The sequence below is a fragment of the Alkalicoccobacillus plakortidis genome (genome assembly GCF_023703085.1).
In the GTDB taxonomy this organism is placed as follows: domain Bacteria; phylum Bacillota; class Bacilli; order Bacillales; family Bacillaceae_D; genus Alkalicoccobacillus; species Alkalicoccobacillus plakortidis.
In genome coordinates this window covers 114,797-172,467 of sequence record NZ_JAMQJY010000003.1, presented here as the reverse complement: position 1 = coordinate 172,467, position 57,671 = coordinate 114,797, and the positions used below count along the sequence as shown (strand labels likewise).

General features: G+C 39.9%; 52 protein-coding genes and 6 pseudogenes (2 of these 58 running past the window's edge). 26 read left to right on the top strand and 32 right to left on the bottom strand.

Annotated features, from left to right (window positions below):
• The 3 genes in view from NDM98_RS18280 to NDM98_RS24280 are tightly spaced (at most 19 nt apart) and all read left to right on the top strand, a layout consistent with a single transcriptional unit that may run on beyond the window.
• Positions 1 to 638, top strand: the 3' portion of a protein-coding gene (locus NDM98_RS18280) for a helix-turn-helix domain-containing protein (protein WP_251610708.1). Its footprint begins 625 nt before the window's first position; 638 of the gene's 1,263 nt are visible here — the last part of the coding sequence; its start codon lies beyond the left edge, outside the window; its stop codon occupies positions 636 to 638.
• A gap of 19 nt (positions 639 to 657) precedes the next feature.
• Positions 658 to 1,653: an NAD(P)/FAD-dependent oxidoreductase gene (locus NDM98_RS18275; RefSeq protein ID WP_307728891.1), complete on the top strand. Its 996-nt coding sequence runs from the start codon at positions 658 to 660 to the stop codon at positions 1,651 to 1,653.
• Positions 1,602 to 1,775: a hypothetical protein gene (locus NDM98_RS24280; protein WP_307728890.1), complete on the top strand. Its 174-nt coding sequence runs from the start codon at positions 1,602 to 1,604 to the stop codon at positions 1,773 to 1,775. The genes NDM98_RS18275 and NDM98_RS24280 overlap by 52 nt, the downstream gene beginning before the upstream one ends.
• Before the next feature lie 18 nt (positions 1,776 to 1,793).
• Here NDM98_RS24280 and NDM98_RS18270 read toward each other — a convergent pair whose 3' ends face one another.
• Positions 1,794 to 2,414, bottom strand: a complete 621-nt coding sequence (locus NDM98_RS18270; RefSeq protein WP_251610706.1) for a TetR/AcrR family transcriptional regulator — start codon at positions 2,412 to 2,414, stop codon at positions 1,794 to 1,796.
• Between the two features lie 136 nt (positions 2,415 to 2,550).
• Here NDM98_RS18270 and NDM98_RS18265 point away from each other — a divergent pair, with 136 nt between their 5' ends.
• Positions 2,551 to 2,967 carry a DUF4188 domain-containing protein gene (locus NDM98_RS18265; protein WP_251610705.1) on the top strand — a complete coding sequence of 139 codons (417 nt, stop codon included), beginning with the start codon at positions 2,551 to 2,553 and terminating at the stop codon, positions 2,965 to 2,967.
• Positions 2,968 to 3,205: 238 nt separating this feature from the next.
• Here NDM98_RS18265 and NDM98_RS18260 read toward each other — a convergent pair.
• A protein-coding gene (locus tag NDM98_RS18260) for an IS3 family transposase (RefSeq protein WP_373370418.1) occupies positions 3,206 to 4,332 on the bottom strand; the annotation gives its coding sequence in 2 pieces (ribosomal slippage) (positions 3,206 to 4,050 and positions 4,050 to 4,332; 1,128 coding nt in all).
• Positions 4,333 to 4,892: 560 nt separating this feature from the next.
• A complete protein-coding gene (locus tag NDM98_RS18255) occupies positions 4,893 to 6,005 on the bottom strand; it encodes an NADH-dependent flavin oxidoreductase (protein ID WP_251610704.1) in 1,113 nt (370 codons plus the stop codon).
• Between the two features lie 236 nt (positions 6,006 to 6,241).
• Here NDM98_RS18255 and NDM98_RS18250 point away from each other — a divergent pair, with 236 nt between their 5' ends.
• The 6 genes and pseudogenes from NDM98_RS18250 (at position 6,242) to uxaC (ending at position 11,755) form a co-directional block, all read left to right on the top strand.
• Positions 6,242 to 7,048, top strand: a complete 807-nt coding sequence (locus tag NDM98_RS18250; RefSeq protein ID WP_251610703.1) for an ABC transporter ATP-binding protein — start codon at positions 6,242 to 6,244, stop codon at positions 7,046 to 7,048.
• A pseudogene (locus tag NDM98_RS18245) lies at positions 7,020 to 7,831 on the top strand (ABC transporter permease). The gene NDM98_RS18250 and the pseudogene NDM98_RS18245 overlap by 29 nt, the downstream one beginning before the upstream one ends.
• Positions 7,832 to 7,848: 17 nt before the next feature.
• Positions 7,849 to 8,127: an ABC transporter substrate-binding protein gene (locus NDM98_RS18240; RefSeq protein WP_251610702.1), complete on the top strand. Its 279-nt coding sequence runs from the start codon at positions 7,849 to 7,851 to the stop codon at positions 8,125 to 8,127.
• Positions 8,096 to 8,854 (top strand): ABC transporter substrate-binding protein, encoded by a 759-nt coding sequence (locus NDM98_RS18235; RefSeq protein ID WP_251610701.1) that lies wholly within the window; start codon positions 8,096 to 8,098, stop codon positions 8,852 to 8,854. Before NDM98_RS18240 ends, NDM98_RS18235 begins: the two co-directional genes overlap by 32 nt.
• Before the next feature lie 602 nt (positions 8,855 to 9,456).
• Positions 9,457 to 10,197, top strand: coding sequence for a DeoR/GlpR family DNA-binding transcription regulator (locus NDM98_RS18230; protein WP_251610700.1), 741 nt, complete (start codon positions 9,457 to 9,459; stop codon positions 10,195 to 10,197).
• Positions 10,198 to 10,336: 139 nt separating this feature from the next.
• Positions 10,337 to 11,755 carry a glucuronate isomerase gene (gene uxaC / locus NDM98_RS18225; RefSeq protein ID WP_251610699.1) on the top strand — a complete coding sequence of 473 codons (1,419 nt, stop codon included), beginning with the start codon at positions 10,337 to 10,339 and terminating at the stop codon, positions 11,753 to 11,755.
• A 47-nt stretch (positions 11,756 to 11,802) separates the two neighbouring features.
• Here the strand turns inward: uxaC and pelA are convergent, their stop codons facing one another.
• Complete coding sequence (gene pelA, locus NDM98_RS18220; protein ID WP_251610697.1) at positions 11,803 to 12,813, bottom strand: pectate lyase; 1,011 nt, start codon at positions 12,811 to 12,813, stop codon at positions 11,803 to 11,805.
• A gap of 207 nt (positions 12,814 to 13,020) precedes the next feature.
• On the opposite strand from pelA, the pseudogene NDM98_RS18215 reads away from it, so the two are divergent.
• Together NDM98_RS18215 and NDM98_RS18210 are read left to right on the top strand one after the other, a co-directional pair.
• Positions 13,021 to 14,510, top strand: a pseudogene (locus NDM98_RS18215) (UxaA family hydrolase).
• A gap of 17 nt (positions 14,511 to 14,527) precedes the next feature.
• On the top strand, positions 14,528 to 15,994 hold the full coding sequence (locus tag NDM98_RS18210) for a tagaturonate reductase (protein ID WP_251610688.1): 1,467 nt from the start codon (positions 14,528 to 14,530) through the stop codon (positions 15,992 to 15,994).
• 46 nt (positions 15,995 to 16,040) lie between these two features.
• Here NDM98_RS18210 and aguB read toward each other — a convergent pair.
• The 3 genes and pseudogenes from aguB to NDM98_RS18195 all read right to left on the bottom strand — a co-directional run bounded on the left by aguB (position 16,041) and on the right by NDM98_RS18195 (position 19,131).
• Positions 16,041 to 16,917: pseudogene (gene aguB / locus NDM98_RS18205) on the bottom strand (N-carbamoylputrescine amidase).
• Positions 16,914 to 17,951, bottom strand: coding sequence for an agmatine deiminase family protein (locus NDM98_RS18200; RefSeq protein ID WP_373370429.1), 1,038 nt, complete (start codon positions 17,949 to 17,951; stop codon positions 16,914 to 16,916). Before NDM98_RS18200 ends, aguB begins: the two are co-directional and overlap by 4 nt.
• Positions 17,952 to 18,387: 436 nt before the next feature.
• On the bottom strand, positions 18,388 to 19,131 hold the full coding sequence (locus tag NDM98_RS18195) for an SDR family oxidoreductase (protein ID WP_251610685.1): 744 nt from the start codon (positions 19,129 to 19,131) through the stop codon (positions 18,388 to 18,390).
• A 153-nt stretch (positions 19,132 to 19,284) separates the two neighbouring features.
• Between NDM98_RS18195 and ltaE the strand changes: the two genes are divergently transcribed.
• The gene (ltaE, locus tag NDM98_RS18190; RefSeq protein ID WP_251610684.1) at positions 19,285 to 20,322 is read left to right on the top strand and encodes a low-specificity L-threonine aldolase; all 1,038 of its coding nucleotides are present in this window, start codon (positions 19,285 to 19,287) and stop codon (positions 20,320 to 20,322) included.
• A gap of 744 nt (positions 20,323 to 21,066) precedes the next feature.
• On the opposite strand, the gene NDM98_RS18185 is transcribed toward ltaE, so the two are convergent.
• The 5 genes from NDM98_RS18185 to NDM98_RS18165 form a co-directional block, all read right to left on the bottom strand.
• A complete protein-coding gene (locus tag NDM98_RS18185; RefSeq protein ID WP_251610683.1) occupies positions 21,067 to 21,780 on the bottom strand; it encodes a hypothetical protein in 714 nt (237 codons plus the stop codon).
• Positions 21,777 to 22,310 (bottom strand): signal peptidase I, encoded by a 534-nt coding sequence (locus NDM98_RS18180; RefSeq protein ID WP_251610682.1) that lies wholly within the window; start codon positions 22,308 to 22,310, stop codon positions 21,777 to 21,779. Before NDM98_RS18180 ends, NDM98_RS18185 begins: the two co-directional genes overlap by 4 nt.
• 112 nt (positions 22,311 to 22,422) lie before the next feature.
• Positions 22,423 to 23,304 (bottom strand): S8 family serine peptidase, encoded by an 882-nt coding sequence (locus tag NDM98_RS23620; RefSeq protein ID WP_308807769.1) that lies wholly within the window; start codon positions 23,302 to 23,304, stop codon positions 22,423 to 22,425.
• 16 nt (positions 23,305 to 23,320) lie between these two features.
• Positions 23,321 to 23,962 (bottom strand): S8 family serine peptidase, encoded by a 642-nt coding sequence (locus tag NDM98_RS18170; RefSeq protein ID WP_251610681.1) that lies wholly within the window; start codon positions 23,960 to 23,962, stop codon positions 23,321 to 23,323.
• The gene (locus NDM98_RS18165) at positions 23,946 to 24,740 is read right to left on the bottom strand and encodes a S8 family serine peptidase (protein ID WP_251610680.1); all 795 of its coding nucleotides are present in this window, start codon (positions 24,738 to 24,740) and stop codon (positions 23,946 to 23,948) included. Before NDM98_RS18165 ends, NDM98_RS18170 begins: the two co-directional genes overlap by 17 nt.
• Before the next feature lie 389 nt (positions 24,741 to 25,129).
• Between NDM98_RS18165 and NDM98_RS18160 the strand changes: the two genes are divergently transcribed.
• Positions 25,130 to 26,368, top strand: a complete 1,239-nt coding sequence (locus NDM98_RS18160) for a helix-turn-helix domain-containing protein (RefSeq protein ID WP_251610679.1) — start codon at positions 25,130 to 25,132, stop codon at positions 26,366 to 26,368.
• Positions 26,369 to 26,931: 563 nt separating this feature from the next.
• The gene (locus NDM98_RS18155) at positions 26,932 to 27,921 is read left to right on the top strand and encodes a PTS sugar transporter subunit IIC (RefSeq protein ID WP_251611131.1); all 990 of its coding nucleotides are present in this window, start codon (positions 26,932 to 26,934) and stop codon (positions 27,919 to 27,921) included.
• Between the two features lie 46 nt (positions 27,922 to 27,967).
• On the opposite strand, the gene NDM98_RS18150 is transcribed toward NDM98_RS18155, so the two are convergent.
• The 6 genes and pseudogenes from NDM98_RS18150 to NDM98_RS18125 form a co-directional block, all read right to left on the bottom strand.
• Positions 27,968 to 28,345 (bottom strand): Ger(x)C family spore germination C-terminal domain-containing protein, encoded by a 378-nt coding sequence (locus tag NDM98_RS18150; RefSeq protein WP_373370428.1) that lies wholly within the window; start codon positions 28,343 to 28,345, stop codon positions 27,968 to 27,970.
• A 32-nt stretch (positions 28,346 to 28,377) separates the two neighbouring features.
• The gene (locus tag NDM98_RS18145; RefSeq protein WP_251610677.1) at positions 28,378 to 29,091 is read right to left on the bottom strand and encodes a Ger(x)C family spore germination protein; all 714 of its coding nucleotides are present in this window, start codon (positions 29,089 to 29,091) and stop codon (positions 28,378 to 28,380) included.
• On the bottom strand, positions 29,088 to 30,173 hold the full coding sequence (locus NDM98_RS18140; protein WP_251610675.1) for a GerAB/ArcD/ProY family transporter: 1,086 nt from the start codon (positions 30,171 to 30,173) through the stop codon (positions 29,088 to 29,090). The genes NDM98_RS18145 and NDM98_RS18140 overlap by 4 nt, the downstream gene beginning before the upstream one ends.
• A complete protein-coding gene (locus NDM98_RS18135; protein WP_251611129.1) occupies positions 30,157 to 31,482 on the bottom strand; it encodes a spore germination protein in 1,326 nt (441 codons plus the stop codon). The genes NDM98_RS18140 and NDM98_RS18135 overlap by 17 nt, the downstream gene beginning before the upstream one ends.
• A gap of 11 nt (positions 31,483 to 31,493) precedes the next feature.
• On the bottom strand, positions 31,494 to 31,682 hold the full coding sequence (locus NDM98_RS18130; RefSeq protein WP_251610673.1) for a hypothetical protein: 189 nt from the start codon (positions 31,680 to 31,682) through the stop codon (positions 31,494 to 31,496).
• Positions 31,683 to 32,004: 322 nt separating this feature from the next.
• A pseudogene (locus NDM98_RS18125) lies at positions 32,005 to 32,807 on the bottom strand (MeeY/MeeF family manganese export membrane protein).
• 357 nt (positions 32,808 to 33,164) lie between these two features.
• On the opposite strand from NDM98_RS18125, the gene NDM98_RS18120 reads away from it, so the two are divergent.
• The 3 genes from NDM98_RS18120 (at position 33,165) to NDM98_RS18110 (ending at position 35,623) form a co-directional block, all read left to right on the top strand.
• On the top strand, positions 33,165 to 33,836 hold the full coding sequence (locus NDM98_RS18120) for a futalosine hydrolase (RefSeq protein ID WP_251610669.1): 672 nt from the start codon (positions 33,165 to 33,167) through the stop codon (positions 33,834 to 33,836).
• Positions 33,833 to 34,675 carry a 1,4-dihydroxy-6-naphtoate synthase gene (locus NDM98_RS18115; RefSeq protein ID WP_251610667.1) on the top strand — a complete coding sequence of 281 codons (843 nt, stop codon included), beginning with the start codon at positions 33,833 to 33,835 and terminating at the stop codon, positions 34,673 to 34,675. Before NDM98_RS18120 ends, NDM98_RS18115 begins: the two co-directional genes overlap by 4 nt.
• Before the next feature lie 66 nt (positions 34,676 to 34,741).
• The gene (locus tag NDM98_RS18110) at positions 34,742 to 35,623 is read left to right on the top strand and encodes an alpha/beta fold hydrolase (protein ID WP_251610665.1); all 882 of its coding nucleotides are present in this window, start codon (positions 34,742 to 34,744) and stop codon (positions 35,621 to 35,623) included.
• A 294-nt stretch (positions 35,624 to 35,917) separates the two neighbouring features.
• Here NDM98_RS18110 and NDM98_RS18105 read toward each other — a convergent pair whose 3' ends face one another.
• The 7 genes from NDM98_RS18105 to NDM98_RS18075 form a co-directional block, all read right to left on the bottom strand.
• A complete protein-coding gene (locus NDM98_RS18105) occupies positions 35,918 to 36,661 on the bottom strand; it encodes a DUF3891 family protein (protein WP_251610663.1) in 744 nt (247 codons plus the stop codon).
• A 25-nt stretch (positions 36,662 to 36,686) separates the two neighbouring features.
• A complete protein-coding gene (locus NDM98_RS18100) occupies positions 36,687 to 36,866 on the bottom strand; it encodes a transglutaminase family protein (RefSeq protein WP_251610661.1) in 180 nt (59 codons plus the stop codon).
• Positions 36,836 to 37,537, bottom strand: a complete 702-nt coding sequence (locus NDM98_RS18095) for a transglutaminase family protein (RefSeq protein ID WP_251610660.1) — start codon at positions 37,535 to 37,537, stop codon at positions 36,836 to 36,838. The genes NDM98_RS18100 and NDM98_RS18095 overlap by 31 nt, the downstream gene beginning before the upstream one ends.
• 65 nt (positions 37,538 to 37,602) lie before the next feature.
• A complete protein-coding gene (locus tag NDM98_RS18090; protein WP_251610659.1) occupies positions 37,603 to 38,514 on the bottom strand; it encodes an alpha-E domain-containing protein in 912 nt (303 codons plus the stop codon).
• A gap of 15 nt (positions 38,515 to 38,529) precedes the next feature.
• On the bottom strand, positions 38,530 to 39,927 hold the full coding sequence (locus NDM98_RS18085) for a circularly permuted type 2 ATP-grasp protein (RefSeq protein WP_251611127.1): 1,398 nt from the start codon (positions 39,925 to 39,927) through the stop codon (positions 38,530 to 38,532).
• 265 nt (positions 39,928 to 40,192) lie between these two features.
• Positions 40,193 to 41,527: a 3-phosphoshikimate 1-carboxyvinyltransferase gene (gene aroA, locus NDM98_RS18080; protein ID WP_251610658.1), complete on the bottom strand. Its 1,335-nt coding sequence runs from the start codon at positions 41,525 to 41,527 to the stop codon at positions 40,193 to 40,195.
• 54 nt (positions 41,528 to 41,581) lie between these two features.
• Positions 41,582 to 41,770: a hypothetical protein gene (locus NDM98_RS18075; RefSeq protein WP_251610657.1), complete on the bottom strand. Its 189-nt coding sequence runs from the start codon at positions 41,768 to 41,770 to the stop codon at positions 41,582 to 41,584.
• 144 nt (positions 41,771 to 41,914) lie between these two features.
• Here NDM98_RS18075 and NDM98_RS18070 point away from each other — a divergent pair, with 144 nt between their 5' ends.
• The gene (locus tag NDM98_RS18070) at positions 41,915 to 42,070 is read left to right on the top strand and encodes a hypothetical protein (RefSeq protein WP_251610656.1); all 156 of its coding nucleotides are present in this window, start codon (positions 41,915 to 41,917) and stop codon (positions 42,068 to 42,070) included.
• 1 nt (position 42,071) lies between these two features.
• Here NDM98_RS18070 and NDM98_RS18065 read toward each other — a convergent pair whose 3' ends face one another.
• Positions 42,072 to 43,583 (bottom strand): MDR family MFS transporter, encoded by a 1,512-nt coding sequence (locus NDM98_RS18065; RefSeq protein ID WP_251610648.1) that lies wholly within the window; start codon positions 43,581 to 43,583, stop codon positions 42,072 to 42,074.
• 299 nt (positions 43,584 to 43,882) lie between these two features.
• On the opposite strand from NDM98_RS18065, the gene NDM98_RS18060 reads away from it, so the two are divergent.
• Positions 43,883 to 44,239 carry a protease inhibitor I9 family protein gene (locus NDM98_RS18060; RefSeq protein ID WP_251610646.1) on the top strand — a complete coding sequence of 119 codons (357 nt, stop codon included), beginning with the start codon at positions 43,883 to 43,885 and terminating at the stop codon, positions 44,237 to 44,239.
• Positions 44,220 to 44,999, top strand: coding sequence for a S8 family peptidase (locus NDM98_RS18055; RefSeq protein WP_251610644.1), 780 nt, complete (start codon positions 44,220 to 44,222; stop codon positions 44,997 to 44,999). The genes NDM98_RS18060 and NDM98_RS18055 overlap by 20 nt, the downstream gene beginning before the upstream one ends.
• Positions 45,000 to 45,193: 194 nt before the next feature.
• Here NDM98_RS18055 and NDM98_RS18050 read toward each other — a convergent pair whose 3' ends face one another.
• A complete protein-coding gene (locus NDM98_RS18050; protein WP_251610642.1) occupies positions 45,194 to 46,438 on the bottom strand; it encodes a helix-turn-helix domain-containing protein in 1,245 nt (414 codons plus the stop codon).
• A 426-nt stretch (positions 46,439 to 46,864) separates the two neighbouring features.
• Here NDM98_RS18050 and NDM98_RS18045 point away from each other — a divergent pair, with 426 nt between their 5' ends.
• Positions 46,865 to 47,605: an NAD-dependent protein deacylase gene (locus NDM98_RS18045; protein ID WP_251610640.1), complete on the top strand. Its 741-nt coding sequence runs from the start codon at positions 46,865 to 46,867 to the stop codon at positions 47,603 to 47,605.
• Between the two features lie 9 nt (positions 47,606 to 47,614).
• Here NDM98_RS18045 and NDM98_RS18040 read toward each other — a convergent pair whose 3' ends face one another.
• Positions 47,615 to 48,187, bottom strand: a complete 573-nt coding sequence (locus tag NDM98_RS18040; RefSeq protein WP_251610638.1) for a M15 family metallopeptidase — start codon at positions 48,185 to 48,187, stop codon at positions 47,615 to 47,617.
• Positions 48,188 to 48,474: 287 nt separating this feature from the next.
• A pseudogene (locus NDM98_RS24275) lies at positions 48,475 to 49,807 on the bottom strand (APC family permease).
• A gap of 224 nt (positions 49,808 to 50,031) precedes the next feature.
• Between NDM98_RS24275 and NDM98_RS24740 the strand changes: the two are divergent.
• Both NDM98_RS24740 and NDM98_RS18015 read left to right on the top strand, forming a co-directional pair.
• A pseudogene (locus NDM98_RS24740) lies at positions 50,032 to 52,258 on the top strand (glycosyltransferase).
• A 75-nt stretch (positions 52,259 to 52,333) separates the two neighbouring features.
• Positions 52,334 to 53,179 carry a sulfurtransferase gene (locus NDM98_RS18015; protein ID WP_251610622.1) on the top strand — a complete coding sequence of 282 codons (846 nt, stop codon included), beginning with the start codon at positions 52,334 to 52,336 and terminating at the stop codon, positions 53,177 to 53,179.
• A gap of 26 nt (positions 53,180 to 53,205) precedes the next feature.
• Here the strand turns inward: NDM98_RS18015 and NDM98_RS18010 are convergent, their stop codons facing one another.
• Entirely contained in the window at positions 53,206 to 54,651 is a 1,446-nt protein-coding gene (locus NDM98_RS18010; protein WP_251610620.1) for a TcaA 3rd/4th domain-containing protein, read from the bottom strand.
• A gap of 189 nt (positions 54,652 to 54,840) precedes the next feature.
• Between NDM98_RS18010 and NDM98_RS18005 the strand changes: the two genes are divergently transcribed.
• Positions 54,841 to 55,041, top strand: coding sequence for a hypothetical protein (locus NDM98_RS18005; RefSeq protein ID WP_251610619.1), 201 nt, complete (start codon positions 54,841 to 54,843; stop codon positions 55,039 to 55,041).
• A 78-nt stretch (positions 55,042 to 55,119) separates the two neighbouring features.
• On the opposite strand, the gene NDM98_RS18000 is transcribed toward NDM98_RS18005, so the two are convergent.
• Together NDM98_RS18000 and NDM98_RS23615 are read right to left on the bottom strand one after the other, a co-directional pair.
• Positions 55,120 to 55,755 (bottom strand): protein kinase family protein, encoded by a 636-nt coding sequence (locus tag NDM98_RS18000; protein WP_251610617.1) that lies wholly within the window; start codon positions 55,753 to 55,755, stop codon positions 55,120 to 55,122.
• A gap of 3 nt (positions 55,756 to 55,758) precedes the next feature.
• Entirely contained in the window at positions 55,759 to 55,884 is a 126-nt protein-coding gene (locus NDM98_RS23615) for a hypothetical protein (RefSeq protein WP_285804066.1), read from the bottom strand.
• Positions 55,885 to 56,674: 790 nt separating this feature from the next.
• On the opposite strand from NDM98_RS23615, the gene NDM98_RS17995 reads away from it, so the two are divergent.
• Positions 56,675 to 57,671, top strand: partial view of an AAA family ATPase gene (locus tag NDM98_RS17995; protein ID WP_251610615.1) — the 5' portion only. The gene runs 122 nt beyond the window's last position; the window shows 997 of its 1,119 coding nt (coding positions 1–997); its start codon is at positions 56,675 to 56,677; the stop codon falls past the right edge of the window.

Sequence of the window (57,671 nt, the reverse complement as noted above, 5' to 3'; positions counted from 1 at the left end):
ATCAAACAGTTGTAGGACATCTATCTGGTAAACAAGATCAAACGAATCAAATTCGGATTGAATATATTAAGCAATTTGAACAAAAATATGGATACTCCTTTTTAATACATAACAAATATCCTGAACTTGAGATTATTACAACTTATGGAGAGTTGAAGCAAATGACGAGTGATTTCACGAGTTGCTCACTTTCTATATTTCTCTCAGAACAGCTTCAAGAACAAATGCATGTTGGCTGGGGCACAGGGAAGTCATTGTTACAAGCAAGATTACATGCAGAGACGGCGAGTAGGCAGGAGCAAGGATCATATGTATTGACTGAATCGGATTTAATAGGTCCAATGCAAGGAATGCCAACTACGGTTAATCGGGATTTTCCTGCGGGTGATCAACTAATGAATATGAGCGAACAATCAGGTTTAACGATCCTACAATTGCAGAAGATCCAAGCTGCTCTAAAAAGAGTAGGATCGGATGTCATCTCTTCAGAAGAACTCGCTTTCTACTTGGGCGTAACGATCCGTAGTGCAAACCGTATCTTAAAAAAATTAGAAGAAGCGAATTTAGCAGAAGTTTCCCTAAAAAGACAGGAACGCTTAAGAGGTAGACCAAAGAAAATATATAAGATAAAAGTCTAATTTAAAAAGGGTGAGGGGCATGACAACCATTGTAGTAGGGGCTGGGATTTTTGGTGCTAGTGTAGCTTACTCACTAGCTTTATCAGGAGAAGATGTATGTGTTGTTGATCAGCAGCATGAAGGTCAAGCTACAGCAGCCGGTGCTGGGATTGTGTGCCCGTGGTTCACAGAGCGGGGGGAGAGTTGGTATACTCTTGCTTCTGCCGGCGCGAAATATTATCAAGATTTACTAGAACAGTTACGGCAAGATGGTGAAGAAGAGACTGGTTACAAAATAGTAGGGGCGATGGCAATTAGTGAAGACCCTGAAAAGCTTGACCGGATCGAACAAATGGCAAGGCTACGACAAGAGGAAGCACCAGAAGCAGGAGACATAACTAGACTTACACAAAAGCAGGCAAACATGCTATATCCACCACTAGATTCAAGGTACGAAGCTGTTCATATTAGTGGTGCGGCGAGGCTAGATGGAAGATTACTGCGAAATTCTCTGCAAAAAGCAGCAGAAAAGCATGGCGTACAATTTTTAAACGCAAGAGCAGAACTAGTTGTGGAACAAGAAGTGGTTAAAGGGGTTTTAGTTGATAATCAATTGCTTCCCGCTGATCACGTTGTTCTAACTAGTGGCGCATGGATAAATGAAATACTAGAAACGATCGGCGTGCGCATCCCAGTGGAACCACAAAAAGGACAAATTGCACACCTTGAACTTCCGGGAGTAGACACATCAAAGTGGCCAGTTATCCTTCCAAAAACGGGTCACTACCAATTATCTTTTGATGATTCACGTGTTGTAGTTGGGGCAACCCGCGAAACAGGATCTGGCTTTGATTACAGAGTAACTGCAGAAGGCTTAAAAGAAGTCTTAGACGAGGCATTATACGTAGCTCCTGGATTAGCAAATAGTACTCTAAAGGAGACTCGAATTGGCTTTAGACCAAGCTTGGCCCTGATGTCACTCCGTTGTTTGGTCGAATTCCCACAGTTAAAGGATTGGTCGTTGCAACTGGATTAGGTGCCTCTGGCTTAACCATGGGACCCTATGTCGGGAAACTGACCGCCGACATTGTATTAAAGAAAGATATGGATGTTGATGTAGAAGCATATTCACCGCTGAGATACCAGAAGGATGAGTAGAAAAAAGAGTCTCGCAAATTAATATTGCGAGGTTCTTTTTTGTGATGACTTTGGGGAGAGAACGTGCAGCATGTAGGAATAAAATTGCTCCTTTACATTCAAGGCGCGCTCCTTCGATAACATTAGAGTTACTCTTAATCCGTAAGAATAGGCAAGAAATGATGAGGCAGTTGCTTTCGGATCAATAGAGGTTTCAATGACTCCACCTTCTTGGCCAGCTTGTATCCAGCTACTCGCTTGCTTTTCGCTAAATTGATAGAATTCGTCTAACACCTTTTCTACTGCTGGGTTGTCATTTTTACCAAGTAGATAAATGAAAATAGGATTAGATACATCCTCTTTGTTAAGGAAAAAAGTTAAACCTTCAGTAATTGCTTTGAGTGGCTCTGAAAGATCTGTACACTTACTATTTAAGATCTCCCAAAATGAATCATTGGTCTCAGCGATATTCTTCTGCAACATCAGGCCAAATAATTCATCTTTACTTTTAACATAATGATAGATGGCGCCTTTTGAAACCTCAGCTTTTTCCATGATCATTTTTAGTGTAGTGTGAGCACATCCGTGTTCTTTAATCAACATCTCAGTTTGGCTTAAGATATGCTTCAGATTAGCAGTGTAGGGATAGGTTAGTGGCATAGAATAAAATCCTTTCAGAATGATTGACAAACCGACAGTCGGTATCGTAACCTAAAACAGACCAATGGTTTGTTTTAGGTTAAACTCCAACGATATAAAAGTCAAATACCACCATCTTACTTGAAGGGAGAACTACATGAATATTAATAAAGGACGTATCACGCCTAAAACCGATCAGCCACTAGCTGTCTTTATTATTGGTGTGAAAATTAATAAGCTATGGGCTGTACATAAATGGTTTAAAAGCTTTATGTCGATGAGGCCGATGGTTGCTGAATTGTATCAAAATAAAGCGGAGTTAGGCTTTTACCACACTGATTATTTTCTAACATGGCGGGGCATCACACTAGTTCAATATTGGGATTCGCATGAATCAATCATGTCCTATTCAAGAGGCGCCAAACACTTGAAGGCATGGAAGCATTTTAATAAAAGTGTTGCAGCCGATCATAGTCTAGGTATTTATCATGAAGCCTATACAGTTGCAGCTCATCAATATCATTCTGTTTTTGTAAATATGCCTGAAGTAGGACTATTAAAAGCTCAAAAATAAGATGATGAGGGTTTATCAAGAGGAACTAGCTCCATATCAAGGTCAAGCATATTGGATTAAAAGGCAAAGGCTTGATAACCCGAAAGGTAATGAATTTAGCAAGAACATGCCCTCCTTAGCAAGAGAGAAAGGTGTGTTAGCAAGAGCGAGCTCACTTCATCAAGAGAGAAGGGTGTGTTAGCAAGAGCGAGCTCTCCTTCATCAAGAGAGAAGGATGTGTTGGTATGTCAACACTAAACTAGACAAATTCCTTAAGGTGCGTGACTTTGTATTCTTCCGGTGTTAAATAGTTAAGAGATCCATGAATACGAACATGGTTAAACCAATGGACGAAATCAAATAAAGCGAGATCAAGTTCTTGTTGGCTAGAGAAGATCTGACCTGAGACAAACTCCGTCTTAACTGCTTTAAATGTTGCTTCTGCGACAGCGTTATCGTAGGGCGTTCCTTTATGGCTTAATGATCTCTCAATACTAAACGTCGAAAGAGCTTCCTCGATGAGGTGGTTCTTAAATTCTCCACCTCGGTCTGTATGAAACATTCCAAGTTTATGAAGGTTGTAAGGAATCGAGGCGAAGGCGCGTTGAACCAGAGCTGCGTCCTTATTCGGTCCAGCACTATAGCCAATAATTTCTCGATTATATAAATCAATGATGATGCAAATATAATGCCACTTGTCCTTCACGCGTACATAAGTCAGGTCACTCACGACGACTTTGAGCACTTGTTCTTGTTTAAACTGTCGATCTAACACATTCTCAATACTGGCTTCGTTAGACGGACTCCGAGTCGGTTTATATTGGGCAACGGTATATTTCGAAACGAGCCCTTTTTCTTTCATGATTCGTCCAATACGTCGTCGAGAGACTTGCCAGCCTCTTCTCTCAAGCATTTTTTTAATTTTGCGCTGACCAAAAGACTGTCTACTCTGATGAAAAATCTCGGTAATCAAGGCCCTAAGGGCCTCTTCTTCCTTTTTGCACGGTTGTTTGGCCTCATAATAAAACGTGCTTCTTGGAAGCTTAAGAACAGCGCACATATCAGTGACAGAGTATTTATGCCGGTTCTGTTGAATTACTCGGATTTTCGCCCCATAATCAGCGCTGCTTGCTTTAAAATATCATTTTCCATAGCCAGTTTCTGATTTTCTTTGCGTAACTTTAGTAGTTCTTCTTGTTCAGGACTCCGATTGTCCTTTTCTTCAAAAGAACCACTATTGCGAAACTGACTCACCCACCGATCAAAGGTAGATGGATTTAACTCATATTCTCTAATAATCTCAGTACGAGGCTTCCCTGCCTCATATAGTTGAACAAGTTGCTTTTTAAATGGTGATGAAAAGATTCGACGATTTCTTTTAGTCATAAGACATTCTCCTCTTATGGGTTTGACCCCAGTTTAGTAGACCTTAGAGAATCTGTCTAATTAAGTGTAACCGGTCCATGTTAGCAAGAGCGAGCCTCCTTCATCAAGAGAGAAGGATGTGTTAGCAAGAGCAGAGCCTCTGCATCAAGAGAGAAGCGTGTGTTAGCAAGAGCGAGCTCTCCGCATCAAGAGAGAAGGATGTGTTAGCAAGAGCGAGCTCACTTCATCAAGAGAGAAGGATGTGTTAGCAAGAGCGAGCTCTCCTTAGCAAGAGAGAAGGATATGTTAGCAAGAGCAGAGCCCCCGCACCAAGAGAGAAGCGTTAACTAGCAAGAGCGAGCTCTCCGCACCAAGAGAGAAACGTTAACTAGCAAGAGCGAACCCTCCGCACCAAGAGAGGAGCGTTAACTAGCAAGAGCGAACCCTCCGCACCAAGAGAGAAGCACAAATTAGCAAGAGTACCCCTGCCTCACCAAGAGCTAATCCAGTTTAACAAGACATCCACGAAAAAAAGGAGAGACAGACAGTTAAATTTGTCTGTTTCTCCTCTGCACTTCGTTCTATTCTTCAAATGGTACCCAACCACCGGCATTCATGATGACATTCCATAAGGGATCAGGTAAAACGTATTTCTCTTTCTCGCTGACTTTGATAACTGTTTGTATATGAGCTTCCTCGCCATTTTTAACTAAATTAACCCAGTTTGGTTCGATTAGTAATCCTCTTCCTAACGCGACAAAGTCCATTCCTTCTTCGAGTACTGACACTGCTTCTTCTGGTGTGTGAACGGAGCCTACGCCAACCAATGGAATTAATTTGCCAACACGCTCATGAAGTAGACTTAATCGACTTCTTGTTTCATCGGCACCTCTACGTGCTTTAGAATGAGCTTCCATCAGAGAGACGTGAAGGTAATCGAGCTGACTCTCCGCTAATGCGTCTACTAAAACAAATGTATCCTCCATCGTTAGTCCTGGAGTTTCTGGTTCTTCAGGTGAAAAGCGATAGCCAACCAGGAAGTTTTTTGGAGCTTTTTCAGCAACTACTTTTTTTACAGCGTCAACGATTGCCAAAGGAAATGCTAATCGATCAGTTGCTGTTTCTCCACCCCACGCGTCTGTTCTCTTGTTGGTATGTGGAGAGAAGAATTGTTGAATGAGATAGCCGTTTGCTCCGTGGATTTCCACGCCATCAAATCCAGCTTCGATCGCTCTTGCAGTCGCTTCCCCAAATCCAGTAATAACCTCTTTAACTTCTTCGTCTGTTAGAGCACGTGCACCTCTCTCAGGTAGATCACTTGCACTAAGAACATCTCCATTTGGAACTAATTCAGGTGGACATTCCACACCACCATGATGAATCTGAATAACGGCTTTTGAACCTTTTTCATGAATGGCTTCTGCTAACTGTTTTAAGCCAGGTATATGAGCATCATCGTTAATTCCTGGTTGACCAGGGAAAGCTTTTCCGTTAGCTGTTACGTTTGCACAAGCGGTAATAACGACACCTGGGCCTTCAGATCGAGCTGATATATATGGTAATTCTTGCTCAGAGATTGTTCCATCCCCATTAGAGCTATAATGCGTCATTGGTGCAACCATAATCCGGTTATCTACTTCTAATCCACTTCTAAAAGTAAATGGTTTAAAAAGCGATGTATAAGCAGAGTTCATTTTCAGTGTCCTTCTTTCAATTTATAAATTAAGTAACTTTGATCAGTTTAGTTATATATTCACTCATCCGCAATTATTCTGCTCACATAGTTAGTAAATATGACAAAGTACATGCTTATTTTTAAATAAAGTCTTCATTTATCGAGGGTATTTGCATAGGATAAAACACCTGAAAAAGAGACTACGCTTATGATTAAACGATACAAGCATTCGTTTCTCAGGAGGAGGTGAGCTACATGAAACTTGAGATTAAAGAGGTAGGGAAATCGTTTCAAAAGGATGGGAAAATAACTGAGGTACTTAAACCAACAAGTATTGAAATAGATAAAGGAACGTTTGTCAGCGTGGTAGGGCCAAGTGGATGTGGAAAGTCAACGCTTTTTAATATCATCGTTGGACTAACAAGACCATCATCAGGAGATGTGTTAGTTGATGGCGTTAGTATATTGAATCGAAATGGGCAGGTCGGATATATGTTGCAAAAAGACCTACTTTTACCTTGGAGAACGATCATTCAAAACATCATCCTTGGACTTGAGATCAAAGGAATAACAAAAAAAGTAGCGATTGCACAAGCGATGCCCTTATTAGAACGATACGGGTTAAAGGGATTTGAGAACCATTTCCCAAATGAGCTCTCGGGAGGCATGAGGCAGCGTGCTGCTCTATTGCGTACATTTTTATTTGATGCTGACATCATGCTCTTAGATGAACCTTTTGCAGCACTAGATGCTCAGACTAAAGGGCAAATGCAATCCTGGTTATTAAGGATGTGGGCGGACGTTGAGAAAACTATTATGTTTGTAACCCATGATATTGATGAAGCCTTATTCTTGTCTGATACGGTTTATGTTCTTTCCGCAAGACCAGGGTCAATAAAGGCTGTTCTATCAGTCGATCTTGAGCGTCCTCGTTCACGAGACGTATTACTAACAAATGAATTTCTTGATATGAAACGCACTCTCTATAATTTACTCGCTCAAGAGGAAAAGGAGGAGGTTGGAGGTGAAGGCGATGAACCTGAAGAAAACGGAGGAAGGTGATGATCAAGAAGGAACAAGCAAACGATTTTCTATCTATACCATTTTAGGACGTTGTTTGGTTGGAATCCTTTTAATCCTGGTTGGGAAGTGGGTGTGCGTTTTGGTTTTGTAGACCAATACTATTGGAGCTCTCCAACAACCATTGTTGAAAAGGGATGGTTCCAGCTCACACAAAGTACACTCATTCAAGATCTACTCTTCACGTCTGGTGCAACCATTTACGGCTTTGTACTCGGAACTGTGATTGGTGCAATGATCGGGCTCTCCTTTTGGTGGTCAAAGCTCTATGCAGCAATTAGTGAGCCTTATTTAGTTGCATTTAATGCCATTCCCAAATTGGCTCTTGCGCCAGTATTAGTTATTTTAATTGGAATCGGCTTCTCCTCAAAGGTAGTTCTAGCTTTTAGTATGACGGTCATTGTGACCGCGCTAGCTGCATACAGCGGAGTGAAACAGATTGATCCCGACATGGAAAAGCTACTCTACACGCTTGGTGCTAAAAGGTACCATGTCTTTCTTAAAGTGGTGATTCCGTCGTCGTTACCGTGGATTATTAGTAGCCTGCGCATCAATATTGCATTGGCATTAGCAGGTACAATTGTTGGTGAATTTATTGCCTCACGTGAAGGAATTGGCCGTATGATTTTATACGCAGGACAAATTTTAGATATAGACCTTGTTTGGGTAGGTGTAACTGTTTTATCTTTTCTGGCGCTGTTTATGTATTGGTTTGTGGGATTGATTGAACGTTGGTTACTAAAAAAAATCGGGCAACAAACATAAGGAGGCAGAGAAACTCAATGCGAACACAAACGTGGAAGGTGAAAGTAGGCATGGTGATAGCCATTATTTGTGGCTTGATTGTAGCTGGGTGTAGTGGTGGTAATGAGGAAGAAATGAAGAAAGTATCGATTGCCGAACCGGCTCATCTAACGGGGTATCTGCCTCTATATATTGCGATACATGAAGGCTATTTTGAAGAAGAGGGACTAGAAGTAGAAATGGTGACTGCTGCAGGTGGCGCACATGTTACAACACTAGTCAGTGGTGAGGTATGGGGAAATATCGCTTGGTCCTGACTCAAATGAACTTGCAAATGATGGAAGCAGTGATCCGATTGTAGCGGTAGCAAATGTCGTGAACCGAGCGAATGTGTATCTAATGGCCGAAAAAGGAGAGCAGCCAGTAGATGATAGCGATGAGGCTCTTGCTGAATTTATAAAAGAAAAAAACATTGCGGCGAGCCGTTATGGAGGAAGCCCAAACCTACTGACAAGATCATTGTTTATCGACCTTGGAATTGACTTAGAAGAAGATGTCATCCTAGAAGAACCAACCGATGTTACGGCCGTTCTTGCATTAGTAGAACAAGGCAAATCACAAATAGCAAACGGAGCAGAACCTACAATTACAGAAGGAATCAATAAGGGTGTGTGGGAAGAACCATTTTTCGGATTCCCGTCACTTGGAGATTACCCATACTCAGTCATCAGTGTAAAACAATCTACTATTGAAGAAGAGCCAGAATTAGTTGAAGGATTTGTGCAAGCCGTCCTTCGTGGACTTGAAACCGTTTATGAGGATCCCGAATTAGCAGAAGAAGTACTACGCACGGAATTCCCAACATTGAGCGACGAGCAAATAGAAGCAACTCAGAATAGAGCATACGCAGATGAACACTGGAGCAAGGATGGAATCATTACAGAAGAAGCATTAGCAAAAACTATGGATGTCTTAAAGAAAACAGGCATCCATGACAAACCATACTCTTATGAAAAAATGGTTGATATGCAATTTGTTGAATGAGAGTAACTAAGAAGTTTAAAAAAATTACGCGAAATGGACGTTCCGAGGAGCGAACTGTTTCGTTTTTTTATTTTGGGAGTACTTTTGGGGGAGGGGCTTCTTGGTAAAGGAGCCTCGCGCTTGGTGAGCGAGCCGAAGCGATTGGTAAAGGAGCCTCGCGCTTGGTGAGAGCGCCAAAGCTCTTAGTAAAGGAGCCGCGCGCTTAGTGAGTGCGCCGAAGCTCTTGCTAAAGGAGTCCCGCGCTTGGTGACCACCCCAAAGTTCTTATTAAAGGAGCCCCGAGCTTGGTGAGCGCGCCAAAGCTCTTAGTAAAGGAGTCCTGCGCTTGGTGACTACGCCGAAGCGCTTGTTAAAGGAGCCTCGAGCTTGGTGAGCGCGCCAAAGCTCTTAGTAAAGGAGCCCCCCGAGCTTGGTGAGCGAGCTGAAGCTCTTACTAAAGAAGCCCCGCGCTTGATACCAGCGCCGAAGCTCCTACTGAAGATTCTTCGCACTTGCCTCCTACTTTAGCTAAGTACACAATTTCGCAGCTTCATCATAAATCACTGTTTACTAATGTTCGTTTTTGTTTGATAATGAAGGGAGAACGTAAGTAAAGGGGATACATGATGTTACCATTAGAACGCCATGAAAAGTTATTGGCCTATTTAAACAAACATAAAGCGCTAAAGGTATCTGTTGTAAGTGAGTTGCTAAAGGTAACTGAGAAAACGATTCGCCTTGATTTAGAAGAGCTCGAAAAGCGGAACTTATTACAACGTGTCCATGGCGGGGCGGTGTTACGTAAGGATACAAGACGACTGTTTCCTGAGAAGGAACGACAATCTAGTCATCAGAATAAAAAATCAGATATTGCTTTAGAAGCATTAAAGATGATTACTCCAAACGAAGTGATTTTATTGGATGGGGGTAGTACAACGTATGCGTTAGCTGAATTATTAGGTGAGTTTCCGGTCACGGTCATCACGAATGATATTGAGATTGCGCACAATTTGTATGCGAAAGAGAATGTTCAATTAACGATGCTTGGAGGCTCTCAGCTTGGGGCAACGACCTCGTTGTTTGGTAAACAAACAATAGAGGCATTATCTCACCTATATGTGAATCGGTTATTTCTTGGAACAGCAGGAGTCTCAATTACTCAAGGTTTGTCTGTCTTAAATAGTTTTCACTATGACTGGAAAAGCACAGTTATTAAGCGGGCGAAATACGTGACGCTGCTTGCTGACTCTACAAAATTTGAACAAGTTGGTTTAATGAAATTTGCAGAGCTTAATGAGCTTGATGAGGTGATTACTGATTCTGAGCTTGGATCAAAGTATATACAAACAATTCTCCAGTCTTAATTGTCGCATTATTTTAGCTTAAATAAGAGCATTGTGATGTAAGCGCAAACATGGTATGATCAAACTAATTCGAACGCATTCGAACATTTATAGTCTTTAATACTTTGAAAGCGTTCATATATCAAAGGAGAGATAGCACATGATCACTACTGGTAAAGCGTTTATTCATGATGATTTCCTTTTAACAAACGAACCTGCAAAAAGACTGTATCACGAATATGCAAAGGATCAACCTATTCTAGATTATCATTGTCATGTTTCACCTCATGAAATTGCTGGAGATCGTAGATATAACAATATTGCTGAAGTGTGGTTGCATGGAGACCATTATAAGTGGAGAGGTATGCGTGCATTAGGCATTGATGAGTCTTATATTACTGGGGAAAAAAGTGATAAGGATAAATTTCTTAAGTGGGCATCAGCCGTGCCTCATACGATTGGTAATCCTCTATACCACTGGACTCATCTCGAACTAAAGCGATACTTTGGTGTAGATGAATTATTAAATGAACAATCTGCAGAACGAATTTGGACTCAAGCAAATGAACGCCTGCAGGATGCTGATATGAGTACGAGAGGTATTATTAATCAATCAAATGTAAATGTCATTTGTACGACGGATGATCCAATTGATTCATTGGAATCTCATAAGAAACTAGCTGCTGAAAATGGAGATTTTAAAACAAACGTATACCCTGCGTTTCGTCCTGACAAGGTGCTTGCGGTGAAAACAGATACGTTTATTGGCTATGTAGAAAAGCTTGCAGCGGCAAGTGATTTAGATATCCGCACGTATAGCGATTTATTAAAAGCTCTAGAAAAACGAGCTGATGTTTTTCATGAGGCTGGTTGTCGTTTATCTGATCATGGAATTGAGACGATTCCATTTAAAGAAGTAACTCAAGCTGAAGCGGAGGCTGTATTTGAAAAGGCCCTTAATGGCAGCTCTATTACACCAGAAGAAGAGCTTTCCTATCAAGCGTATACGATGCAATTTCTAGGACGTCTCTACCATAAGTTAGATTGGACAATGCAGCTTCATTTAGGAGCGGCAAGAAACAACAATACAAGAATGTTTAATCAACTTGGGGCAGATACAGGTTTTGATTCAATGGGAGACGCTCCTATGGCTCAATCGTTAAATGGATTTTTGAATGAGCTTGAACGGACAGACGAACTGCCTAAATCAATTATTTACACAGTAAACCCTATTTATAATGAAGTGATCGCTTCGGCCATTGGAAACTTTCAATCTAGTGGAGCCCGAGGTAAGATCCAGTTTGGATCAGGTTGGTGGTTTAATGATCAAAAAGACGGCATGATCAAACAGTTGAAGGATCTTTCAAACATTGGACTTTTAAGTACGTTTGTTGGAATGCTGACTGACTCGCGAAGCTTCCTATCTTATACAAGACATGAATATTTCCGTCGGGTTTTATGTGATCTTGTAGGTAGCTGGATAGCAGCAGGTGAAGCGCCTGATGATTACGAGTGGATTGGTGCGATGATTGAAAATATATGCTACAACAACGCAGAGCGTTACTTCGAGTTTGCCTAAATGAAAAATGGGTCTGCCACTCTAGCAGCGACAGACCTTTTTTCACTTCATTCATTTAAGACGCGTGCTGGCCATTGACCAGCCCAAGCATATCCATATCTTCGCTCCTGCTCAACTTCCATGATGTCATAGCGAACAATACCGTCACGGCCAGAGAAGATAGGACGATTTGTGCCTATCTCATAGAATCTAGCCCACGTGTCTGTGCCTGTTTCATCAAAGAAATGGGGCTCTGTTCGTCTTTCGTATTTAGTATCAGTGAGCTTGGCTTCTTCAAACCAATTGAGTGCGTGATTAATTGAAGCTGTGACTTCTGGTGTAGGATTCGGGCGTGCTTGCAGCCATTCGACAATACTGACTGATTCATCACCTGAGATAGATATATGTTCATACGCCCGACCTGGCATAGGCTCGTACGTATTCGGATCATGTTGCTGGCACCAAGCAGTTGGTGTTCCGTTCGCCACAATTTGTGATTGAAGGATGTAGTCGAGTCCACCATCAATGGCACCTTCCAGTTCAGATTGAAGGGTACTGTTTAGGAAATCGTCATTAAAGGGAGCTTCTTGATTTAAAACCTGTTCAAATAGTTCGAGCACGTTGATCATAGCACGGTCATTAAAGGTCACATAATTTGAATACCAAACAGAGCTAGAAGGATCAGATCCACGCTCAGGATAGACTTGGCTAATTCCTCCGCTTTCATATTGGAGTTTAAAGAGAAAGTCAATTCCATCATAAGCACTATCTAAAAAACGTTGATCGTCTGTTAGTTGATATGCTTCTGCAACTACCAATATTTCAGATACGGTTGCGTCATTATCAACGGTCCCAAGTTCTTGACCATTTGATTCCCAAACTGATCGTGATTCACTGCCATTCCAATCACGAGTGTAGATCTCGGGCTTATCTTTTGTCCAACCGCCATGTTCCATTTGCCATGTAATCAAATGTTCGGCTTGAGTAACGACGTCGTTAGCCTTCACCTGTGATGGGTAAAACAGACCGGCAATAATAAAGAAAACGAGTAGTGGGGAAAAGGGTAGTACCTTCTTCATACAATCACTCCTTTTAATTAATTGTTTGCTTGGAAGTCTTGTCTACTTTACAGCCCTCCTTCTGATCATGCTATAATATAGACATTTAGAAAGCGCTTTCATAAATTGATTTTACCTTTATGATTGTTCATAAAACAATAGAAAACCATGTATTAAGAGTCCAGATGTACTTGGGAAAAATTTGAGATTAATGAGAGGGGTAGCATAATGGATCATATCATTGTTCATAATCAGGATCATGTTGTAGTTGTGCTTCGCGATTATCAAGCTGGTGAAATTTTGCAGCTTGAGGGACAAACATTGAAACTTCTAGAGGATGTAAAGCGCGGTCACAAGGTTGCACTTCAAGATCTTACGGCTTGGGACCCAGTTCACAAGTATGGTTTCCCTATTGGCTATGCCACTACAACGATTAAAAAAGGTGCTTGGATTCATACTCATAATATTAAGACGACACTTGAAGGAACGTTGGATTACACATTCCAGCCAAATGAAGTGGCAGTAAGCAGCAGCGAGCAGGCAAGTCCAAAAACGTTCCAAGGATATGTTCGAAAAAATGGAGATGTTGGAATTCGGAATGAGATCTGGATTGTGAATACGGTGGGCTGTATTAACAAAACAGCAGAGGTATTGGCTCGTCAAGCTGATAGCATGGGTTTTGAGGGCGTTGATGCCGTATCTCACTTTCCACATCCATTTGGCTGTTCTCAGCTTGGAGACGACCTTCAAGCCACACAGAAAATATTAAGTAATCTAGTTGCTCACCCAAATGCTGCAGGAGTATTGGTATTAGGCCTTGGCTGTGAGAATAATTATATTGACGCCTTTAAAGGTGTAATTGGGGAATATGATCCTGATCGGGTGAAGTTTTTAAGTGTCCAACAAGTTGAGGATGAACTAGAGGTGGACTAGAGCTCCTTGAAGAACTTGCTACTTATGCAGGGAGTTTTAAAAGAGAGCCTGTTCCAGTATCAAAACTAAAAGTAGGCTTAAAATGTGGGGGGTCTGATGGACTATCCGGAATTACGGCTAACCCACTTGTAGGTGTATTCTCAGACAAACTCATCGCACATGGAGGTTCTACTGTACTAACAGAGGTTCCAGAAATGTTTGGTGCAGAAACCATTCTTATGGAACGAGCAGCAGACGAACATGTATTTACTGGAATTGTGGATATGGTAAATGGATTCAAAGATTATTTTATTCGACATGATCAAGTAGTGTATGAGAATCCATCGCCAGGAAACAAAGAAGGTGGTATTACAACACTTGAAGAGAAGTCATTAGGCTGTGTACAAAAAGGCGGATTTGCTCCAGTTGTTGATGTGCTTCCGTACGGGGGAAGGTTAAAGAAAAACGGGTTAAGCCTACTACAAGGACCTGGAAATGATTTGGTGTCAGTAACGGCCTTGGCTGCATCTGGAGCCCATATTGTCCTATTCACAACAGGTCGCGGCACTCCATTTGGTGGACCGGTTCCTACTGTGAAAATGTCTACCAATACACCACTTTTTGAAAGAAAGAAAAATTGGATCGATTTTAATGCTGGTGAATTGGTCCAAGATAAAAAAATGGAAGACCTGTCGGAAGAACTATTGGAGTATGTGCTGAACTTAGCTTCCGGTGATGTTCGCACACACAATGAGCGACATGGTTTTAAGGAAATTGCCTTATTTAAAGATGGCGTTATTTTATAAAAGAGAGGTTGATCGTTATGGAGTGGAAGAGTCTTTCAAAAGAGCATGCAAACCAATCGAATCATGATGTGAAAGAAACTATAGTTCAAGTAGGAGAAGGGAACTTCCTTCGTGGATTTGTTGATTGGATGATCCATCAATTAAATGTTAAAGGACTTTATGATGGAAAAGTAGTGGCAATCCAGCCTACTCCTCATGGGAAGGTTGTACCAAAGCTTAACGCTCAAGATGGATTATACACATCCGTACTAAGAGGCGTCGAAAATGGTGAAACAGTTAATCGTGCTGAATTAATTGAATCCATCTCAAGAGGCATTGATCCCTACAATCTTTGGTCAGACGTTCTTGAGCTTGCTAGATCCCCTCATATTGAATTTATGTTTTCAAATACAACAGAAGCTGGACTAACCTATCATCAAGAGACTTTTGACGAGAATACCTCTCCATTATCTTTCCCTGGAAAGGTTGTTGCTTTTCTATATGAACGATACAAAACGTTTGATGGCGATTCGTCAAAAGGAATAACACTGATTCCATGTGAACTTGTAGAAGGAAATGGTGATCTTCTAAAAGAGATTGTACTCAAATTAATTCATGATTGGCAGCTACCACAAGCATTTAAAGAGTGGGTTGAGACCGATAATCTCTTCTGCAATACATTGGTAGATCGAATTGTGACTGGATTCCCTAGAGGGGAAGAAGATTCCTTTAGAGAACGACTTGGTTACGAGGATATCCTTTTGACAATAGGTGAGCCGTATCACTTATTTGTTATTGATGCTCCAGAAGAAGTAGCGGAACGACTTCCTTTTCATAAAGCTGGTTTAAATGTGAAGTGGGGAGATGCTACACCGTATCGTGAGCTGAAGGTGCGATTATTAAATGGTGCACACACGATGATGTTTGCAGCGTGTTACTTAGCAGGCGTAGATACAGTGTATCAAGCCATGACAAATGAGAGATTGTCTGCGTTTGTGAAGGACGGACTATTTAATGAAATCCTACCAACCGTACAAGCAGATGATGAAGAAAAAGAACAGTTTGCCGTATCTGTATTAGAGCGGTTTAGCAATCCGTTCTTAGAGCATCAGCTAACGGATATCGGCATGAATCCATTATATAAGTTTAAGACAAGAGTAGTTCCTAGTTTATTAGCCTATGTAGAAAAGAATGCGACATTGCCTAATAAGCTAGCCTTAAGTCTAGCTGCACTCCTTGCCTACACTAAACCAGTGGACAAAGAAGGTGCTTTCCTTGCTGGAGATCGCAATGGTACTCGTTACATCATTCGTGATAACGAGCAAACATTAGCTTTTCTTGAGACTGTGTGGGAAGAGTATGAAGCAGGAGATGCGACACTCGAGCAAACGGTGCATAAGCTTTTAGTAAATACAGAGATTTGGGGAACGGATCTGACTCAAATGAAAGGTCTTACGGAGAAGGTAACAGCTGACTTAGAGCAAGGTATACATGAGCTTGTTTAATCTTTTAAAAGAAACATCCAGCCGAATGATTCGACTGGATGTTTTTTTAACGGTTTATCTGTCCGTCATGAGTGGTTAATACATGGTATAAATCAGGACGGCGATCTCTAAATAGTCCCCATTCCACTCGTTGTGCTTCAAGCTGTTTCAGGTCAAACTCAGCATATATGATCTCTTCTGTATCGCGACTGGCTTCCTCAAGTAGGGCACCAGTTGGTCCCGCAATAAAAGATGATCCATAAAAAGTGATCGATGAATCTTCGTCGCTTTCCACACCGATCCGGTTTGAAGCAATAACGGGCATAAGATTCGTGGCAGCATGACCGAGCATACACGTCTGCCAATGTTGTTTGCTATCTACACTCGCATCCTCCGGCTCAGACCCAATAGCAGTTGGATACAATAAGATTTCTGCTCCTTGCAAAGCCATTGCGCGAGCAGCTTCAGGGAACCACTGATCCCAACAAATACCTACACCAATTTTGCCGATACTTGTATTCCATACTTTAAACCCAGTGTCTCCTGGAGTGAAATAATATTTCTCTTCATAGCCAGGCCCATCTGGAATATGACTTTTACGATAAATCCCTAGAATTTCACCATTCGCATCAATCATTGCTACAGAATTATAACGAGCTGTATTCTTTTTTTCATAAAAACTAATGGGTAGAACAACGCCTAATTCTTTTGCTAGTTTTTTAAAGTGAACGATGGCTTGGGTTCTCATCAACAGTTGTTGCATAGGCGTAATACTCAGGCTTCTCTTTTTGACAGAAGTATGGAGTCTCAAATAACTCTTGAAGCAAGATAAGCTTTGCGCCATTTGCCGCGGCATCGCGTACGATTTGATCTGCTCTTTGAATATTGGTTTGAATATCTGAATTACAGCTCATCTGAGTGGCTGCTACTTTTAGTACGCTCATTTTGTGCTCCTTTCTGAGGGGACTTGTTGGGTTGTACAATGTACATTGCCACCTTCTAAGATGATAGCCATCCCGTCAATTGTACGGATTTTACGATTAGGAAAGACTTGTTGTAGTACATCCTGAGCTCTCTGATCATACTCTACGGCATCTCCACCGAATACTGGAAGGATTAAGCCATCATTTACAAAATAGAAGTTAAGATAGCTTAAAGTCAGACGCTGTCCTTCCGCTTCCCGATAAGGAGGCTGTTCGATCTGAATGACTTCAAATGGTCGGCCTAAAGCATCTGTCTCTTGCGACAAAATATGAAGATGCTCTTGGCTTCTTGTATAATTAGGATCTTTAGGGTCATTGCATACCTGCAAAATCACTTTTCCAGGAGCGGCGAAACAGGCAACATTATCAATGTGACCATCTGTTTCATCACCTTCTAAACCAAGAGGCAGCCAGACGGTTTTGCTAACACCAAGTAGTGTACTAAGGTGTTTTTCTACATCCTCTTTGCTTAAATGGGGATTGCGATTTGGATTAAGCAGGCATTCTTCAGTTGTAAGCAACGTTCCCTCGCCATCTACATGAATACTACCCCCTTCTAAGATCAAGGGGGCATCAACGGTTGGAACCTTCATAAAAGAAAGGAGAGCAGGGGCTACCTCATCATCAAGGTCCCAAGGCTCGTATTTTTCTCCCCACGCATTAAAACCCCAATTGATTCCGACTAATTGATTTTCTTCATCTCGTACAAAGGTTGGTCCGTTGTCTCTCAGCCACGCATCGTTATGAGGGAGTGAGATTAATTCAACAGGTGCATGTGTAAAGCGAGGAGAAACTATAGCTTCATCCTCTGGATTTACAACGACCAGAACAGGTTCGAATTCACTTATTGCTAAAATTAACTGTTCGTACCCATCACATACTTGCGCGAAATTTTCTGGATAGACCATTGAATCTTTTACAGGCCATGCAATCATTGTACGTGCATGTGATGACCATTCAGCGGGCATTTTATATTGTTTTTCAGACATGGATATTCACTCGTTTTCTCTTATATTTTTTTCTCGTTTTATCATACTCTAATTGCCTGGATAAATAAATAAGTGTAAAAAAAACATTCTTTTTGGATTTGCTCATAAAATTGGCTAAATTATGTTGACTTTGATCTGGAAGAAGAATGAGAACTAGAACCAACTAGTATTGAAAACGATGAGATGTTATCCTGTTTTTCTGATCTTTTATCCATTAACCAAGATATCGTAGGTTGGATCAAGATAGACGATACTGATTAATTACCCTGTTCTTCAATCAGAGGATAATTAATTTTATCTTAATCGGAATTACATAATGGAAGAAACAAGAGCAGGTAAAATGTAGATTTGTTGTTCATGGAAAACTGGTGAAACGATAAATAAAAAGGAACTGGACACGAGTAAGTACGTCCAGTTCCTTTTTAGTCTTGAGATAAAATGTTTACAATTCTTGTGCAGTTGGGCGGATGATTATTTCGTTTGTTGCTACATCATCCGGTTCACTTATTGTATGACGGATTGCTCGTGCGATACTGTTTGGTGAAATGGCTACTTCATATAATGCATCTGCACCCTGCTTAGCGTCTGAATCAGAAATATGATCCGTTAATTCAGTTTGTACGGCTCCTGGCGAGATAATAGTTGTACGAATATTGTTACCTTCAGCAGCTTCTTCTTTTCGTAAGCCCTCGGTAATTGCACGAACGGCAAATTTTGTTCCACAATAAACAGCGCCACCTGGCATCACTTCATGACCTGCTACAGATGAGATATTAATAATATGCCCGGACTTACGTTCTCTCATATGAGGCAGAACAGCACCAATCCCGTAAAGTACACCTTTAATATTTACATCAATCATCGTATTCCACTCGTCTACTTTTTTCTTATTTAAATTAGCGAGTGGCATTAAACCGGCATTGTTGATAATCACATCAATTTGTCCGTATTTATCTAAAGTGAACTGTGCAAGCTGTTCCATTTCCTCATTAGAAGTTACATCCGCTGTTGTATAGGCCACTTCTACGCCTTCTTTTTTTAGGTTGTTTTGTAGTGATTGAAGCCTGTCCTCTCTTCTTGCAGCAAGAACTAATTTTGCCCCATTTGCACCTAGTTCTTTGGCAGTTGCTTCACCAATTCCACTTGACGCACCTGTAATAATGACAACTTTTCCTTCAATACTCATACTTAACACCTCATTTTTAATATCGTAGTATATGGTTTTCCCGGTGGATGAGATCTAAAACATATCCATGTCATTGAAGTTAACGAATGTACAGACTCTTGGTTTGAGATGATGGTATACTACAGATAAATAAGAGGTCAGGGGTGTTGTGTAATGATTGATCTTCGCAGTGATACAGTAACAAAGCTGACAGACCGGATGAGACAGAAGATGTATGAGGCAGAGGTTGGAGATGATGTATATCGAGATGATCCAACCATGCGTAAATTGGAAGAACTAGCAGCTGACATGCTTGGGAAAGAAGAAGCCCTTTTTGTCACAAGTGGGACTCAGGGAAATCAGATTGCCGTTTTGGTGCATTGTTCGTTAGGTCAGGAAATTATTCTAGAAGAAGGCTCGCATATTTTTCGCTATGAAGGTGGAGCAACCTCGGCTTTTGCGGGTATTCAGCCTTTCCCGATAAAAGGGGAACGTGGATCAATGAATGCATTAGATATTGAAGCAGCTATTCGAGGATCTGATATCCATGAAGCTGAAACGGGATTAATCTGTTTGGAGAACACTCATAATCGAGCCGGAGGTACTGTCACAACTCCTGAGAGTATGAAAGAAATTTATGAAGTAGCAAAGCGGCATCATCTTCCTGTGCATCTAGATGGAGCCAGACTAATGAACGCTGCTGTAGCCTTAAAGCGCCCAATGACTGATTTTACGCAATATGTGACAACGGTTCAAATCTGTTTGTCAAAAGGACTTGGAGCACCTGTAGGGTCGATCATTGCAGGTAGTAGCGAGTTTATTGCAAAAGCACGAAAATGGAGAAAGCGTTTAGGTGGAGGGCTTCGTCAATCCGGTGTACTTGCTGCACCTGGCATCATCGCTCTTACAGAAATGGTTGACCGATTGGACGAAGATCATCAGCATGCAAAGTGGCTAGCAGAGCAAATACATGCACTTCCGCAATTACGAGTTGCTTTCGAAGTTGAGACGAACATCGTCATGATGGATGTCTCTGAGACGGGTTTAACCTCAAAGCAGTTTGTTGAGCTCCTAAAAGAAAACGGAGTCCTTGCTAATCCATTTGCTCCAACAATTGTGCGTTTGGTTACACATTATGATGTAAGCAGAGTTGATATTGAACAAACGGCAGATGTGTTGAGACTCCTAGTCTCAGAGAAGATAGGTAAATAGCTGTAAAAACCTAACAGAGCTTAGGAAAGAAATATAAGGATAAAATATAACGGCGAACGATCCTGATGTGATGTGCATTAGGACCGTTCGTCGTTTAGTTTTGGGGAATTGGTGGAGACTCTACTACTGTAATGGGAGAGGGAATCTTGCGAGGATGCGTAAATGCGCAGCTTCACTATCTAGTACTTTGATAATATGCCTCTAACAACTCTATCTACTTACAAATTAAATAATGGCGGAGATACCTGTGGGAGAAGAGCAAATACCCGCGAGAACAGGGGCATACCCGCGGGAGTAGAGGAAATACCCGCGAGAGAAGGGCCATACCCGTGGGAGTAGAGGAAATACCCGCGAGAGCAGAGTTATACCAACGAGAGAAGAGCGAATACCCGCGGGAGTGGAGCCATACCCGTGAGAGTAGGGCAAATACCCGCGAGAGCAGGGCCATACCCGTGGGAGAAGAGGAAATACCCGCGAGAGCAGAGTTATACCAGCGAGAGAAGAGCGAATACCCGCGGGAGTGGAGCCATACCCGTGAGAGTAGGGCAAATACCCGCGAGAGCAGGGCCATACCCGCCGGAGAAGAGCGAATACCCGCGCCACCAGAGACATACCATCAAATCATTCCAATTCTAGACCCCTAGTAACGCTGACTGGTACCAATCCGTTCTCATATTAATAAAAAAAAGAACCGTTATGTGAGTTTAACCACATAATGGCTCGTTTTTTTGTGTCCTTAGTCTCTTACTTTTCAGCACCATCATCCGTTTGTTTGGCAGTTACGTCTAGAGTAGCTGAGTAAGCTAAGCCTTGATATTCGTTTCCTGCGTTTTCATCAAGCTTTACACCGAAATTTAGGTCAATGTATTGAGCTTCATCAAGCTGCCAGAATTCATTAGTTGATCCAGACAGAGCGCCATCTCCAAGCAAGAAACCGCCTGTGTTGACAGCTCCATCACTAAATGCTCTAAAAGCAGGTGCTTCAACAAAGCCACTGACAATTTCTGCGTCATTTGTAATCTCTGCAATAGCCGCTTGTGTCTCTACTTCATTTGTCACGCCATCAAATAGATCCTGAAGTTTTAATTGGGTTGCTTCTAATACGTCTCTACTTGGTTGGATGGTATACTTAATCGCTATGTATCCAACTTTGAAAGATGAGATATCTACATTTTGATCGAGTTCATGCGAGAATTGGACTTCAAGGTTTGTATCCATACTACCTGTATTTTCAATGGTTAGCCAATCTCCAAATACTAGGTTTGATGGAGCAAAGCCATTGTAGTTTACAATGTTCTCTTCAATATCGTTCCCATTATTAATTTCAAGTGTGCCTGTTGTTAATTGTCCAGTTGCTTGAATCTCAGATGTGAACCAAGAGTAAGATCCAAACCCTGCTCCGAGTACCAATGCACCTGCTAATGCTGTTCCGAGTAATGCTTTTTTTACGTTTTTCATTTAAATGCCTCCTCTTTTTTAGTTGGCTTTGAGAGCCGTTCATATACTGTGATGCCGACATATGCTACTAGTGGTAAAACAATTAACAGCATAAAACCAATCGGTTCAGATAAAAATCTAGCAACGAATCCGAGCTTTGGAATGGAAAAGAGTACCTTGCCGATCACTTGTCCTTCAAAAACAGGCTCCGCATCAGCTACATTGTTGTTATCACCTTTAGTAGTGAAAAAACGATTTTGATCTTGATCCATCGTATCTGTAATTCTGTGTGTGACACGATTACCGTCTTTTGTTCCAAAGGTAATGATGTCATTTGTAGCGAGATCACTTGATGATGTCTGCTGAATGACGATGACATCTCCTTCGCTAAATTCCGGCTGCATACTATTTGAAAGAATTGTTAGGGCTGAATAACCAAATAGATTTGGCGTTTGTTGACTCTGTTGCTGACTTTGAATAAAAAGAAAGGCTACACCCAAGCATAGGAGCCCCAAAAAAGACTTAATAACGAACGAAAGGGTACGCTTCATAACAACCATTACCTCCTGTAGCTAAGAGCACCATTCGCATACATTCAAAGTGTAAAAGGAAGGGAAAGTGTCTGTTTCCAGAACACTTTCCAATCCGGCTCTAAATGTACGTTTAATTAGTGATTCCAGCAGCAAATGGAACACGATATTGCTCATTGCTGTCAGCTTGATTTGTAATATTGATATACCCTTCATATGTGCCCGCTTCAGCCGTTTTTGGACTGATGAAGAATATATTTTGAGTGATTGTTTGACCTGCAGGAACCACAACGGTTTGTGGAGCTTGGAATGCAATGCCATTGAGTGCCGCATCCTTAGAGCCTTGAATACCTACATGGTGATCAAATTCAATCGTAAACGTTTTGCTTTCGGCACTTGTATTCTTAAACGTTACCGATTGGAAGTCTCGAACGTTTTTGCCGTTTTTAGCAAAAGTGCCATAGTTTAATGCTCCAGTTAGATCTCTAATAGCAACTTCATTATTAGTAGGATCTAATGTTAATGTTTCACCTTTTACTTGAACAAGTACGTCTGTTTCAATGGCTGCTACTGGATCAATTTGCCCAGCACCAATTTCAAACACACTATAATCTAGTGTCATTGGATTAGCCGTATTCATTAACGTTGTTTTAATGTCTGCTGGCGATAAGTCCGGCTTCACTTCAAGAAGAAGGGCCGCTGTACCTGCAACATGTGGTGCTGACATTGATGTACCTGATTTACGCCCATACGCGTACTCGTAATCGCCAATATAGTCAGGACCGTTCATATAAGTAGGAACAGGTGATAACGTATTGACACCTGGTGCACTTACTTCAGGTTTAATTGCAAATGATTCATTAACTGGACCACGAGAACTGAAATCAGCTAGTACACCACCTGGAGTTTGTGATTCGCTTCGGTCACCAAACGAGAATGAGCTTTCATCGGTAATCGCATCTCTTAGAGCAATACCATCCTCATAGGTTAAAGAGAAACCAACGACAAAATTCACGCCTTCTCCAAAGTAGTTAGGGATGTGTCCAAGCTCCCGGTATGTTGTTATAGATAATAATCGCTTCTGCACCAGCGGCTTTAGCATTTGCAATTTTATCTACAAACGCCAATTCTCCACGAGCAACAAGAGCAACTTTTCCTTCTGCATCAACCTGATTAAACTCTGCAACTGAACCAAGGCCGGCATAAACAATGCCATATTCACCCGCTTCTAATTCATCAAAATCAGTATCAAACCCGCTTGAGATATTCACAAGGCCAGCTGAGAATGATTCATCAAGATAGCCAGTAAAGTCAGTGAACACTAACGGCACATCGTTGGCACCAACCGTAATGGCAAGTGGAGAGGTACCTGGTGAACCAAGTGTATAAAGACCATCTCTACCACTGTTACCTGCTGAAACAACAGCCGTAACGCCAGCTAAAACAGCATTATTTACTGCAACACTAGTAGGGTATAGTGGATCGTTAACATTAGCCCCAAGAGATAGATTAATAACATCCATTCCATCTTCAACAGAAAGTTCAATACCACCAAGTACATTTGCTGTTGTACCTGATCCATAAGGACCTAATACTCGATAGGAATAAATGTCAGCGTCAGGTGCAATACCTGTTGTGGCAAAATCAGATTCGTTATCACCTTGTCCAAGCAATGGTGCCAGCAACATGTGTACCATGTGATGTATAATACGAACTTCCATTGATATTAAATTCCGGCATTCCTGATGCTAACCAATCATCGTAGGTTGTTTCTTGTGCATCATCATCATTATCGACAAAGTCATATCCACCTTTGTAGGCTGCTGTAAGGTCAGGGTGTGTGTAATCAACACCAGTATCAATGACTCCGACTTTTACCCCTTCACCAGTGATCCCATCAATATGGAGTCGATCAACACCTAGATAAGGCACACTATCTGCCATATAGGGTTCAATCGCTTCTTCTAGAACACTTTCTTCTAATACAGGATCAATGAGTTGAACCTCTTCGTTTTCCCAGACGGTTTTAACACCGTCAATCTCTGAAAGTGCTTCTAATTGATTTGCAGGTAATTCAATGGTAAAACCATTAAAAACGGATTGATACGTATGTGTAATTGTATAAGATGATTGTTTAGTAGATAAGTCTTCCTCAAATGAATCCTGAGACGCTTCTACCTTTGCTTTTGCTTGCGATTCTGTTAGATCCTCACCTTTTTCAAGTGCTTCTGCAATCGCTAAATGCTCGGGAGATTCTTCTAGCTCAACGATGACAGAGACCGTCTCAGTACTATCTAATTTGATGTCATCTGATAGATTGAGTGAACCAGTTTTTGTTTCAGCTGATACTTGTTGTGGAGAATAGCCAAACCCTCCGAATACCAAACTTGTTGACAGTGCGGTTAATACCATTACGTTCCACGGTTTTTGTTTCTTTTTATCGATATTCATCGCAGCGCTCCTCTCAAAATATTGTGTATTTTGTTTATTCATGAGATGAAGTATAGCGAAAATTTGGAGAATATGAATCGATTTAGAGCATTAACACAAATCTCGTAGAATTAGCTAAATAGAAAGTATGTCAAAAGATAGAGTGAATTAGGCATTGTTCATAGTAGAAGCCGAATTAATTGGATTTTTATTAATATGAACTTTCAGATATTTGTGAGAATACCGCAAAAATGACTCAGAAATTTGATATAATTTATAATAATAAGGTGAAAAAAGATAAATAATGAAAAAGTCCTTATTCCAACCGGAACAAAAGTCATGTTTAACTGGTCAGTGTATAGGGTAAGTCCCGGTTTTGAAACGGTAACTAGAAAGGTAGGTAATCATTAATGCATGAAGGATTTATTATAAAATACTATCGAGAACAACAGAAGTTCACACAGCACCAACTTTGCCAGGGGATCTGTTCTGTCGCACATATGAGTCGAATTGAGCGAGGTACAGCACATTACTCTAAAGAGATTACTCAATTATTGAGTGATCGCCTTGGTGTGAATATCAGTCATGAAGTGAAAAAGTTCGAGAAGCTTAAAGAGATATTAAAGAATTGGCATGATTCGATGATTATGCAGGACAGAGAAAAAACAGAGACCTACAAATCATCACTAGAGGATAATGAATTGCTAACACGTTCTAATTTAGCTTTACACTATCAACTATTACAAGTTCGGTATTATCTAACAAAAAAGGATCTAAAAGAGGCTTTGCGATTACTAAATAAAATCGAGTTAAAGAAGCATTTACTGACAGACAGGGAAGAACAGCTATATCTACATGTGAGTGGAGTTCATTGTTTATATACAGGTGAGTATGCCAAAGCACTTGGTTTCTTTAAACAAATTGAACCGGATATTTACCGTAATAATGAGTATTACTATCATCTTGCTATTACATGCTACCGCTTTGGCCACCTTGTAAAGGCATACGAATATGCGAGAACAAGCTTACATTTCTTTAAACAAGCAAATCATTTTCGTAAGATTATCGATGCAGAAACATTAATTTTGCTAACGCAGAGCGGGCAAATTATCCAAGAAGAAATGGATCATGTCAAAAAGAAGTACACAGATTTAATGCGAAGCTGCGATTTATTTGGTGAAAATGAAAAAAAAGGAGTTTTGATGTGCAACCTTGGCAAAGAATACTTCTTAGTTTCTAAATATAGAGAATCAAATTCATATTATAAAGCTGCACTTGAGCTGTATAAACAGTGTGAGCAACCAGACTACTCAATGCCATTATTTGGATATATTCATACTAGTCATTTATTACAGAATGTAGAGCCTCAAAGTGTATTATTGAGACTAGTTAATGAAGGGACTCAACTAGCTAAGAAGAATGGGAATATAGGCAATACAAAAAGGTTTAAATTGTTAACTTATCTTATAAAAGGTCAAACAACTCGTTATTACACGTATTTACATGAAGCTTTTATCCCGTACTTAAGGAAGAATGGAAATATAACATTAGCTAGCTATTATGAAAAGCAATTGTTCCACTATTATGTTGATGCAAACGAAGGAGAAAAAGCTTCTCAAGTTGCTTATTCATATATAAAGGGGAGTTAGAAGCAAAGCGGCAATACAGGATAATCATACGCAGTGTCAGCCGGCCGAAGACAGTGAAGTGAAGGTTCACTGTCTTCGGCTTCATACTTGCTTGGCGCTAATGAAAAAGCATTGATATCATTCGTTCACTAAATAAGAGGTTTCATTAGTTTAGGAAGTGTTTGAAGAACGATTTAGATGCGGGTAATAATCTGTTGGGAATTAGACACTCTCACCTAGCGAACGAGATTGGTGGCTGACTTCATCGGAACAAAGAGATAAGATTCACATTCACCGGTGATAGATAAATTAGGAGTCTCCGACATCTCTATCCTCTCTTATATCTTTTGGTGACGCTTTAATAAAGATGGAACCAGAAAATGTTTTACACGCTTGTTCTCTGGTGCTATGATAACTGAATAAACAGACAGATGAGCCGCTCTTGTTACGTTTACTGTGTAACGAGAGTGGTTTTTATAGGATGATACTTTATTGATTTAAATCATATTAGTATATGTATAAGAGAGAACCGTCTGTAAGAAGGATTTGGGGTGGAGTCGTTGAAGGAATATGTAATTGATCGGATGTATAAAGCATCTGCAGGAGTAGCAAATGCGGTCTTAGTTACTCTTGCCATTGGATTATTGTTTGAGACATTTGGAAACTTTTTAGGATGGAATGCCTTCTTAACAATAGGTGGAATTGCAAAAGTTCTACTTGCGCCAGCAATTGGAGCAGGAGTCGCCTATCAGCTTGGTGGGAATACGCTAGTCATCTATAGTGCTATCATCTGTAGTACGGTGGGTGGAGGAGCGATGAAACTCACTGAATTTGGTATGGTTATGGTAACCGGTCAGCCTATCAGTGCATTAATTGCTGCACTTGTTGCAACGTATGTAGGAAAAAGGGTGACAGGAAAGACCAAGTTGGATCTAATGGCAATACCACTAGCAGCAACACTTGCAGGTGGGATAACCGGAGTGGGTGCTGCTGCTGTTGCAACGCCACTCTTAACAGCGATGAGTGCCGAGATTACAAGCTCAGTGCAAGGATCACCCATTTTAGCATCAAGTATCATTGCTTTGGCATGGAGTGTTCTATTAATGACACCAGCATCGTCAGCGGCATTAGCTATTGCATTGCAAATGGATCCTGTTTCTAGTGCTGCGGCTCTTATAGGATGTACTGCTCAATTTGCAGGATTCACGGCCATGTCGCTTAGGCAAAATGATTTAGGTGGGTTCTTGGCTCAGTCCTTGGTAACGCCAAAAGTCCAATTTCCTAACTTGGTGAAGAATCCAAGACTAGTTATTCCAACCTTTGTAGCTTCGCTTATATGTGCACCAATTGCAACGATTCTCTTTAATTTTGAAGCAACTTATGAATTAGCAGGACTTGGTATGAATTCATTAATAGCACCTCTTAGTATCTTGTCGACACAAGGTTGGTCAGGCTTATTGATTTTCTTATTAATGGGAGTGGTAGTCCCGATTATTATATCGCTATCTCTTTACGTAGTAATCAAACGTCTTGGCTGGGTAAAACCAAATGCACTGCATGTTGAGGTGCAATAAATTAAACAAAAAGATTCCTCCATCTTAAAGGGGGAATCTTTTTTTATTAGTTAATAATTCCGTGAGTAATAATTTCTACTTTCACATTAGCCTTCATTTGTATGTTCGGGTACATTTCCTTCCACTCCATATTTCTCCAATCGGAGTAATGGTGAGCTTGGACACGTCTGCCAATGGCAAGGTAATCACAATTAGCTTCTTTTATCTTATCTAACACATCATTTGCTTCCCTAGTTAGTTGCTGTGAAAGATCCGTATTAAGCTTCTTAACGGTATCTCGAATGTACAGATGATATCCTGGATATTCATTGGCATCAATTTTTAAAACTAATTCAATGTTTACTTCGAAGTCACCATCATTTGTTTTTGTGACCTTTAATTGTCGAGTCATTTTTTCGACGTCAACAGTAACATAGTCATAGATTTTGATATCCTCCGATGAGTGAACCTTTCTGGTTATCCTATGTTCTCCTTTTTTACTACAGCCAATAAAAGAAGCATAATGGTTTCATCAGAATTTAGCGTACCTGTCATATGTCGATCACTAAATAATGCTGACCCGGTTAATTTTGCTCCAGCCTGCTTATCAAGGACCTGAAGTCTAGGAAGGACAATGTCTTGGCCATCATCATAGATAATGGCCAGTGTGTTTTGCAGGTTCACAACGGGAATGGCACCCGTGTCCTCAGCACTAATTAATAGATCGCGTAAGTAGTCACTAATAAGAGGTTTATTCTCTGTTTCAACATGTAGGATAGGTTCTGCTTCCCCGTCTATAACAGCAAGTCTTGCTGTTAATGAGCTTAGTGGAGATCGATAGTTACCATCTAATACGGAGTATATATCCTGTTCTGCTAATTCTCGGCTAAACATCGTAATTTGATTTTTAGAAGCAAACAATTCACTACCAATTTTCTTATCCAATTCAGTACGACTGTCACGAATGGAATGACCTTCAGCTGTAACGATGGTTGTTGTTGTTGGAACTTTTTCATTGGAATTCCCGCTAACTAAAGCAATAGTCAGTTTAATCGAATCGTTCTCTGAATCAATGTCTATGGCTTGGCTGTTAATAAGCGCTACATCCTTTAGGAGCTGCTCGTCCCAACATCCAGAAAGAAGAAGTAACAAACTGAATGCAAGGATTATTATTTTTGTCAGTTTTCTCATGAGGACTCTCTCCTTTTAAACAGAACCGCATAAAGCAAAAGCATAACAGGGATAATCGCCATGAATAGAATGCCAACGTAATCTATATAAATTAACAATTTTCTTACTGTTAATATATTCTGCGGTATTAGGGCTAACACAGAAATAATAGCACCTGAAAATATATTAAACCATAAGGGTTTTTTATGATTAAAGACTGTTGTCATCCCACTTGAAGCCATATAAAGATAACTCACAAGGGTTGCCAGAACAACAATTGACCAAATGGCAAGGAAAATTAAATCAATTCTTTCTATTAGAACTAGTGAGATGGTTTTGATCATATAAAGAAGTGGCTCAGGTAAAATCTCAAACTGTCCTGGGCTAAAATAGACAAAGGATGCTACAACGGTAAACGTATAAATCGCCGTCACCAATACATTAGCATAGGTAGCTGCTACTAACTTTTCTTTATTAGAGCCCTTTACTAGCGGGTAAAGGATGGTTACAATAAGAAACCCTTGCATCGACAAAGAAGCAGTGAAAACACCTTTTCCAATTTCCATCCAAGTAGAAGTGAGAATAGGCAAAAGGTATAAAGGTTCGGAATCAAAAAATGCATAGGTAGCAAGTAACGGTATTAGTAACATGATTGGTCCAATGATTGTCATAAACCTAGCAATAACTTGTATGTTGCTATTAAGTAAATAGAGGCATGCAACTACAAATAAGGGAATGGCAATAATGTCTGGCGTTTTATTCAGTACCCATACAGAAATGAGAAAATTAAATACAAGCAAAACAAATGCTGCAACAGCTAGGTAATAAGCAATATAGAGGATAGATATTATCTTACCAAGCGTTTTTCCTAACAGAGATTCTAACATCTCGTAGAATGTAAATGCTGGAAATCTGATAGCGAGTAGCCAAACCAAAATAAGTAATAGTTGAGTAATGATACCCGCAATCAGTACGGAAATCCAACCATCCGTTTTTGCTGCATGATAAATGTTATATGGCAATGTCATAATACTAATGGCAATTTGAGTTTGAACAAAAAACCAAAAAAATTGCACTAAATTAATACTATTTTCCTTTTTCACGTTGTCTCCACCACCAAGAATAGCCTTGTTGTTTAAGTTCTTTAGGTTTTGTCGCAAGCGGTCTTGTATTAAGTAGCCAAACAGGCATACGAATGACAGTGTCCTTCATATCTTTTAAACGAAATGGTGCAATTGGAGACAAATAAGATCGCCCGAATGATGTTAATTTACAGAGGTGGATGATAAGCAACATCGAAGCAAGAGTCACACCGAGAATGCCGAAAATCGCTGATAAGAACATAAATGGAAAACGTAACACCCTCACAACAGAGTTCATTTCAGGAGAAGGAATAACAAAAGAAGCGATAGCTGTTAATGCTACAACAATGATCATCATGTTTGATACAAGCCCAGCATTTACTACCGCTTCACCTATAACTAAACCACCAACAATACCAATGGTTTGCCCGATTGGTGATGGAAGACGAACCCCGGCTTCTCTAATTAATTCAATGGTGAATTCCATAATGAGTGCCTCTATCAAAGGTGGATAGGGGATGTTTGCTAATGAATTTTTAACCGGCAATATGAGCGGATTGGGCAATATCTCATAATTAAAAGCCACGACAGAAATATATAAAGCAGGCAAGGTGACCGCGATCGCTAAGCTGAGAAACCGAATCACTCTGTAAAAAGACCCAAGAATAAAATGAACATTATAATCATCAGGCGATTGAAAAAAAGCAAAAACAGAGATTGGAGCAATAAGGGCAGTAGGACTTCCATCTGTTAAAATGACAATTCTACCTTCTAATAGATGGGAGATGATACGGTCAGGTCTTTCTGTATATAAAAGCTGCGGGAAGGGTGAATAGGCACCATCCTGTATATATTCCCCGATAAATCCAGGGGATATGACAAGGTCAGATGAAATATCCTTTATCCTGTCTTCAATTAATGTTACTGTTTCGGGATCTGCTATATCATGCATATAAACAATAGCCGTTTCACGTTTTAGTTTATTACCTATTTTTGTCTTTTTTATGCTTAGTTCTGGGGTTTGTGCTCTTCTTCTTAATATATTTAAGTTTACAAATAAGCTTTCAACTAGACCTTCATGAGAGCCACGAACAATTTTTTCGTTATTAGGTTCCTCAATGCTTCTATCAAAAAACAATCCAACATTAACATAAAGTAAATCAGGATGTCCTTCTAATAAGATAACGGCGAAGCCACTAGTTAATAAGTTTGCTTCTTTGGAAATACTACTGCTAACTTTTTTATTAGATGATGTAATGAGATCTTCTATAGAGTAACGGTCGTCGTACTTCTCCTCTGATAGGGGGACAAAAAACGATTGCTCTAATATATCGGTATCTATTAATGATTCAAAAAAAGGACACAGCCCTTTTTATTCTGGAACCTGAAATGACGGATAGTGAGATCATCAGGATAATGAAAAAACGCCTTAAAAGATTCAAGATCTTCAGCAATTTTCCCTGTTGCTCTAATTGATTTTGGCTTTTGTTGTTGATTAGATACTTGTAGCTTACGAGGGTGTTTTCTCATAGATGGCTCACTCCTTTACTCACACGATTTCTTCACTTAACGTTCCCAAGCAAGTGAAAAATCATTCATAAAATCAAATAAGTCATAAGCTATGGACTAGTGTCGGCTTAGGAGAGAGGAGGAGAGGTAAGAGTTTTTTTTGCAAGAATGCGCAACTAACTCGTTACAAGTACAAGGAGCGGATCTCGCTTATTTAACTCGACATTGTAAAATGAGTAACGATGACAGATGAGAGCAAGGCGAACCTAGAGAATAAATGATTGAATTTACCTGATCATATAAAAAAGCTGTTCCCGACATTGATGGCGGGAACAGCTTTTTGTTACATATTTTCTTTTATTTCTTTTTTCTTTTCTTCTATTTCTTCTGAGTTTTGTTCTTTTGAAAGGAACCAACAGCTAGTACGATTAGAACTAATACGCTATAGAAGAATACTTTCCATCCTGTAGAATGTGGGAAGTGAGAATCAATAATCGCAAGCTCTGGATGAGCTAATACGGTCACAACTAATTTAACTCCTACCCAACCTACGATAATAAAAGCCGCACTTTCAAGACCTGGACGTTTTTCAAGCAGTACAACAAATTTTGTTGCCGCAAAACGCATAATCAATAGACCAACTAATCCACCAATAAAGACTACCGCAAATTGACCAACATCAAGACTTCCGACCATACCTAATCCAGTTGGTGTCAAAGCCATAGCCAAAGCAACAGCTGCAAGAATTGAATCAACAGCAAAAGCGATATCAGCTAATTCTACTTTAATAACTGTAGGCCAAAATCCACTTTTTTTACGTTCTTTTTTCTTATCCTTATCAGGTCCGCCATGCTTATTCACCACATGTTTTCGGAAGAGGTGATTAAGAGCGATGAATAAGAGATAAAGGGCACCGATTGCTTGGATCTGCCAAACATCCACAAGGAGCGAGATAAGAAATAATGAAGCAAAACGGAAAACAAAAGCACCGGCCAATCCATAAAGTAAAGCTTTTTTGCGTTCTTCTTCAGGAAGGTGTTTAACCATGATTGCAAGAACTAGAGCATTATCGGCTGAAAGAACACCTTCTAACGCAATGAGTACTAATAACACCCAACTGTATTCTAAAATTAAAGCTACATCCATAATCTATTTCCCCTCTCTGATGTGCTTCTACCGAGCCAACACATGAGAAGGGATCAATCAATAGAAAAAAGACCCCTGCCATGTAATTGGCAAAGGTCTTGCTGAGCACTATGTATATCATGCCAACAAAGCCGGCGGACGTAATGTCCACGAAATGACGACTTTGTTTCAAGTTTATCTAATAAACTTGACGCTACTCCCCTTTGGAAGAAACCGTATTAAGTTATTTAAATCATATACTCGAACACATTAACTGTCAACTGTTTCTTCAAGATATAATTCTATTTAGTAGCAATAAGAGACGGATAAAAGATACACTAAGAAGGTAGCTTGGTTTAACCAAAAGGGGTAATTATCATGATAAGAGATCAAAGAGATTCAACAACACCGTCAATATTAATTATGACGAGTGTTGCAGCAGAAAAAGAGGCGATCGAACGAGGGTTGAGTGGTTCTAGTCAATTTCAAGTAGCTCTTACTGGAGTTGGCCCAGCCAAAGCAGCTGCAAGAACAGCAACAGAACTAGCCGCGCGCACATATCAATATGTCATAAATGCAGGTGTTGCCGGTGGATTTAGTGGGAAAGCTGATATCACCTCAATCGTTGTAGCCAGTCGAATCATCGCAGCAGATCTTGGTTCGGAATCTGTTGATGGTTTCTTACCAGTTGACCAACTAGGTTTAGGTAGCTCAGAGATCAAACCAGATCGTTCAAAGTCAACTGAGCTTGTGAAAAGGTTAGAGGACATGAACGCAACAGTTACGTTGGCACCTGTATTGACTTTAGCAACTGTAACGGGCACACAAAAAACAACAAATGAGCTAACTTCACGCTTTCCAGATGCAGCAGCAGAAGCGATGGAGGGGCACGGTGTCGCAACAGCAGCTGAACTTGCTCAGATACCTGTACTAGAAGTTCGAACCATTTCAAATCAAGTAGGTCCACGAGATCGAGATGCGTGGCAGATAAAAGAAGCACTACAAGCACTAGAACGTGTAGGACGTGCATTAACGGAGGTATGGTCATGAATATTGCATTTTCACCTTGTCCAAATGATACATTTGTTTTTCATGCGTTGGCACACGGATTAATCTCTGGAGCCCAAGCATTAGATGTAACATTTGCCGATATTGATATTACAAATACTTTAGCAGCTGATCACACGGGACCAGAGGTCTTAAAAATCTCATTTGCTGCCCTTCCATGGGTGTTAGACAAATATGAGCTCATCCCTTGTGGAGGAGCACTTGGACGTGGCTGTGGCCCATTAGTTTTAACAAAAGGTGAGCAGGATTCGAAGTCTCTAAGCGGCAAACGTGTGGCTGTGCCAAGCGAACGCTCCACAGCCTATCTATTATTTCGATTATGGGCTGCCCAAAAAGTGCCTGGTGGTGTCGGTGAGATTGTTGTTATGCCATTTCACGAGATTATGCCAGCTGTTCAAGAAGGGACAATAGACGCTGGATTGGTCATTCATGAAGCAAGATTTACCTATCAGAATTATGGACTCAATGTAGTAGCTGATATGGGCGAATGGTGGGAAGAAGATACAGGCTTACCGATCCCACTTGGAGCAATTATCGCAAGACGTTCAGAAGACACTACACAAATCACAAAATGGATTCGCTCCTCAGTTGAATATGCCTTTGAGCACCCTGAAGAATCAAAGGAATACGTGATGGCTCATGCTCAAGAAATGTCAGAGGATGTCGCCAATCAACATATTGAGTTGTATGTAAACGAATTTTCGCGTGATCTTGGTGATGATGGTTATCATGCAATTGATGCTTTGTTATCTAGAGCTGCAGACGAAGGTTTGGTCCCAAGTGTTGATAAAGATTTGTTGTATTCACTTAAAGGAAAGTAACCAACGTTTTAGCGGAAAAAAGAAAGGGAACGTAATTGGACAAGCCTGTGAGAGGAGAGGTTCAGCATGACTGAATTGGAATTTCAACTGGTTAAGACAAATAAAATGACCCTTCATGCCGTTACAGCAGGTCCGAGGAATGGCCCACTGGTTGTTTTATTGCATGGATTTCCCGAGTTTTGGTATGGCTGGCGAAACCAGATCAAACCATTAGCAGAAGCCGGGTATCGCGTACTTGTACCCGACCAACGAGGCTTTAATAAAAGCCAAAAGCCAGAAGGAATTGAGCAGTATACTCTTGATATTTTAAGAGACGACATTATTGGTTTAATAAAACTGTATAATCGTGAAAAAGCTCATATTATTGGACATGATTGGGGAGGGGCCGTAGCCTGGCATCTAGCATCTACACGCCCTGAGTATGTGGAGACACTGATTCCAATTAATATTCCACATCCAGCAATTATGCCAAAAGCCATGCTAACGTTGCCGCTTCAATGGCTACGGAGCTCCTATATGGCATTTTTTCAGCTTCCAGAATGGCCAGAAAAACTTCTTTCGGCTGACCATTTTGATGGTATGGCTAAAGGAATTAAGCTATCTGCAAGCAAGAGCAGCGCCTTTAGCCAAGAGGATCTTTTGCAATACAAAGAAGCATGGTCCCAACCCGGTGCAATGACAGCGATGCTAAACTGGTATCGAGCAATCCGTGCCGGAATACCCGAAGGATTCACCCAACCCGAAAAAGTAAAAGTCCCAACACGAATGATCTGGGGAGTAAACGACCCCTTCTTATCAAAAAAACTTGCTAAAAAAAGTATCGAGCATTGTGAGGACGGAACTCTCACATTCGTTGGCGAAGCAACCCACTGGGTGAACCACGAGCAACCCGATATTGTGAATCAACTAATTGCAAACTATCTAAAAAACCAAGCGGGCATCAATTGATGTCTGCTTGGTTTTTTGATGTGTGGAGGAGGGGAGAAGGCCTTGGTAAGGTGTGTGATCACTTGGTGGAAGGAACACGGTCTTGGAGAAGCGTGTGATCTCTTGATAGGAGAGGAAAAGGTCTTGGAGAAGCATCAGACCTCTTGATGAGAGCGGAAAAGCTCTTGGTAAAGCACCATCCCTCTTGCCAAAGCGCAGCCGCAGCGGCAAAAAACACCGATATCGCCAAGGAGCGATGTCGGTGTTTCTCCAATGATCTTGCTTTCTCCGCCAGTACAAAATTCCGCCACTCCATCACCGCAAAACAACGGTTTGTGTATAAGTAGAGAGCTTTTCCAATTCCAATTTTCCGTTTAGTTTCAGGTTTCCGGTTATTGGTAGTTCATATACTGGAAATGAGATGGTGATTGGTTCTTTGAAAGGAAAGGGTTCCAGTTTAATGTCGGTTTCGTTTATCCATTCTGCTTTTATGCCAGATGGTGCAAATGAAAAAGGTTGTGTGAAACCATCTTTGAACCATGATACTTCTTCTGATTTTGGGATACCCGGCTGATTCATACAGATATAGAGTGAGAGGTCATCACAAAATTGAAGTAGCTTAAAGTGCTCCGCAAGTTTCTTGGAGGTAGATTTCAAATCTATTTTCTTGAGTAGTGATTCTTGCCTCTGTTGCTCTTGATCAAGAAAGGTTTGAACCCCAGGCTCTGATGTGATTGATCCTGTGAAGAATGAACAATAGTGCTTGCTACAGAGTAATGCTGCGTAGGCAGATTGTTCCTGAACTTCATCTACACCATTTGTATAGGCTGTTAGTTTAGGTGTGAGAGGATATGAAATAAAATCGTAAGGCATATCTTGGTCTGCGTCTTTTTCGACGACCTCATCCAATGGAATCCACGCACGGTCATGTTCATAGATTCCGAATACTACGTCGGGATCAACGACTTCGCGCCAATGCGTAGCGATTTCTCCTGATATATGTGCATGGTCATGTTGTTTGATGCATTCAATTTGCTTCTCTTTTTGTCTAATAATCATCTAAATCCCCCATTGCTGTAAGCTTTTAGGATTCGAGCAGTGTGACACCAACTGATACATTAAGCTTTTGATTACCACCTTTATATACACCTTGTACAGGACTTACATCTGCGTAATCGCGTCCAGTACAGACACGAATATGATTCTCAAGTGCTTCTACATTATTTGTTGGATCTAAGCCAATCCATCCAATTCCTGGTGCCATGACTTCAACCCAGGCATGGCTGCAGCATCCCCTACAAGAGCAGAGTCTTCACCAACGTATAAGTACCCACTCAAATATCTGGCAGGGATTTGGTGCGCTCTTAAGATACCTAGCATGACATGTGTGATATCCTGACACACCCCGCTTTTTTGTTTAAATGCATCTGCAGCAGTGGTGTTCACATTAGTAGATCCTGGACTGTACTTGAATGTGCGGTATAAAAAGTCCATTAAGTCTAATGAAAATTGAATGGGGTTATCCATTGGGCCGATACTCTTTGTGACAAGCTGAATGTCATCATAGTTCAGGTAGGTATAATTGGTTTGAGTAAGGAATGCAAGATATTGATTTTGAAAAATAGATGAAATAAATATTTTTTGCATTTCCATCGAGTAATCCAGTTTTTTAATAAATGGACTTCGTTGGATGCTAACTATGGATGTTGTTTTGACTTCAAGTGATTGATGCTGTTCTGCTATAAAAAATGTCTCTACATGATTTCCCCATAAGTCGGTATGTGAAGAGGTAAGTGAAGAGGGAGTGATATCAGCACGGTAAGAGATCAAACGCTGACATTCATCCATTCTTGGTTTCAGTCTAATTGTGTTCAGGCTTTGTTCAACTGCCGAATCATAGGTAAATAAGTTTGTATGCACAATTTCGAACTTCAAATGCAGCACTCCTCGTTCTCTCGTCTCTTTTTAGGGAGGCAGGTTGTAATCGTATCATTAGATGCCTACGTGACTTTTATTCCTGAATATTGAGTCCGAAAAAAATCCAACATGTAATCCACTTCTAATGAGCCAAGTTCAAGTGATTGAATACTGTCAGTCATCTGAGTTAACGTTTCTTTTAAGTGTTTTGCATAACCGGAGCCTTGATCGCCTTCTACTTGTTTAATGGCGTACCAGGCGTGATCAATGCAGTAGCGGATGGATCTTGGGAAATCGGGATTAATCATTAAAAAGGAAAACACTTGCTGAGGTCTCATATAGGGCAGCTGTCCTCTTAGGTACGCGTCTGAACCTTTAGATAATTGAAGTGCTAAATTTAAGTAGTACGTTGTGTGTTGAGGTTGTTCTTTTAGCTTCTTGCAAATAGAACGAAGAATTCGTAGTGTATGATCCGCGCGTTCAATCCAGAACCCAATTTTAATTAGTCTGTAATCAACGCCTCGACTTGCAGTAGTTTCAATGACACCTTGCACGGATAGTGATGTCATTTTAACACGTTGTAACGTGCTCTGTATATGATAGTTAGACCAATTGGCGTCACTCCATTTAATCAAATAGAGATAACACTCATTTAGAATCATCCACAAATCGTTTGACAAGTGATCTCGGCTTTTTCTAGCATTTTCACGAGCAATTTGTATACATGTTCGCGTAGAGCTAGGGTTATCTGCTGAGAATGTAAGGTGTCGGATGATTTTTTCTAAGTCGGGACTTCCGTTTGTCATTAGGTTTTTGCGTTCTTCCCCGGCTGCACAAATATCTAAAATGACATCCCATTCTTCATTCATTAATAGATCCTCATCTGATGCCTCTAGTGCTTGTATTAACTCAACAGATAGAACATGCGCATGGTTCTCTGCACGTTCAATATTTCGTGCCATCCAGTATAACGAGTCAGCCACTCTTAACAGCATGTATCTGTTCCCCTCCTATGATTTAAGTACCCATGTATCCTTTCCTCCACCACCTTGCGAAGAATTAACAACTAGTGACCCCTTTTTTAAAGCAACACGAGATAAGCCACCAGGGATGACATGGGTATTCTTACCGGACATAACAAACACTCGTAGATCTATGTGGCAAGGATAAAACTGACTATTTTGGTATGCAGGTGCTCTTGAAAGCTTGATTGTAGGTTGCGCAATGTATTGATGAGGTTTAGCTATAATTTTTTCTCTGAAAAGTTGAATCTGTGCGGCTGTTGCGTGAGGACCTATTAACATGTCATATCCACCGGAGGCTCCAACATTTTTAATGACAAGCTGATGAAGGTGCTCGAGTACCCAATCTCGTTGCTTTTTTTCATTTAGAAAATACGTCGTTACATTTGGTATGATCGGATCTTCGTTTAAGTAATAACGGATCATATCCGGAACATATGCGTACATGGCCTTATCATCTGCGACACCATTTCCTATTGCATTTAAGATCGAGACATTACCAGCTTTGAAGGCGTTAAATAACCCTTCAACTCCAAGCAGGGAATCCTTGTTAAAAGCTAGTGGATCTAGATAATCGTCATCAATTCGCCGATAAATGATATCTACTTTCTCCAAGCCATAAATGGTTTTCATATAAACCAAATCATTTTCCACCATTAGATCAGAGCCTTCAACTAGTTCGATGCCCATCTTTTGAGCTAAAAAAACATGATCATAATAAGCAGAATTGTAGATGCCGGGAGTGAGCAGAACAGCATTTGTCTGTGTGCCAGTATGATTATCTGGTACATAATCTAAAATTGCTTCCCTGAGATAGTGCAATTGATTCTCTAATGTATGCAGGGAGTGAGACTGAAAAAATTCAGGATACACTTGTCGCATGACAAAACGGTTTTGATAGACGTAAGACAAGCCGGATGGATTCCGGAGATTGTCCTCCAAAACACAGTAGTGGCCGTTTTCATCACGGATCAGATCGATACCAGCTAAAAAGATATGGTTTTGAATTGGGAAGGGCAGTTGATGAATCAAATCATAATAGTGAGGATTATTATAAACAAGTTCTTTTGGGATAATGCCATCATTTAATATGTTCTGTTGATGATAGATATCCTCTAGAAAGTGATTTAAAGCAGTGGTGCGTTGAATCATACCTTTTTCAATACGAGCCCATTCAGTAGGGGGAATGATGATCGGGATAAAATCAAAAGGCATGGTTCTCTCTGTCCCAGTGTCATCTTGGTACACTGTAAACGTAATTCCTTGTCTTAAAAAGGATTGTTGAGCTAGTTCATGCTTCTCCTTTAACTCTTCTGAGGAGAAACCCTTCAAATTGTTATTGAAGTGAACATAATGGTTCATCAGAGATCCGTCCGTTTTAAACATTTCATCATAATAAGGAGCGGTTGTATACGGTTTTAATAAGGTCAATCGGCTCTCATCCTTTCGAGTGGTTTGAAAATACGAAATGATCTGACAATTAAAGATGTACATATATTTATCTATACACCGTCGATACCCCATTTTCCTCTTAATAAACAGAATGATTTATTTTTTACCGTGATTTCATTAATTAGAATGAATGTTAAAAATTAATCAAGATGTTATAAATAAAACGAAGCAGGCGCCTAGTCCCACTCCGTTTCGTTTACTATTTGTATTGTACAGAAACACCAAGATCTTTTAGTAGATCAAAGTATGTCGGACAAGTCTTTGAAACACAACCAGGATCATGAATGGTGATCCCTGGAACCTTTAAGCCAACTAATGCAAGTGACATAGCGACTCGATGATCATCGTAGGAGTCGAGTACAGCAGGTTTTGGTGTGCCTGGATAGATCGTCAGCCCATCAGCAAACTCCTCAACTTTAATACCTAACTTTGTCAGTTCTGTACAAATAGCTGAAATTCGGTCAGATTCATGATGGCGAATGTGCTCAACATCTCTAAGTGTAATAGGGCCTGAAGCGAATGGAGCTAATGCTGCAATCGTAAGAGTCTGATCAGACATCTCCTTCATGCTAATATCAAAACCCCCAAGTAGCTGATCGGTGCCAATTACTTCGATAAAGCTGTCGCCACGTGTAACGGTGCAGCCCATTTTTTCATATAAATCAACCATAAAGATATCAGGTTGATTGGTTTTCATATTCAGGTTTGTCACTTTGATGCGGCTATTCGTTAAAGCGGCCAATGCAAAAAAATAACTTGCCGTTGAAGCATCGGCTTCTAGATCAAGCTTTTGACCTTTGTAAACAGAAGGTGGGATAACCATTGTTGTTAACTCATCATTCGCTTCCACTTTGACACCAAAACGTTTCATGAGGTCTATTGTAATTTTCACATAGGCATGTTGAACAATATAATCTGGAATGGTTACCGTCACTTCATTCTCCGCATAAGGACTTGCCATTAATAAGCCACTAATAAATTGACTAGACTGCTTACCAGAAATGGTGACAGGTCCACCTTTCAGCCCTTGCCCTTTAATCTTTAAAGGGTAATAACCTTCAGATTCAATGGAAGCACCAAGAGTTCGAAGCCCTTCTAAAAGTAGTTCAACTGGACGTTGGCTCATCCGTTCACTTGCCTCCACAAACCATTCTCCACTATTTGCAGCAGCAAGAGTACCAGGTAAAAACCTTGCTGTTGTACCTGCAGCACCAATGTAGAGATTTGCCTGTTTGATCGGCCAGTCGCCTGCGCATCCGTTGATTTCGATGGTATCTCCATCAACTTTAGTCTCAATCCCTAATTTATTTAGTGTATCAATGCACCAATAGGAATCATCACTTCTAAGGATTCCAGAAAGGATAGAAGGACCTTCTGCCATCGCAGCAATAATTAGTGCTCGGTTGGTAAAGCTTTTACTGCCCGGAATACGAATGTCTCTATGGATCGACTTTTCTAAAGGACTTATTGTAACAGTCTGGACATCATTTAATGAAGACCAGTCTGATCTGGCCCTAGCATCTGGTGTATGCATACAATCACCTCGGTTAAATGTTATGACAATACTATATCATGAAATGAGTACAGTTTATTGCCTGAACGATCTTTTCCTTTCTAGCAGCAAATACACATTGTACCCCAAAAACGCAATGATAAATGAGATCGTGCTAGTCCAAAGAAGCATTAAGAAAATAATGTTTGAGTGAAACACACTTATGAATAGTAGCAAAATAACTAATACAATTAAGTTTAAACTCAAGCCTTTAAAAAAACTCATTCAGGATTCCTCCCCATCATGTGTTTCTCCAAGGTTATCGCGTCTGTAAGAGGATATCAAGGGCCTGAATGAAGGAGTTTCATTGAATGTTCTCATTCATTTTTATTATACTTAACCAAACAGACCCTTGAGGAGGTGTGTGCAATGAACATCTTTTTCTCTATTATTTCTGCATTAATTATGTTATTTCTTCTTTTTATTGTGATCGAAAAAGCGGTCCAACGAGGGATCGATTCTTCTAGGTTAGGTGTTTTAATCCAAGAATATATTGAAGAAAGACGGTCAGAAAAAAAGAAATAATTTAGTTAGCCTGATCTTCCATTTCTTTAGAGGTTAACACTCGAGTATTACCCATGAACGCAACCGTTACGCAAGCGATAGCAATCGGCACAAGGGCTAGTGTAAAGACAAACGTAATAGAATCAGACATAGCCTGTGTAAGTTCTGCAAGTAGATCAGCTGGATATCTCCCCTTGTTTCTGGCTTGGAAGATCTGCTGAATGTCAGCAGGTTCACTCACATTACCCGAGTCAGTCATAGAAGATTGACCAAGGCGCGATGTGAAGATGCTTGTTTGAATTGTTCCATAGATTGTAACGCCAACGGTCATACCAAATGAACGTAGAAACGAATTGGTTGAGTTGGCAGATCCACGAAAGCGAGCGGAGATCCCGTTTATAGATGCGGCAGGTAGGAGAGAAAATGAAAATCCAACCCCAAAACCAACTAACGCGATATATAGACTTAATGCCACTCTGGATGTTTCAATCGACATTCCAGACAACAAACTCATTCCAATGAAGAAACACGTAACAGAAACAGCCATTAATGAACGAAACGTTACTTTAGTCTGAAGCATTCCTCCAACCATACTGCCGGCAACAGAACCAAGCATCATCGGCATAAGGATAAAACCGGCGCTTGTGGCAGTTCCACCGTACACTGCTTGCACATAGATAGGAACAAAAACAGCTAGGATAATGAAGGTTCCTCCATATAAAAAAGCCAAAATCTGAGAAGTTGCAAATAACCGATTTTTAAACATCCAAAATGAGATAATGGGTTCAGAAGCTTTTCGCTCAACAAAAAAGAACGCGGTAAACATGGCACCAAACATACTAAACAGCAAAAGAATTGGCGTAGAACTCCATGCATACGTTTTCCCGCCTAATTCAAGAGCAAACATTAAACAAACAATGGCAATGACTAAAGTTGATGCCCCAAGCCAATCAATTTTTTGTTTAGCTGTGTTACGTTCCTCTTGGTAATGCCTAAGTATAAGAAAAAACGCAATTGCGCCAATCGGAATGTTGATGTAAAATACCCAGTTCCAACTAAGTGTGTCCGTAATAAAAGCGCCAAGCAAGGGACCAAGTACACTCGATAACCCAAACACCGCTCCAAATAATCCAGTCATTTTCCCACGTTTTTCAGGAGGGAAAAGATCGAATATAATGGTGAAGGCAATAGGCATCAGAGCTCCGCCACCTATTCCTTGAATGACTCTATAAGCAATAAGCTGATCCATACTTTGGGCAGTCCCACATAAAATTGAGCCCAGTAAAAATGCTAATAAGCCAAAAAGAAAAAAACGTTTACGTCCATACATGTCAGATAATTTACCGTAAATCGGCATACCAACCATCACAGCAACCATATATCCAGCTGTGACCCATACAAACTTTTCATAACTACCTAGATCAGAAACGATGGTTCCCATAGCTGTTGCAACGATTGTATTATCGATTGCAGCCATAAAAATCCCTAATAATAAACCCGCAACCACATATTTATTCCGCGAAGGCTCCGTCATATTTTATCTCCCACTATGTATAAATAATATCCAATCCCTCGTAGTTTATCACACAAAAGACACAGAATGAATCACTCAGTATTCCAATTTGATCCAAAATAAAACCGAATCTCTTCATTAAATGCGAAAATCAGTCTGAAGTACTAGGAAAATAGCCGAGACACACGTATGTAGGTTGTTTATTTTATTCAAAAATGATACAAGCTACATTTGAATTTTCCCAATACTCAGCTAAGTCGAATTTTGTTAGGGTTGGTAACAAGCCAGAAACAGTTTGGCAAACTACTAGGAGGGGTTTCATGAAATTTCAAGCAGGCAAATGGACGGTTGGTTTATCCGTATTGGTAACACTCTCAGCAATACCGGCACTTGCTGGAGCCGAAGAAGCGAAAGAAAGGTATCTGATTGGATTTAAAGAAGAAGCAGATGCCGCTACTTTTTCAACCCAGGCAGAAACACTTGAAAGCCAAGTAGACGTAGAAATTTTAAGAGAGTATGAGAATTTACCAGTTATTAATGCCGAACTGTCGGAGGAAGAGGCAGCAGCCCTTGAAGAACAGGCTTCGGTTGAATATGTTGAAAAAGACGTGAAGATGACGACATTACAAGAAGTACCTTATGGCATACCACAAGTAAATGCACCAAGCTGTACATGAGGCAGGTAACTTTGGTGGAGGCGCATCTGTAGCAGTTATTGATACAGGTATTGCTGAACATGAGGATTTGAACGTAGTAGGTGGAGAAAGTTTTGTTAGCACTGAACCAACCTATGAAGATCTTAACGGGCACGGTACACATGTAGCAGGTACGATTGCTGCATTAGATAACACAGTAGGTGTCATTGGAGTAGCACCGGATGCCGAATTATATGCAGTAAAAGTACTAGATAGCTTTGGTAGCGGTTATACAAGTGACATCGCAGCCGGAATTGAATGGGCAGCTGATCAAGGCATAGATATCGCCAATCTCAGCTTAGGAGGACCAACAGGATCACCAGTATTAGAGCAAGCAGCAGATTATGCAGAAGAACAAGGAACACTACTAATCGCTGCAGCAGGTAACTCAGGAACAAGAGGAATCGGTTACCCAGCAGCCTATGACAATGTGATCTCAGTCGCAGCCGTTGACTCATCAAATAACAAAGCTAGCTTCTCTAGCTTCGGACCAGAAAACAACATCGCCGCACCAGGTGTAGATACACTTAGTACGTACATTGGAGGAGAATACACAGAACTGAGCGGAACTTCAATGGCCTCTCCACACGTAGCAGGCGTAGCCGCACTAGTACAAGCCACCAACCCAGCAGCATCAGCTGAAGAAATCGGCCAGATCCTGCAAGAAACCGCCACACCACTAGGAAACGAAGAATTCTTCGGAAGTGGATTGGTAGATGCAGAAGCGGCAATTGGTAGGTAATGATAATAAAAAAACTCTCCGTGAAGGAGAGTTTTTTTATTATGCTTGGTCTAGCATCAGGAGGTAAATATGGGCCCGAAAGCAATTCGAAAGATGCTAGATATGATTGTGAGACATCTGTTTGTGATGCGACTAAGGCAAGTACAATTAGTAATGTACTTGCTAATATAGCTTTTTTCAATCTTAACACCTCCTTAATATAGTTCAATGTATTGTTGATAGAATTTATTAGACAGTTGAGAACGATTATTCTCACTATGCCATTTTGCCATTTCAAGGAGTGCGGGTTTTGAATAACTATACATATCATTTTTTTGTAGATAAGGAATATATTCTTTATCTAAAAATGCATAATATTTTTCACTATTTTCAAAACCGAATTTTAATTTTTTTGCTTGAAGTTTATTAAGTTTTGAAGAACTTTTTTCAATGTAATATTCTATTTCTTCTAGATAAAGTTCTATTTCTTCATCTTTTGAATTCATTTCCAAAAGTACTTCTACAAGAGCGGTAAGGGTAATAAGTAGATCTTCATTTTTTTCCTTTAAATCTGGAAGGTTTTTATAATAAACTACACACTCTTTTAAATACTCACTAGCTTTAGAGTAGATGTTATTTGATTTTAATAAAAGTGCAAAATTATGAAGTAGTTTATAGTAGATGTCAGTTTGATTAAGCAAGCGAGCGTTTCTCAGAAGATTTCTGTAAACATTTTTAGATTCTTCAAAAAGGTGCATATTCTCATAATTGATTGCTAAAATCATTTGGATGTGAATTATCCGTATGTAGTTGTTTCTATCTTTAAAAAGTTGTAACGCTTCTTGAGCATAAGGTATTGATTTTTCATATTGACCTAGTTTTGTGAAATTTAATGCTAGATTATAAGATAGCTCTTGAACTGTGACATTGTTACTGTTCGCTTTTAATCTTAAAAAATGATTGATTGATTCGTGTGTTTTACCTTCTACAGCAAGGTAAACACCTATTAAATTTTGATACAATAGATCTTCTAAAGGTGAAAGATTTGTCCGGTTTTTTTCAATAATTTTAATGTGTTCATTACCTATATCATTTTTGTTCTTTTGTAAGTAATATCTACCTAAGTAGATATGATATAGGTTAACTAGGTTGGTACGGTTATAATAATCTTCTTCACTTTCAATAAGAGTTCTTAATTGATTTGATCTTTCAAAATCGTAATAAAAAATAGCATCTGAGAACTCTTCTAATTGCTCAGTTAAAATCCCATATCGCTCTACCTCATCATTAATATCAAGGCCAAGTCTTTCCATTAGCATAGATGCTGTTTCTTTGTTCACGCTGTATGCGTTGTTCTCAATCTTAGATAAGTGAGGGATCGAGCAAATTCCGTCTGCTAGTTCTGCTTGTGTAATTCCGCTTTTTAAACGGTAGTATTTGATAATAGGTCCAAATTCCATGCTTCACCAACCCGTGTCTATAGTTTTCATTATAAAGCAAAATCAGTTAATTTGGAGATGATTATGGTGTTTTTCTATTGGGAAAAACATGGTTTACTATTAGGTCTAATCTCTTATGTAAGGCGATTGTAGCAAGCAATCACGCTATTATCAAGAAATATATTGGAATAAATAGGGGAATCAAGTCTATTGAAGTGTGTTAATGGAAATTTAAGATAAGGTATATATCATGTGGGTTTTTGCTAGGTATTTTATCCTTTTTAGTTAGGCATAAGCTCTTGAATATGAATGATCTCGTTATATTGGGAAATAAGGGTTTCCCCAAGCATGCCAGATGGTTCACCATGTTAAAAGCCATCACAATTTTAGGTGTATAACTATTTGTTATAATAAGAAAACATAGTATCAGAGAGAGGGGATCGAAATATGACAGATGTTAATAGGTTAGCCGAAATGATTCAAAGTGCTTCGGCCATCACGATTTTAACTGGTGCAGGTGTCTCAACTGCGAGTGGAATTCCTGATTTTAGATCTGCAAATGGATTATGGATGGAAGACCGTTCGCGAGAGTACTATATGTCGAATCGTTATTTTTCAAAGAATCCAATTGATTTTTGGAAAAAGTATAAAGAGATCTTTCGAATAAAGCTATTACAGAATTATGAGCCGAACGCAGTTCATACTTTTATTAAGGACCTTGAGAAGATAAAGAAAAACATCTTTGTCATCACTCAAAATGTAGATGGTCTACATAAGGCAGCCGGTAGCAGAGAAATTATTGAGTATCATGGATCGCTAGATACCGCCTCTTGCCCTGTGTGCGGAACCAAAGTATCTTTTGACCAAATTTTGAAAGAGGACGTACCTCATTGTATAAATGTGAGTTGTGGATCAATTGTGAGACCAGATATTGTTCTGTTTGGTGACCCGATTCTAAAACATAACGAGGCAGAGAGATGTGTGCAGTCTAGCGATCTTTTGATTACGTTGGGTACATCATTACAAGTAAGTCCTTTTAATCTTTTGCCTGAGTACGCCGTGTATGACTGCGGAATTCCAGCAGCAATTGTAAATAGGGAACTAACTGTGATGGATTCCTTGTTTTCATGTAAAATTCATGGCGATCTGAGTGAAACTATACTTGAATTAGGTAGAGAGGTTTTTTAAAAAAGCTCTCTACTCGTGTGCTGGATAATATCCACGTTGTAATTCATTAATGCTATATCCAAAGTCCATTTGTAAATGCGGATAATCTTTGAATCTTGTCCAGTCGCCACCCCATGTGAAACCTAGATCCTTGGCTATGGCGACAACCTCCATCCAATCGGCTTCTCCGTTATCATTTCCATCGTAGTTAAGATCCCAGATCACATCACCATCATCGGTTTTTAGGGCGAAATCTATAGCCAGTCCATAATTGTGATAGGATTCGCCACCTTTGGCATGTGTTACGATCTTGTCTCCTGACTCTCTTCCCCTATCATAAAGAGAATCCTGATCTTCTATTGTACGAAAATCGTCTGTAATGACGACTTGAATATCCTTTTTCTTTGCTTCTTCAACAAGTTCATCTGCCTTTTCGGCGACAACAGGATGAAGATCAGTTGGAGGTTCGCTTTCTTCGTCACCTTTTGCGAAGGCTTCGTGCGGACCATCTAGTTGTTTCTCCTGATAGAGAATCACTAGAAAGAGGCATAAGGTAAGTAGGATGAATCCCCAAGAAAGAGCTATTCCTATTTTTGCTTTCATTCTATGAAACTCCTTTTTCTGATTTTTGTCGAAACTTCGTCTATTGTAACGTAGATTAGCAGATTTTAATACTGAACGATTCTTGAAAATTATGTTAGGGGAGAGTAGAAACCCGCGAGAAAGCGTCGTTACCCGTGTGAGGAGAAAGGATACCCGCGAGTATCCCACCCGAATTCCCGCAGCAGAAGCAAGCACCCACAAAAATTCCCAACTAACCACGCGCCATGCACCATCTCTCATTCACCCGCACAAAAAAAGCAATCCGCTTCCGGATTGCTTCATTAAAACTATCGTTCTTTCAGATTAAGGACAAAATCGGGGTTGCGGCGTATTTTCATGACAAAGTAGACGAGTCCGAGTAATAGCCAGGCTAAGCCGATGATTAGGGCGTTTGTGCTGATGCTTCCAAGTAGCCAGATACAGAATACCGCGCCGGCTCCTGGGATGACCAAATAACGTAGGGTTTGAGTGAAGCTGCGCTGATTGCCTCTAATATAATAGTGGGCGATGACAGAGGCGTTCACACTTGTGAAGCCGATTAAGGCACCGAAACTAATGAATGAATAGATAATTTCTAGTTCTCCAAAAATGGCTGTTAGTGAGATTGCTCCGACAAATAAAACGTTAAATAATGGTGTCTTTAATTTTGGATGCACATATCCAAAGAATCGTCTTGGTAGTGAATCATCTCGTCCCATTGCAAAGAGCAGTCTAGATGCACTTGCGTGTGAAGAGAGTGAGGAGGAGATAACGGCCACCATTGTTCCTGCTAAAAATAAGGCATGCATAAAACTTCCACCTATATAGCCTGCGATTTCAAGTGAGACGGCTTCAGCATTGGCGTAGTTCTGAAAGTTTGGATAGATTTGATGCAAGAAATAAGATGTTACTGTGAAGAGTACTCCGCCGATTAGCACAACTAAAAAGATGGCACGCGGGATATTTTTCTTTGGGTTAATTGTTTCTTCTGACATGGTTGAGATGGCATCGAATCCAAGGAATGAGAAGCATAGGATCGAGGCACCTGTAAAAATAAGCGACATATCAAGTGTGGAGCTGTAGAAAGGAGCTTGGTGAGAAAACGTCTCCGGTTCCTAGCCCTGTTGTTAAGCCTTTAATAATAAAACCAACAAATACCAATGCAACAATAACTTGAAACGTAACAAAAATAGCGGTGATGTTAGCTGTTAATTTAATTCCGAATATATTAATAATCGTAATGGCTAGTGCTAGAACTAAAACCCATAAGAAGGGGGGAATCGCAGGAAATGCTGATTCTAAATAGGCTGCACCGATAGCAAAGTTAACCATTGGCAAAAATAAATAATCCAGCAATAATGTCCAACCGGCTAGAAATCCGGCATGGGGATGAATACTTTTTTGTGCGTACGTATACGCTGAGCCCGCTTTAGGATAGGCTTGCACCATTTTCCCATAGCTAAATGCTGTTAGCAATAGAGCCACGATTGTGAAAATATAAGCAGCAGCCACGTGTCCTTGTGTTAATTGAGCTACAATTCCATAGGAATCAAATACAACAAGCGGATCCATATAGGCTAGTCCGATTACAATAAGCGGAACAAGCGTAAGCGTACGCTTTAATTTCTGTTCTTTCTCCAAGTTAACCACATCCTTTATTTTTTACTGAGATAATTTTAGTCGATAGTAGGACCCCTCGCAACCATTATTTTGAGAAACATTAAATGAAACCGGTATCAGGAAAATAACGGCGGAATTCGGCGTTTTTTGACTAACTTTCTATTGATTTTTTACGAGTAGAGCTATAGTATGAACCCATACTTCTAGTTAAATAGACATATGTCTTTTTGAGGGGGAATGCTAAAATGGAAGTTTCTTTATTAGAATGGTTAGTGATTTCCAGTTTTGCACTTATTCTTTTTTATTTTTTATCACGAAAATATCATTGGTCCAAGCAGGTTTTAATCGCACTATTTTTAGGAATTAATGCGATTTACTTAGGGTGGAGAGCTGTTTATACGCTACCAACGATGAATACAATTAGTATCATTGCAGGTATTTTGCTTTTACTCACTGAGCTTGCAGGTTTTTTACAATCAATCGTGTTTAGTATTATTTCGTGGAAACCTTTTAAAAGAAAACATATACCATTATCTGATTTTGAAACATTACCGACAGTTGATATTTATATAGCTACTTATAATGAATCTGAAGACTTATTAAAACGAACGATTGCAGCTTGTACACTTATTCGATATCCAAAGAACTTGATGTCGATTTATGTATGTGATGATGGCAGGCGAGCAAGTGTGAGAGAGCTTTGCGAAGAATATGATATAGGATATATCGATCGAAAAGATAATAGCCATGCAAAGGCAGGGAATTTAAATCATGCCCTGACAAAAACGAATGGTGAAATTGTGGTAACAATGGATGCTGACATGGTGCCACAGGCTAATTTTCTTGAACGTACATTAGGCCAATTTACCGATCCAGAGATGGTCTTTGTTCAAGCACCACAGGTCTTTTATAATGATGACCCGTTTCAATATAATTTGTTTTTTGAGGATCAAATTACAAACGAACAGGATTTCTTTATGCGTCAGCTTGAGCAGGGTAAGGATCGATTTAATGCAACCATGTATGTCGGTAGTAATGCATTGTTTCGTAGAACGGCTCTTGAAGAGGTTGGTGGTTTTGCAACAGGTGTGATTACAGAGGATATGGCAACCGGTATGCTTCTTCAATCAGATAATCGAAAAACAGCCTTTATTAATGAAACGCTAGCAGTTGGACTTTCACCGGAAACGTATGCGGATCTATTAAAGCAACGGGATCGCTTGGTGCCGAGGTAATATCCAAGTTATCCGTAAATGGAACCCTTTAAAAATGAAGGGGCTAAGCTTTATGCAGAAGCTTCTTTATATGGATGGCATTCATTATTGGTTCTTTGGCATTTACAAGTTAGTGTTTCTACTCGCACCGTTACTGTTTCTAGTTTTTAATATATACAGTCTAGATGTGAACTTTGATCAGTTGCTTTGGTTCTGGGTCCAAGCTTTTATATCCTCACAATTAATGTTTAAGACCATTGCGAATAAGAAACGAACAGTTTTATGGAGTCATGTGTATGAAGTTGCAATGGCGCCTTATATGGCTCTGTCGGTTTTGTCTGAGGTTTTTCTGAAGAAGAAGTTTAAGTTTAATGTAACGAGAAAAGGTGTTCAAACAGACAGACGTCGTTTTCTGTGGACAACGAGTATTCCGTATTTGGTGCTTGCAGGATTAACGATTGTTGCTTTGGTTAAGGTTTCACTTTATTATCTATATCCAGAACAATATGATGTGAATCCAGATGTTCTCTACATTAATATCTTCTGGGTTTTATATAACGCAGCAGCGATTATTTTAGCGATCTTTCTCACATTTGAACGTCCAAGACATCGGAACTCAGAACGATTTTCAATTGACCTTCAAGGTGTTCTTCATGGGAATGAGACTGCAGTATCGTTCTCCATTTTAAATATTAGTGAGAGTGGTGCTCGTATTGAATTAGACGCATTGACACTCGAAAACCATCTTTCTACTGAAGAGAAATTTTCAATCGATCTTGCTGGCGTAAAAGGTCTACAAGTAGAAAAGAAATGGATTAATGAGAAGAATGGAAAACTCTTAATGGGTGTTTCATTTATCCATCCTGATCAGAAGCAATATAGAGAGATTATTCGCGTGTTGTTTAGTGAACCTGTTAATGCAAATATTGAAAAGTACTATGATAAAGCCTACCTGACAACGGCTATGTATCGATTTATTAGACGGACCAAAAAAGCAGATCCTAGCTTTAATCGTCAATCGATCCGCAAAAATGTTCTCTTGCCTGGTCAAATTAAAATTGACGGACAAACGGTTGAAGCCACGGTGTTAGATTACAGTGAAGCTGGCTGCAATGTGAAGCTAAATCGGACCTTACGTGTGGATCAAATTGTAAAGATCTCAACAAATGAACGAGAGTTATCAGACAGAAGCGCTCAGATTTGTTGGATCAGAAAAAGTGGAAGAAGTCGTTATCTTGGATTAAAATTTATAGCATGACGTAAAAGCTCAGTGGTTAGTTTCCGCTGAGCTTATGTTACGATGAACTAAATAAATTAAGGGAGTTGAGTCGTCATGAAAAAGCTAATAAAACCAAGTGAGTTGCAACATTTACTTGAAACGGATTCGAATTCAGTTGTTGTGATTGATGTCCGTTATGTACTTACTGATTCGGATAAAGGCAAGGAGCTTTATGATGCAGCTCATATACCTGGTGCTCTTTATCTCCATTTAGGGAAAGATCTTTCATCTAAAGGAGGAGAACATGGTGGGCGCCATCCCATACCGGAAGTAGAAGCTGTCTCTAAGAAGTTTGGTGAAATAGGGATTGATCAAGAAACAACAGTTGTTGCCTATGACAGCAAAAACGGATCCTTTGCAAGTAGACTGTGGTGGCAACTCTATTATTTAGGACATGATAAAACATTCATTCTTGAGGGTGGATTGGATGCTTGGCTTAAAGCAGGGTACCCAACATCGACGCAACTTCCGCATACTCACGGAAAAACCTTTGTCCCTAATGTACGCGAAGAGGAAAGACTTACACGAAACGACGTCTTAGAAAGATTAGGGAATACAGATTCGATCATTATTGATGCGAGAGCACCAGAACGCTATGTTGGTGGAAGTGATTCACTTGATGCGAAAGCTGGCCACATTCCAGGGGCACTAAATTATTTCTGGGAAGACCTACTTGATGAATCTGGTAATTGGAAAAGAGGAGAAGAACTCACAGAGCATTTTCACGCAATACCAAAAGACAAGGAAGTCATCGTCTATTGTGGTTCAGGTGTAACGGCTTGTCCAAATGTATTGGCATTAAAAGAAGCAGGATTTGAAAATGTAAAACTGTACTCGGGTAGCTGGAGTGATTGGATCAGTTATGAGGACAGCCCAATTGAAACTGGTGCACAAAAATAAGATGGCCGCAGCCATCTTATTTTTGATTATTCATCATCGTTTTCATTTTGCTCTTCGTCATCATTATTATCATCATCTGAATCCATGTTGGCTTCATATTCTTCAATTCCTGGACCAGTATCGATGGTTTCATCACTAGAATTATAATGATAAATTTCAGGTGTGATCGTTTCTAGTACCCAATCTTCATCATAATAGACAACCCCTCTAAAGTGGTTACGGTTAAACTGGCCATCTGACCCTTCTCTTCCAAGATTAAATGAGCCGTGATTTAACTCGTTCATAACATAAATGATGTCTACCGCAAGTTCATAACGATTTTCTTCTTCATTAAAGACTGGAATGCTTAGATCATCGACTAGAAAGCTAGTTTGTACATGCTCTGATTTGTATTCACTTCGTTCGTTTCGGCTTTCATGGGAGCTCAATACACTCTCTTTAAATTCATCATTGCCATGTGTTAGCACCGATTCGTCACCATTCATGATGACCTCACTACGTTGTTCCATTGCTTCATCTAGAAGTTCAACGACTTTTGTCCGTTCTTCTTCGGGTACTCCAACAAATTCATCAAAGCGCAAGATACTGCCATCATACGTCATGTCCTCAGATTTCACTTTACCCCATGGAAATTCCTTTTCTAAGGATACACTCATGCTTTCATCAGCTGGAAGTTCTGTGACATCTTCTGTTTCTTGATTAACAACCAGGTCTGTTTCTTCATCATTTAAATAGACGATACTATCATCATAGTTAGATCTTGCTTTAAGCATGTTCACTTCAGGAACAATAACTTCTATCCTCGAAACTTCATCCTCTGTATGATAGATGTTTAGGGTGACATCCTCAGTGGTAGCTGTTGCATAGTCCAATTGAAGCTCCGTTCTCATTGTGTATGAGCCTGGTCCGAATGGTCCGAATTCAGCCATTGTTCCATCATAAGAGGTTGGTTTAACTTCTTCGTCATTTAAGAAAAATTGCAGATTTTCATTTTCTACATGCATTGAAATATATGCTGGTGTTACGACCAATTCATATTCTGCTCCAGAAAACATCCCACCATCTTCATAGGTCAATGTTATATTACCAAAATTATCTTCTTGATAAGCGGGGTGAATGACTTGAGCGGCGTCCTCCCCATCTTCCTCATACATTTCCATCTCTTCGTTTAATCTGTTAAGTAGTGCATCCTTTTCTGTCGGTTCATCTTCAAAAAAGAGAAAAAGAGCTTCTGCATCCTCTGTTTGATATTGCCAGTCTTCATACGCAGAGGTCAAAACACTTGAAAGTGCTTCTGCATCTCCATTATTTAATGCTTCTTCAAAGGTAGTTAGTAACTCTTCACCATTAGAAGAACCACCTATCTGAGTGACAAAAAACACACCTCCACCTGCTAGTAGTACAAATACAACTACAGCAATAATTCCCCCAATTAAAAGTCCAGGCCTTTTTTTACTTGTTTCTGCTGTCATATTCCTAATCCTCCTTCTTTTAGGTATTTAATATACTAAAATATAAAACTGTTGGAAAAGATTTCAGCAAAAAATACAACCAAAATCCTAACACATTTCTTTGGAGCATACAAATGTTGGAGAATAAGACTATGACAAAAATCTCGAAGAATGGTAAACTGCTTGAAATGTAATGAAGGAGTGATCAAATTGCCTGAGGAGCATGATACGGTCTTGTTGGATAGTGAGGATGCAGTTGAATCAGATCAACGTTTACGAGAGAGTAGTAAAATGAATGTCACCTTGATGGAGCAAGAAGAGCAGAGTAGATCCTGGCTTATTCGGTTTGGGCCGCTATTGATAACGGGAGTGGCCCTTATTGTGTTAGGTAGTTATCTCTGGATCTGGTAAAGCTAAGTCTAAGCAATATCGATTGGAAGACACATCGGAAAAAAGCTGAGATGAATTGAATCACCTCAGCATGATGACTTACCGTGCTGGTTTTACTTTTTTGTATAAAGCAGCAATAGCAAACAGCAACACTGCCGGCAGCCGCTTTGGGAAAAATCGATTAGAATAATACCGTGTATAGGCCATTTTTAAATCGGTCCATTGCGAGCACTGTTTTGTTTGCTGAAATCTAGCAACGTCTATCACCTTAACAGAATGGTCTTTTGTTAACATCAAATTGTGTAGGTGAATGTCTGATGGGTTAAGTCCAACCTTTCGCGCTTCATCAATGGCTAGATCAACCTCATGAATATGCTGCGTCTCTACCTTAACACCGTGAAGCAAACAGTCGAAAAACGTTTGACCATAAATATAATCTATGACTAGATAGCCTTTCCCCTCTGCATGTAAAGCAGGAAAATGGCTTGAACCAGATAATAATCTGTAAATCTCCGCTTCCTGTTGAGCCAATTTTTCAAAAGGTGGATAAAAAACCTTTATAGCCTTATCCTCATCTTGAATCTTAAACACATAGGCACTTCTGCCGCTTCCAATTAGAGTTAGACGTGGATCAAAACTAGAAACCAGTGTTCGTTTTTGTTTTTGGAAAAACGTCACACTGTTTGCAAGGCGCGAAACGTATGGAGAAATCACTAGCGCCTTATCACTCATCATGATCTACCCCTTTTTTGGCTTTTTGCGTTTAGCCAGTTCTTGTTTTAAGCGCGGAAGCACGTGTTTTTCTGCCTCTTTTATTCCCTTTTTAACCATTGGATGTCGTAATAACTTGATCAATTTGGACATGTTTGTATTCTCCTCTCTTCTTAATCAAAAAAGACCTAAGCCAACGCGGCTTAGGTCTTTTGAATAAAAAAGAGACCTTTGCCACGTATTTGTGACAAAGGTCTCGCAAACAACAGAATTCTGTTGCCAGCAGTGCCGAGGGTTTTGACCCTGTAATGACGACAATTGCTGAACTGCTACTCCCCTTTGGAGTATTCGATTAAGTCTTTTTAGTATAAAGGGGAGGAGAGCTATGGTCAATCATTTCCAATCTTTCACACACAAACTTTACAAATTCTTTATAAAAAAGTGCTTGCACCTACAAAAAACAGTAGGTAAGTAGAGGCGATTAAGGATTATAGTCTCGTCTAAAAACCTTAAAATTCCATATTAATTCCTTCTATATCCTTAATTATGAGATTATAGATTCATTTAGTTAGGCGAATCTGTTGGTTTTATTGTGTTTACATAGTTATTCCGCAATCTGTAAGCCTTTGTGACTAAAGTATCAAATTACGTGAAATAGGTAAATTATATGTTTCAGACCCAACGGGAGGGGTATCTGGTAAAACGTAGATAAAAATGGAAGGATAGAAAAAGCTTATGAGTCAAGGGAATCAGATCAAATACAGATAGATGGAAGATCATCTAGTACTATTTTAGTGCTACAAGACCTTTTTCCTGTTTATATCCAAAATGCGTCATTTTAATTGGAAATCTAGTACAATCAAATATGTTCTTGGAATTTTACATTTATTCTACTAAGAAATACTAGCAAATGACTTTTATATACAGAAAGCAGGTGACGGCTATGAAAAAAATCAAACTTATTGTCGCAGACCATGATTCCGCTTTTTTACAATCCTTTGGAGAATACGTTCTTTCTTCAGATGCAAAAAATCAGTTCGATATGAAGCTATGTACAAGTGAAGAGAGCCTAGGTCGTTATCTTGAAACCGGAGAGCATTACGATCTTATTTTGCTTAAGCCAGAGCTCTACAAAAAAGAAAGATTAGAATCATTTAAAGGCATTGTCTTATATCTAGAAGAGGCCAAAAAGAACATCACAAACAATAATCAGTTATTTAAATATCAACCGGTTACACAGCTATTATCTGAATTGTTATCGCTATATTATGAACAAAATAAAGCGTTAGACAGTACATCTGGAACAACTGGCCGCACAAGTGTTATTGGTTTCTATTCAGCCACTGGAGGCGCTGGAAAAACAACACTTGCTGCAAACATGTCAAGGCAACTTGCGATCATGGGGAAAAAAGTTTTTTATTTAAACTTTGAAATCCTTAACTCAAGAGAGCTGTACTTCAGGTCTGACGAGGATAAGCCGTCCCTTCAGGTGTTCTATTATTTAAAGGCAAAACCGCATCAATTGATGTCGAAGGTTGAAACCTTAAAGAAACATGATCCGTTAATGAATGTAGACTACTTCGATTGGTCGACGAATCCAGAGGAGATGTTGGAGGCAACAAAAGAGGAGATACAGAAGCTGATTCAGACCATTTCAGCTACGGACCAATACGATTATATCTTGATTGACATGGATAGCTCTTTCCAAATTTTAAGTCAGGCTGCATTTGCAACATGTGATCAATTGTTCTGGTTGTTAAACAATGATATGCAGAGCTTTCACAAAACAAATGAGCTATTAAAGAATTTGGATAACCTTCTCGGAAAAGGTCATGGAGTACAAGAAAAAATTGAATTCATCGTCAATCGGTTTACAGGGCATGTCTCTGAACCATTTATCGCCTATGACTTTGCCATTAAAGGCTATCTTCCATATGTAC

What these genes read in the sequence shown, in the direction of transcription:
- NDM98_RS18155 (WP_251611131.1), top strand. Translation starts at nt 26,932, where the DNA reads ATGTATAAAGCATCTGCAGGAGTAGCAAATGCGGTCTTAGTTACTCTT.
- NDM98_RS18055 (WP_251610644.1), top strand. Translation starts at nt 44,220, where the DNA reads ATGCACCAAGCTGTACATGAGGCAGGTAACTTTGGTGGAGGCGCATCT.
- ltaE (WP_251610684.1), top strand. Translation starts at nt 19,285, where the DNA reads ATGATTGATCTTCGCAGTGATACAGTAACAAAGCTGACAGACCGGATG.
- NDM98_RS18105 (WP_251610663.1), bottom strand. Translation starts at nt 36,661, where the DNA reads ATGATTATTAGACAAAAAGAGAAGCAAATTGAATGCATCAAACAACAT.
- NDM98_RS23615 (WP_285804066.1), bottom strand. Translation starts at nt 55,884, where the DNA reads ATGTCCAAATTGATCAAGTTATTACGACATCCAATGGTTAAAAAGGGA.
- NDM98_RS18145 (WP_251610677.1), bottom strand. Translation starts at nt 29,091, where the DNA reads ATGAGAAAACTGACAAAAATAATAATCCTTGCATTCAGTTTGTTACTT.
- NDM98_RS18090 (WP_251610659.1), bottom strand. Translation starts at nt 38,514, where the DNA reads ATGCTGTTAAGAGTGGCTGACTCGTTATACTGGATGGCACGAAATATT.
- NDM98_RS18160 (WP_251610679.1), top strand. Translation starts at nt 25,130, where the DNA reads ATGCATGAAGGATTTATTATAAAATACTATCGAGAACAACAGAAGTTC.
- NDM98_RS18120 (WP_251610669.1), top strand. Translation starts at nt 33,165, where the DNA reads ATGATAAGAGATCAAAGAGATTCAACAACACCGTCAATATTAATTATG.
- NDM98_RS18165 (WP_251610680.1), bottom strand. Translation starts at nt 24,740, where the DNA reads ATGAATATCGATAAAAAGAAACAAAAACCGTGGAACGTAATGGTATTA.
- NDM98_RS18230 (WP_251610700.1), top strand. Translation starts at nt 9,457, where the DNA reads ATGATGTTACCATTAGAACGCCATGAAAAGTTATTGGCCTATTTAAAC.
- uxaC (WP_251610699.1), top strand. Translation starts at nt 10,337, where the DNA reads ATGATCACTACTGGTAAAGCGTTTATTCATGATGATTTCCTTTTAACA.
- NDM98_RS18240 (WP_251610702.1), top strand. Translation starts at nt 7,849, where the DNA reads ATGCGAACACAAACGTGGAAGGTGAAAGTAGGCATGGTGATAGCCATT.
- aroA (WP_251610658.1), bottom strand. Translation starts at nt 41,527, where the DNA reads ATGCATACACCAGATGCTAGGGCCAGATCAGACTGGTCTTCATTAAAT.
- NDM98_RS18045 (WP_251610640.1), top strand. Translation starts at nt 46,865, where the DNA reads ATGACAGATGTTAATAGGTTAGCCGAAATGATTCAAAGTGCTTCGGCC.
- NDM98_RS18100 (WP_251610661.1), bottom strand. Translation starts at nt 36,866, where the DNA reads ATGGCACCAGGAATTGGATGGATTGGCTTAGATCCAACAAATAATGTA.
- NDM98_RS18210 (WP_251610688.1), top strand. Translation starts at nt 14,528, where the DNA reads ATGGAGTGGAAGAGTCTTTCAAAAGAGCATGCAAACCAATCGAATCAT.
- NDM98_RS18265 (WP_251610705.1), top strand. Translation starts at nt 2,551, where the DNA reads ATGAATATTAATAAAGGACGTATCACGCCTAAAACCGATCAGCCACTA.
- NDM98_RS18255 (WP_251610704.1), bottom strand. Translation starts at nt 6,005, where the DNA reads ATGAACTCTGCTTATACATCGCTTTTTAAACCATTTACTTTTAGAAGT.
- NDM98_RS18275 (WP_307728891.1), top strand. Translation starts at nt 658, where the DNA reads ATGACAACCATTGTAGTAGGGGCTGGGATTTTTGGTGCTAGTGTAGCT.
- NDM98_RS18250 (WP_251610703.1), top strand. Translation starts at nt 6,242, where the DNA reads ATGAAACTTGAGATTAAAGAGGTAGGGAAATCGTTTCAAAAGGATGGG.
- NDM98_RS18195 (WP_251610685.1), bottom strand. Translation starts at nt 19,131, where the DNA reads ATGAGTATTGAAGGAAAAGTTGTCATTATTACAGGTGCGTCAAGTGGA.
- NDM98_RS18060 (WP_251610646.1), top strand. Translation starts at nt 43,883, where the DNA reads ATGAAATTTCAAGCAGGCAAATGGACGGTTGGTTTATCCGTATTGGTA.
- NDM98_RS18085 (WP_251611127.1), bottom strand. Translation starts at nt 39,927, where the DNA reads ATGTTTAAAACGGACGGATCTCTGATGAACCATTATGTTCACTTCAAT.
- NDM98_RS18015 (WP_251610622.1), top strand. Translation starts at nt 52,334, where the DNA reads ATGAAAAAGCTAATAAAACCAAGTGAGTTGCAACATTTACTTGAAACG.
- NDM98_RS18000 (WP_251610617.1), bottom strand. Translation starts at nt 55,755, where the DNA reads ATGATGAGTGATAAGGCGCTAGTGATTTCTCCATACGTTTCGCGCCTT.
- NDM98_RS18185 (WP_251610683.1), bottom strand. Translation starts at nt 21,780, where the DNA reads ATGAAAAACGTAAAAAAAGCATTACTCGGAACAGCATTAGCAGGTGCA.
- NDM98_RS18070 (WP_251610656.1), top strand. Translation starts at nt 41,915, where the DNA reads ATGAACATCTTTTTCTCTATTATTTCTGCATTAATTATGTTATTTCTT.
- NDM98_RS18110 (WP_251610665.1), top strand. Translation starts at nt 34,742, where the DNA reads ATGACTGAATTGGAATTTCAACTGGTTAAGACAAATAAAATGACCCTT.
- NDM98_RS18130 (WP_251610673.1), bottom strand. Translation starts at nt 31,682, where the DNA reads ATGAGAAAACACCCTCGTAAGCTACAAGTATCTAATCAACAACAAAAG.
- NDM98_RS18050 (WP_251610642.1), bottom strand. Translation starts at nt 46,438, where the DNA reads ATGGAATTTGGACCTATTATCAAATACTACCGTTTAAAAAGCGGAATT.
- NDM98_RS18270 (WP_251610706.1), bottom strand. Translation starts at nt 2,414, where the DNA reads ATGCCACTAACCTATCCCTACACTGCTAATCTGAAGCATATCTTAAGC.
- NDM98_RS18010 (WP_251610620.1), bottom strand. Translation starts at nt 54,651, where the DNA reads ATGACAGCAGAAACAAGTAAAAAAAGGCCTGGACTTTTAATTGGGGGA.
- NDM98_RS18180 (WP_251610682.1), bottom strand. Translation starts at nt 22,310, where the DNA reads ATGAAGCGTACCCTTTCGTTCGTTATTAAGTCTTTTTTGGGGCTCCTA.
- NDM98_RS18065 (WP_251610648.1), bottom strand. Translation starts at nt 43,583, where the DNA reads ATGACGGAGCCTTCGCGGAATAAATATGTGGTTGCGGGTTTATTATTA.
- pelA (WP_251610697.1), bottom strand. Translation starts at nt 12,813, where the DNA reads ATGAAGAAGGTACTACCCTTTTCCCCACTACTCGTTTTCTTTATTATT.
- NDM98_RS18115 (WP_251610667.1), top strand. Translation starts at nt 33,833, where the DNA reads ATGAATATTGCATTTTCACCTTGTCCAAATGATACATTTGTTTTTCAT.
- NDM98_RS18075 (WP_251610657.1), bottom strand. Translation starts at nt 41,770, where the DNA reads ATGAGTTTTTTTAAAGGCTTGAGTTTAAACTTAATTGTATTAGTTATT.
- NDM98_RS18040 (WP_251610638.1), bottom strand. Translation starts at nt 48,187, where the DNA reads ATGAAAGCAAAAATAGGAATAGCTCTTTCTTGGGGATTCATCCTACTT.